Origin of the sequence: Paraplanobispora siamensis (genome assembly GCF_016863175.1) — a bacterium.
Classification (GTDB): Bacteria; Actinomycetota; Actinomycetes; order Streptosporangiales; family Streptosporangiaceae; genus Planobispora; species Planobispora siamensis.
On record NZ_BOOJ01000049.1, the window covers coordinates 1 to 44,492 of the forward strand.

The window sequence follows — 44,492 nt, forward strand, 5'->3', positions numbered from 1 at the left end:
TCGTATGACGGGTGAAGGAGGGCGCGATGCGCAGGTGTGCAGAATGCGGGTGCCGGGAGTACGGCGGAGCCCCCGGTTGCGCCCGGTGCCTGGCCCTGGTCGACGCCCTCGTCGAGGAGGGCTGGCGCGCGTTCCTGGGGCGTGAGTTCGGTACGGCGGAGCCGGCAGGCAAGGACGAGACGGCGATCGCCGAGATGGTCGTGGACGAGCCCTCCCGGCATGACTGGCGGGTCGTGGACGCCGCCCTGGACCGGCTGACGTGCGCCGGATGCGGTTCGCGGCTGGGCCGCGGCCCCCGCGGCTGCCCGCCGTGCGACCTGGCCGACGGCTTCCGCTACTCGGCGATCGAGACCGACCGTCCGGGCGTGCCCCCGGGCAACGAGCACGCGATCCGGGTCGGCGTCTCCGTGCTGCGCGCCGCCCACCGCCAGTCGCCCCGCACGGTGCTCGGCTGGCGCTCGGGACTGCCCGCCCTGCTGGAGGGCTTCCTGCCGACCACCGCGCAGGCCCAGGCCATGCGCGCCCGGATCAACGCCGGCGCGAACTACGACGAGCTGGCGGAGACCTACGACGCGCTCAGCCGCGGATGAACCCATCGGGGCCCGCCTCGGAGCCGAGGCCCGTGCGGCAGCCGAGATCGGTACGGCGCGCCTTCCACGGCACAGCCGGTAGTCGTCAGCGCGGCTCTTCGGGGCGGGCGCGGTCGATCATCGTGCGGTTGTAGAGCTCGTCGATCTGGTCCAGGGGGTCGGGGACGGGGGCCTGGCGGCGGGCCTCGATCTCCAGGTCGGTGCGGCTCTGGATCTCGTTGATGCCGGTCGCCGTGTGGGTCATCTGGTCGTTCATCAGGTCGGCGCGGATCCGCGCGCAGGCCGTGGTGAGCTTGGCGTGGTGGTCGCGCAGGCGGGCGAGCGTGGCGTGGTCGACGTAGGGCGACACGCGGCTCTGCTGGGCGTAACGGCTGAGCTGGCCGTCGAGCTGGTCGGCGTGCATGCTGATCTCGCCCACCAGCTGGGGCAGCTCGCCCAGGCCCCAGCCGTCCCGCAGGGCCTGGTCGACGGCCTGGCGGGTGACGGAGATCTCGCGGCGCAGCTCCAGGCGCATGCGCTCGGCCTCGCCGGCGTCGCCGGGATCCATCGCGGCCACGTGGGAGGCGACCCGGCTGGTCACCTTCCGGGCCTTCTTCGTGGCCTTCTTGCCCACCTTGACCAGCAGGTAGATCCCGGCCGCCCCGAAAATGAGGAGGAACAGCAGGATCACCAGGACGATGATGAGGAAAGTGCTGATCGGAGCCACCTCCCGGTGGGGTTCGTTAGGAGTGTTTCGAGCATATCCCGCCTGCCCGTCTGCACGTGGTTCGCGGACGTGCGGGGGTCAGCCGGCGCGCGCCCGGTCGTGGCGGCGGCGCCGTACCTTCCTGCTCACCCACCAGGCGAACAGGCCCAGGACCACCACGATCACCAGGACGAGAATCGGCAGGAAGATCGCGACCAGGCTGATGCCGAGCGAACCGGCGTCCTCCACCGTGCTCACCACCGGCGCGCCCACCCCGGCGGTCGAGGCGTTCACCACGGGCCTGGCGGTGGTCTTCATCACGTGGACGGCCAGCGCGACCCCGATCCCCAGCACCCAGCTCACCCAGGGCCGCTCGGCCATCCAGGTGGACCCGTCGAGCCGGGCCGCGGCCTCGGTGGCGCTGAACACCACGCCTCCGGAGGCCGGGCGGACCACCGTCTGGATCATGTCGTTGACGCTGTCGACCACCGGGACCTTGTCGAGCACGACCTCGGCCAGCAGCAGGACGGCGACGATCGCCAGCACCCAGCCGTTGGCCAGCCAGGCGAACTCCTGCGGCAGCCGTATCTGGTCGGTGAAGTTGGCCAGCAGGCCCACCACCAGCAGCGGGATGTAGGCGTTCAGCCCGGCCGCGGTGGAGAGACCCAGGCCGGTCAGTGCCGCGAGCATCGCACCTCCGTCGTTCTCATCATCCTTCCAACGATCCCCGGTCGCCGATGGATCCCACCCGGAGGTGAAGATTCCATGAGATCCGGCGGGGTCCGGCAGGCCCGGCGGGAAGCGGAGCAGGACGGCGGGGCGCGTCTCAGCGAGGAGCGGGGGAGCGCGGCATGACGGCGGAGTCGCGTCTCAGCGGGGGCCGGGGGAGATCGACACGGCGGCGAGGGCGCGTTCGACGGCGGCGGCGAACTCCTCGGCCATATCGTGGACGACCCGCCTGGCGGGCCTGACCCGGTTCAGCTGGCCGACGACCTGGCCCACGAAGTAGCCGGCCAGTTCCTGCGCGCCCGGGTTGCCGCTCTCGGCGGCCCGGCCGATCCTGGTCATCGCCGCCTCGGCGAGCAGCATCTGCAGCGGCATCGGCAGCGGGCCCGGGCTCTCCGGGGCCTCGTCCCACTCCCGGGTCCAGGCGGAGGCCAGCTGCCGGGCGGGCTTGCCGGTCCGCGACCGCGACCGCACGGTGTCGGCCGAGGTGGCGGCCAGCATCTTGCGCTTGACCACGGGCGGCGTCTCGGCCTCCTCGGTGGTCAGCCAGACCGACCCGCACCACACGCCCTCGGCGCCCAGCGCGAGCGCCGCCGCCATCTGGCGGCCGTCGGCGATCCCGCCGGCGGCCAGCACCGGGACGTCCACGGCGTCGACCACCTGGGGGACCAGGACCATGGTGGAGATCTCACCGGTGTGCCCGCCCGCCTCGGAGCCCTGCGCCACGATCAGGTCCGCCCCGGCGGCGACCTGGCGCCGGGCGTGCTCGACGGTCCCCACCAGCGCGGCCACCGGCACCCCGGCCTTCCTAGCCTGGGCCGTCATCTCGGGCGGCGGCGGGCCCAGCGCGCTGGCGATCAGGCCGATGGGGTGGCGCAGGGCCACCTCGACGAGCCCGCCCGCGCCCCGGGCCGTCACCCGCCGCCCGAACTCGTCGGCGACGGCGGACATCGAGACGGGGACCGGGTCCAGCTCGCTCACGCCGTACTTGCGCAGCAGGTGGGCCACGAAGTCGCGGTGGCGTTCGGGGATGGCCTCGGCCAGGCGGGCGGCCGGGTCGGCGACCGAGGTGTCGAGCCGGGCGGGGACGAGCACGTCCACGCCGTAGGGCCGGCCGCCGACGCGCTCGTCGATCCAGCTCAGCTCGGCGTCCAGGCGCTCGGGGGAGTAGGCGACGGCGCCGAGCACGCCGAAACCGCCCGCGTTGGTCACCGCGGCGACCACGTCGCGGCAGTGGCTGAAGGCGAAGACGGGGAACTCGACGCCGAACATCTCACAGATCGCGGTCCGCATGCCGCGACCGTACGGCCAGAATCTTGTTCGGTCCAGATCCCGGATCAGACGGCGTCGAGCGCGATGCCGTTGACGAGGCCGTCCGCCGGGGGCCGCGAGCCGTTCAGGTGGGGCGGCAGCCAGCCCTCGCCGGGGACGTACCGGCGCACGACCCTGGCCGGGACCCCCGCGATCACACTGTGATCGGGGAACTCCCCGCGCACCACCGCGCCGCCGGCGACCACGCACTGACGGCCGATCCGGGTGCCGGGCAGGATGATCGCGCCGGTGCCCAGCCACGAGCCCGAGCCGATGGAGACCGGCTTGTTACGCGGCCACTGGCGCCCGATCGGCGCCTCGGGGTCGTCGTAGACGTGGTTCTGGTCGGTGATGTAGACGTACGGGCCGGTGAACACGTGGTCGCCGATGTCGATCGACTGGTGGCCGACGATGTGGCTGCCCCGGCCGATCGAGCAGCTCCCGCCGATCCGCACGATCGAGTCCGGTCCCAGGTCCACCCCCGGGCCCATGCCCGCCGAGATGGACACGCGCTCGCCGACCAGGGTGTACTCGCCGATCTCGATCCAGGCCTCGCCGAAGATCGCTCCGACGGGGAAGGAGAGGCAGGCGCCCTCGCCCAGGTGGCGGAAACGGTAGCCGCCGGGGCTGGCGGGGCTGATGGCGCCGGCCGCGCGGATCGCGCCCCAGCCACGGTGAATGAGGGTGCCGGCGGCTCGCCGTACCGCGTCACGAAGCGACATAGAGGCTCAAGTTACCGCTTGGTCAGCTAACAGCGGAACGCGGGGGTAGGAGCCTTAGGGGCACCTGACGGGCACTTTTGATAATCTGAGAGCCCGTGGACCTGTAGGCCCTCATCAGGCGAGCTTACTGATCTGTCACGACCACGGGAGACTCCTTGCGCAGCGCCGCACATACCAAACACCTCTTCGTCACCGGCGGCGTCGCCTCCAGTCTCGGAAAGGGACTGACCGCCTCCAGCCTCGGGCGCCTGCTCAAACTGCGTGGCCTGCGCGTCACCATGCAGAAGCTCGACCCCTACCTCAACGTCGACCCCGGCACGATGAACCCGTTCCAGCACGGCGAGGTCTTCGTCACCGACGACGGGGCCGAGACCGACCTCGACATCGGCCACTACGAGCGCTTCCTCGACACGGAGCTGCACGGCTCGGCCAACGTGACCACCGGCCAGGTCTACTCCAACGTCATCGCCAAGGAGCGCCGCGGCGAATACCTCGGTGACACCGTGCAGGTCATCCCGCACATCACCAACGAGATCAAGGACCGCATCCGGTCCATGGCCGGCCCCGACGTCGACGTGGTCATCACCGAGGTCGGCGGCACCGTCGGCGACATCGAATCGCTGCCCTTCCTGGAGGCGGTGCGTCAGGTCCGCCACGAGGTCGGCCGCGACAACGTGTTCTTCCTGCACGTCTCGCTGCTGCCGTACATCGGGCCGAGCGGCGAGCTGAAGACCAAGCCGACCCAGCACTCCGTCGCCGCGCTGCGCAACATCGGCATCCAGCCCGACGCGATCGTGCTGCGCTCCGACCGGCCGGTCACCAACGCGATCAAGCGCAAGATCAGCCTGATGTGCGACGTCGACGAGGACGCCGTGGTCTCCGCCATCGACGCGGCCAGCATCTACGACATCCCCAAGGTGCTGCACTCCGAGGGCCTGGACGCCTACGTCGTGCGCCGCCTGGGCCTGCCCTTCCGCGACGTGGTCTGGAAGGAGTGGGAGCAGCTCCTGCGCCGGGTGCACCACCCGGCCAAGGAGGTCACCATCGCCCTGGTCGGCAAGTACATCGACCTGCCCGACGCCTACCTGTCGGTCACCGAGGCGCTGCGCGCGGGCGGCTTCGCCAACGACGCCCGGGTCAACATCCGCTGGGTCAAGAGCGACGACTGCGAGACCCCCGAGGGCGCCGAGCGCGAGCTGGACGGCGTCGACGGCGTGGTCATCCCCGGCGGCTTCGGGGTGCGCGGCATCGAGGGCAAGCTCGGCGCGGTCCGCCACGCCCGGGAGAACCTCATCCCGCTGCTCGGTCTGTGCCTGGGCATGCAGTGCATCGTCATCGAGGCCGCCCGCAACCTGGCCGGCATCGAGGACGCCGGCAGCACCGAGTTCGACCCCGACACCGCCCACCCGGTCATCTCCACCATGGCCGACCAGGAGGACGTGGTCTCCGGCGAGCGCGACATGGGCGGCACCATGCGCCTGGGCCTGTACCCCGCCAAGCTCGCCGAGGGCTCCCTGGCGCGCCAGCTGTACGGCAAGGCCAAGGTCGACGAGCGCCACCGGCACCGCTACGAGGTCAACAACACCTACCGCGAGCAGCTGGAGAAGGCCGGCCTGGTCTTCTCCGGCCTGTCGCCCGACGGCCGCCTGGTCGAGTACGCCGAGCTGCCCGTCGACGTGCACCCGTTCTTCATCGGCACCCAGGCGCACCCGGAGCTCCGCTCCCGGCCGACCCGCTCGCACCCGATGTTCAAGGGCCTGGTCACCGCCGCCCTCACCTACGCCGACGAGCGCGGCACCGTCGCCAAGGCCGGGCGGGGAAAGTGAGCGATCCGCACGACGAGGAGACCGGCGTGACCGGGGAGACCTGGGAGATCGAGGACGTCCCCGAAGAGTGGAAGGTCCTGTCCACCACCCGGCACTTCAGCGCCCGCGTCATCTCCGGCGTCACCGACTCGGTCGTCATGCCGGACGGCGAGGCGGTCGACCGCGACTACGTGACCCATCCCGGGTCGGTGGCCGTGGTGGCGCTGGACGGGCAGGAGCGGGTGCTGCTGATCCGGCAGTACCGTCACCCGGCCAGGCACCTGCTGTGGGAGCTGCCCGCCGGGCTGCGCGACGTCGAGGACGAGCCGCTGCACATCGGGGCGGCGCGCGAGCTGGCCGAGGAGGCGGGCTACCGGGCGGAGACCTGGCACACCCTCGTCGACGCCTTCACCTCGCCCGGGATGTCGGACGAGCGGACCCGGATCTTCCTCGCCAGGGACGTCAGCCCGATCCCGGATGGAGAGTTCGACTTCGTGCGAAAGCATGAGGAGACCGATATGCCGGCGGTCTGGGTGCCTCTGTCCGACGCGGTTCGGCGCGCCCTGGGAGGAATGATCCACAATTCCCAGGCCGTGGCCGGTATCCTCGCCGCATACGCCGCCTCGGCGGATGGCTTCGCCTCGCTGCGACCCGCCGACGCACCGGAGGCATGACAGGAGGACACCCTGAGCGAGACGGAGGCCGTGCTCTCCAGCTACCTCGCCCATCTGGCGGTGGAGCGAGGCCTGGCCGCCAACACTCTGGCCTCCTACCGCCGTGACCTCGTGCGGTATGTGGAGCACCTGAAGAACCGCGGGCGCGTCACCTTCGGCGAGATCGCCGAGGCCGACGTCGCGGCCTTCCTGACCGTGCTGCGCGAAGGCGACGAGGGCCACCAGGCCCTCGTCGCCAGCTCGGCCGCGCGCGCCGTCTCCGCCGTGCGCGGCCTGCACCGCTTCGCGCTGCGCGAGGGCGTCTCCGGGCACGACCCGGCGGGGCGGGTACGGCCGCCGCGCCAGCTGCGGCGCCAGCCCAAGGCGATCGGCGTCGAGGAGGTCGAGCGGCTGATCGCCGCCTCCGGGCCCGACGGGGCGCCCCTGACCCTGCGCAACCGCGCCCTGCTGGAGTTGCTGTACGGCACCGGCGCGCGCATCTCCGAGGCCGTCGGCCTGGCGGTGGACGACGTCGACCTCGACCCCGGGGCCCGGCAGGTCAGGATCCGCGGCAAGGGCGGCCAGACCCGCCCGGTGCCGCTGGGCCGCTGCGCCGGGGAGGCATTGGAGGCCTACCTGACCCGGGCCCGCCCCGGCATCGCCGCCCACGGACGGGGCTCCACCCCGGGGCTGTTCCTCAACGCCCGCGGCGGCAGGCTCACCCGCCAGGGCGCCTGGGAGGTGCTGCAGGCCGCCGCCGAGCGCGCCGGCCTGGCGGGCGTCTCACCCCACATGTTGCGTCATTCGTTCGCAACGCACCTCCTCGACGGCGGCGCGGACGTTAGGGTGGTGCAGGAGCTTCTCGGCCACGCTTCGGCGGCCACCGCCCAGGTGTCCACCCCGGCCGCGGCCGACAGGATCCGAGAGGTATACGCCGCGGCGCACCCGCGCGGACGGCGTTGACTACCGGTGCGGCAGGGCGTGCCGCCTTGCCGCATACGTGTTGTCGTCATAGTGTCCGTCCGGACGGTCCGGTTCGAGACCGTCAGGGAGGTTCGACTGGTGACTGTGACCACCGACGGTTCTATTCGGGAAACGACCCCGGGAAACCCCGAGAATCCCTGGGGGGACACCAAGACCGCCGGGACCCCCCGGGTCGGGGGAGTGCTCGGCCCGACCGGGCGCCCCCGTCCGGTCTTCCCCGACCCGCGCCCGCGGACGGTCCACGGACCGGCCCGCGTCGTCGCCATGGTCAACCAGAAGGGCGGCGTCGGCAAGACGACCACCACCATCAACCTGGGCGCGGCGCTGGCCGAGGCCGGGCTGAAGGTGCTGCTGGTCGACTTCGACCCGCAGGGAGCCCTCTCGGTGGGCCTGGGGATCAACCCGCTCCAGCTCGACCTGACGGTCTACAACCTCCTGATGGACCGCCAGGTCACCGCGGAGGACGTGCTGCTGGAGACCGGCGTCGAGAACATGGACCTGCTGCCCAGCAACATCGACCTGTCCGCGGCCGAGGTCCAGCTCGTCACGGAGGTCGCCCGCGAGCAGGTGCTCGGCCGGGTGATCAAGCCCCTGCTGCCCGAGTACGACGTGTGCCTGATCGACTGCCAGCCCTCCCTGGGCCTGCTCACGATCAACGCGCTGGCCTGCGCGCACGGCGTCATGGTGCCGCTGGAGTGCGAGTTCTTCGCGCTGCGCGGTGTCGCCCTGCTGATGGACACCATCCTGAAGGTCCAGGAGCGCATCAACGAGGAACTGGTCATCGAGGGCCTGCTCGCCACGATGTACGACGCGCGCACCCTGCACGGCCGCGAGGTGCTGGCCCGGGTGGTCGAGGCGTTCGACGAGAAGGTCTACCACACGGTGATCAACCGGACGGTCCGCTTCCCCGACGCCACCGTGGCCGGTGAGCCCATCACCAGCTTCGACTCCTCCTCCCTCGGCGCCAGCGCCTATCGCGAGCTGGCCCGTGAAGTCCTCGCCCGGTGGGACGCGCAGCAGAAGTGACCCCGGTCCCGGTGCGGGACAATGCTGGGATGACCGAGCAGGAGCAGGCGGCCGACGACGGCACCTTCAGGGTGCGCCTGGAGGTCTTCGAGGGCCCCTTCGACCTGCTGCTTGGCCTGATCTCCAAGCACAAGCTGGACATCACCGAGGTCTCACTCAGCCAGGTCACCGACGAGTTCATCGCCTACATCCGGGCCAGGGGGCCCGAGTGGGACCTGGACCAGACGAGCCACTTCCTGCTGGTCGCCGCGACCCTGCTCGACCTCAAGGCCGCCCGGCTGCTGCCGTCCGGCGAGGTGGACGACGAGGAGGACCTGGCCCTGCTGGAGGCCCGCGACCTGCTGTTCGCCCGGCTGCTGCAGTACCGGGCCTACAAGGAGGTCGCGAAGATCTTCTCCGGGTGGATGGCGGAGGAGGCCCTGCGCTTCCCCCGCACCGTGCCGATGGAGGCGCGCTTCGCCAACCTCCTGCCGGAGCTGGTCCTGGGCGTCGGCCCCGAGCGGCTCGCCCAGATCGCCCAGCGGGCCTTCAGGCCCAAGGCCCCGCCGTCGGTCTCGGTGGCCCACATCTACCAACCGCTCGCCAACGTCCGCGAGCAGGCCGTTATCCTGGTCGAGCGGTTGCGCCGGCTGCGCCGGGCGACCTTCCGGGCACTGACCTCCGACTGTGCCGGCACCTTCGAAGTCGTGGCGCGGTTCCTGGCCGTCCTGGAGCTCTTCCGGGAGGCGGCGGTCTCCTTCGACCAGGTGGAGCCGCTGGGGGAGCTGCACGTGACCTGGACCGGCAGCGACGACGGGGACGTCGTCGTGGCCGACGACTACGACCAAGCGAGGGAGGAGCCCGCCGATGACCGAGGCGGTGCCCGCGGGGACGCCGGCGGGTGAGACGGCGGGCGTGACGACGAGCGTGACGACGGGCGCGGCGGCCTCCGCCGTGGACGCGGTGCCGGAGACGGCGGATCCCGCTGCGGACGCGGCGACGGGTGCGGCGGCGGAGGCGGCGGATCCCGCGGTGACGCCGCGCGCGCAGGACGGCCCCGGGCTGCGCGCGGCGCTGGAGGCGATCCTGCTCGTGGTCGACGAGCCGGTCGCCGAGGTGACCCTCGCCCAGGTGCTGGAGCGGCCCGTGCCCGAGGTCGCCGCGGTGCTGCGCGAGCTGTCGGCGGAATACACCGCCGCGGGCCGTGGTTTCGATCTGAGAGAGGTCGCCGGCGGCTGGCGGTTCTACACGCGGGCCGAGTGCGCCTCCCTCGTGGAGCGTTTCGTCCGCGACGGCCAGCAGGCGCGGCTCACTCAGGCCGCCCTGGAGACCCTGGCCGTGGTCGCCTACCGGCAGCCCGTCAGCCGGGCGAGGGTGGCGGCCATCAGAGGGGTCAACAGCGACGGTGTGATGCGGACGCTGGTGGCCCGGGGGCTGGTCGAAGAGGCCGGCACCGAACCGGAGAGCCAGGCCGTGCTCTACCGGACGAGTTCGTATTTTCTCGAGCGGATGGGCCTGCGGAGCCTCGACGAGCTCCCTGAGCTGGCCCCGTTCCTGCCCGACGACGTGGAAACCCTAGAGGAGCACAGACAGTGAACAACAGGCGTAGCACCCCGTCCGGTGATGGACGCGGTCGAGGCCGCGGCGGCGCCCCGCGCGGTGGCAACCCCCGCGCCGGAGGCACTCCCCGTGGTGGCGGATCCCGTGGCGGGTTCCGCGCCGACAGCCGCGGCTTCCGCTCAGACTCCCCCCGGCGCGACGACCGCGGCGGGTTCCGCGACGACCGGCGTGACGATCGCGGCGGGTTCCGTGAGGACCGGGGCGGGTTCCGTTCCGAGCGCCGTGACGAGCGGGGCGACCGCGGTGGGTTCCGTGAGGACCGGCGTGACGACCGCGGCGGCTCCCGGGACGACCGCGGCGGTTCCAGGAGCCGGTACGGCAGGCCCGCCGGTGAGGACCGCGTCGGTTTCCGCGACGAGCGCCGTGACGACCGCGGAGGCTTCCGTGACGACCGGCGTGACGACCGCGGTGGGTTCCGTGAGGACCGGCGTGACGACCGCGGTGGGTTCCGTGAGGACCGGGGCGGGTTCCGTTCCGAGCGCCGTGACGAGCGGGGCGACCGCGGTGACCGCGGTGGGTTCCGTGAGGACCGGCGTGACGACCGCGGCGGGTTCCGGGCGGAGCGCGGCGGTTCCAGGAGCCGGTACGGCAGGCCCGCCGGTGAGGACCGCGGCGGTTTCCGCGACGAGCGGCGTGATGAACGCCGTGACGACCGCGGAGGCTTCCGTGACGACCGGCGTGACGATCGCGGTGGGTTCCGTGAGGACCGGCGCGATGATCGCGATGGCTCCCGGGACGACCGCGGCGGCTTCCGTGAGGGCCGTGAGGGCTCCCGGACCGGGGCCCCGCGTCGTGACGACCGGGGCGGCTCCCGAGGCCGTTACGGACGCTCCGAGCGCCGCGACGAGGTGCAGACGATCGGCGGCCGCGGCACCCGGTACGGCCAGGGCCGTACCACCGGGCAGGGCCGTACCACCGGGCAGGGCCGTACCGCCAAGGACCGCACCCCGGCCGCCAAGGCCGGCGGCCGGCCCGGCACGGTCGAGAACGACCGGTTCAAGACCGCTCGCCAGCCCATGCGCGACCCGGACTTCTACGACCGCGACTACGCCGACGAGCGCGACACCACCGAGGTCCCCGGCGGTGTCCGGCTGCAGAAGGTCCTCGCCCAGGCGGGCGTGGCCAGCCGCCGCGCGTGCGAGGAGATGATCGGCGACGGCCGCGTGACGGTCGACGGCCAGGTGGTCCGCCGCTTCGGCGCCCGGGTCGACCCGGCCAAGCAGGTCATCCACGTGGACGGCAAGCGCCTGCCCACCATGCCCGACCTGGTCTACTTCGCCATCAACAAGCCGATCGGCGTCGTCAGCACCATGTCCGATCCGGAGGGCCGCCCGTCCCTGGCGGACTACGTGGCCGACCGCACCGAGCGCCTGTTCCACGTGGGCCGTCTCGACACCGAGACCGAGGGCCTGATCCTGCTCACCAACGACGGGGAGCTGGCCAACCGGCTGACCCACCCCAGCTACGGCGTGCAGAAGAAGTACTGGGCCAAGGTCCCCGGCCGCATCAAGCCCGACCTGGCCCGCCGCCTGAAGAAGGGCGTCGAGCTGGAGGACGGCATCGCCAAGGCCGACTCCTTCACGGTGGTCCAGGAGCACGGGCAGCAGTCGCTGGTCGAGATCGTCCTGCACGAGGGCCGCAAGCACATCGTCCGGCGCATGCTGGAGGAGGTCGGGCACCCGGTCATCGACCTGGCCCGCATCGAGTTCGGCCCGGTCAAGCTCGGGCGGCTCAAGCCCGGCACCGTGCGTTCGCTCACGGTCAGGGAAGTCGGGGAACTCTACGCCGCCGTCGGGCTGTAGCCTTCCGGGATACAGACGTTCAGGACATGCCGGGCCGCCGACGGGCGGCCCGGCATGAACGGTACGGAGGAACGACGATGGTGCGGGCGATCCGCGGTGCGATCCAGGTCGAGGCGAACGACCGGGACGCCATCCTGTCCGGGGTCACCGAGCTGGTCAGCGAGGTGATGGCGCGCAACGCGCTCACCACCGACGACGTGATCAGCGTGATCTTCACGGCGACCCCCGATCTGACGGCGGAGTTCCCCGCGCTGGCCGCGCGCAAGCTCGGCTTCCACGACGTGCCGCTCATCTGCGCCTCCGAGATCGACGTGCCCGGCGCGCTGCCCCGCGTGGTGCGGCTGATGGCCCACGTGGAGACCGGCAAGTCGCGCCAGGAGATCCAGCACGTCTACCTGCGCGGCGCGGTGGCCCTGCGAGTGGACATCGCCCAGTGAGCCTCTCATGCCCCCTGAGCCCCTCCCCGGCGCCGCCGACCCCCTGGGCCCTCTGCACGCCCATGGGGGCCGCGTGAGCGGCCTGGAGAGCGTCCTGGTCGTCGGCACGGGCCTGATCGGCACCTCGGTCGCCCTGGCCCTGCGCGAGCAGGGCGTCACGGTCTACCTGACCGACCGCGACGCGGCCGCCGTACGGCTGGCCAGGGAACTGGGCGCGGGCATCGAGTGGCACCCCGGCCGGCCCGCCGACCTCGACCCGGACCTGCCCTGGCATCCGGGCCGCCCGGTGGACCTGGCGGTCGTCGCCGTGCCCCCGCACCTGGTGGCCGAGCAGATCGCCCAGCTCCAGCGGGCCGGGGCCGCCCGCTTCTACACCGACGTGGCCAGCGTCAAGGCGCTCCCGCTGCGCCGGGCCGAGGAACTGGGCTGCGACCTGAGCACCTACGCCGCCGGGCACCCGCTCGCGGGCCGGGAGCGTTCGGGGCCGGCCGCGGCCCGGGCCGACCTGTTCCTGGGCCGCCCGTGGGCGCTGTGCCCCACCGACAGGACCTCGCCCGAGGCGGTGGAGGTCGTGCGCGGGCTGGTCAAGCTCTGCGGCGGCGAGGTCGTCGAGGTGGACGCCGACCAGCACGACAAGGCCGTCGCGCTGGTCTCCCACGCCCCGCACGTGGCCGCCTCCGCGGTGGCCGCCAGACTCGCCGAGGCCCCGGCCACCGCGCTCGGCCTGGCCGGGCAGGGGGTCCGCGACGTGACGCGCATCGCGGCGGGCGACCCGGGGCTGTGGACCGGGATCCTGTCCGGCAACGCGCTCCCGGTGGCCGACGTGCTGGAGGCGGTGGCGGCCGACCTGGCCGCGGCGGCCGCCTCGCTGCGCGCCGCCGCCGCGGGCGCCCCGTCGGAGACGGCGCCGTGGGACGAAGAGGCGATGGGCCGGGTCACCGACCTGCTGCGCCGCGGGGTCGCGGGCACCGGCCGGATCCCCGGCAAGCACGGCGGTCCCGCGCGCACCTACGCGGTCGTCCAGGTGATCATCGGCGACCGGCCCGGCGAGCTGGCCCGGCTGTTCCAGGTGGCCGAGGAGAGCGGCGTCAACATCGAGGACGTCCGCCTGGAGCACGCCCCCGGCCTGCCGTTGGGCGCCGCCGATCTGTTCGTGCAGCCCGAGGCGGCCGGCACGCTGTCGCAGGCCCTGCGCGCGCACGGGTGGCACCTGCCCTGAGGCCCCGCGCGGCCGCGGCCCCGCTCCGAGGCGCCCTGCGGCGTTCCGAGGCGCTGTGCGGCTCCGCGCACCCGCTCCTGCGGCGTCCGCGATGCGTGTGTGCGCGCACGCTCCCGGTAGCCTCGTACGGACAACTGAAGCGGGTGCAAGGGAGAGGCGTCGTGACCGGACTGGTCGTCGCCATGGACGGGCCCTCGGGGTCCGGTAAGTCGAGCGCGTCACGCGGTGTCGCGCGGGCGCTGGGACTGCGGTACCTCGACACCGGGGCGATGTACCGGGCGATCACCTGGTGGATGCTCCAGCAGGGGGTCGACATCGCCGACCCCGCGGCCGTCGCGGCCAGGGCGCTCGACCCGGAGCTCACGATGGGGACCGACCCCGACGCGCCGTCGGTGGCCGTGGACGGCGTCGACGCCTCAGGGCCGATCCGCACCGCCGAGGTGACCGCCGCCGTCTCCGCGGTGAGCGCGGTGCCCGAGGTGCGCCGGCGGCTCGTCGCCCAGCAGCGTGAGATCATCGGCGACGGGGGTATCGTCGTCGAGGGGCGTGACATCGGCACCGTGGTCACCCCCGACGCGCCGGTCAAGATCTATCTGACCGCGAGCGCGGAGGCCCGGGCGGCCCGCCGTACGGCCGAGCTCACCGGCACGACGGTGGAGGCGCAGAAGGCCGCGATGGCCCGGCGCGACACGCTGGACTCCACGCGCAAGACCGACCCGCTCTCGATGGCGTCCGACGCCGTCGAACTCGACACCACACCGCTCAACCTCGACGAGGTCATCGCCGAGGTGCTGCGGGTCATTAAGGAAAAAGTGTGACAGGGGAATACGACGACGACCGCGGCTGGATCGACGCAGAGCTCGCCGATCTGGGGACCGAGGACAGCTCGCAGGACGAGGCGCCGGACACGGGTCCGCTGCCCGTCGTGGCCGTGGTGGGCCGCCCCAACGTGGGCAAGTCCACCCTGGTCAACAGGATCATCGGCCGCCGTGAGGCGGTCGTGGAGGACGTTCCCGGCGTGACCCGGGACCGGGTGACCTACGAGGCCAACTGGCGCGGGCGCCGGTTCACGGTGGTCGACACCGGGGGATGGGACCCCGACGCGACCGGCATGGCGCTGCGCATCGCCGAGCAGGCGCAGATCGCGGCCGAGCTGGCCGACGTCATCCTGTTCGTGGTGGACGCCACCGTCGGCGTGACCGACTCCGACGAGATCGTCGGCCACGTGCTGCGCGGCTCCGGCAAGCCGGTCATCCTGGCCGCCAACAAGGTGGACAACCAGCAGATGGAGCTGGAGGCCGCGGCCCTGTGGTCGCTGGGCCTGGGCGAGCCCCAGCCCGTCTCCGCGCTGCACGGCCGCTCCAGCGGCGACCTGCTCGACGTGGTGCTGGCCAAGCTGCCGGAGACGCCGCCGCAGCGCTTCGGCGGTGAGCGCGGCCCGCGCCGGGTGGCGCTGCTCGGCAAGCCCAACGTGGGCAAGTCCTCGCTGCTGAACCAGCTCGCGGGCGAGGAGCGCGTGCTGGTCGACCCGATGGCCGGCACCACCCGCGACCCGGTCGACGAGCTGATCCAGCTCGGCGGCAAGACCTGGCGCTTCGTGGACACCGCCGGCATCCGGCGCCGCGACCGCGAGCTCAAGGGCGCCGACTTCTACGCCAGCATGCGCACCCGGGGCGCGCTGGAGCGCTCCGAGGTCGCGATCGTGCTCATCGACGCCAGCGAGGTGCTGACCGAGCAGGACCTGCGGATCATCTCCCTGGTGATCGAGTCCGGCCGGGCCATGGTCGTGGCGTTCAACAAGTGGGACCTGCTCGACGAGGACCGCCGCTACTACCTGGAGAAGGAGATCGACCGTCAGCTCGTCCGCGTGCCGTGGGCGCTGCGGGTCAACATCTCCGCCAAGACCGGCTGGCACGTGGACCGGCTCGTCCCGGCCATCGAGAAGGCGATGGACTCCTGGTCCACCCGCGTGCCGACGGCCCGGCTCAACGCCTTCCTCACCGACCTGGTGGCGGCCACCCCGCCGCCGGTCCGCGGCGGCAAGCAGCCCAAGATCCTCTTCGCCACCCAGGCGTCGACGGAGCCGCCGAAGTTCGTGCTGTTCACCTCGGGCTTCCTGGAGGAGACCTACCGGCGCTTCATCGAGCGCCGCATCCGCGAGGAGTTCGGTTTCGCGGGCTCTCCCATCGAGGTCACCATGAAGATCCGGGAGAAGAAGCAGGCCCAGAGGAAGAAGTAGGCACGCCGAGCAGGCAGGCCGACCGCGAACGCGGCCACCCGTCCCCGGCGGGTGGCCGCGTCCGTTTCCACCGGATGCCCGCGTCCGTTTCCACCGGATGCCCGCGTCCGTTTCCACCGGACGTCCGCGCGGGGGCAGGTCAGGACGAGAGCCGCCGCAGCGCCTCCTCGGCGGTGTCGTAGGTCTCGAACGTCCTGGCCAGGCCGGTGATGTTCAGCACCCGGGTCAGGACGCCGTGCACGCCGCTCAGCGCGAACCGCATCCCCAGTGCCTCGCTGCGCTTCATGGCGGTGATGAGCTCGCTCAGGCCCACCGAGTCGCAGAAGCCGAGATCGGCCATGTCCATGACGACGGCGGTCAGGCCCGAGCGGCCCCACAGGCGCCGAAGGTGCTCGCGCAGGATCGGCACCGAGCGCAGGTCCAGCTCTCCGCCGACGTGGACGACGATCACGTCGTCGTGCTGGACGGAGGAGACGGTGAAGGTCGAGCCGCGATCAGGGCCGAACAGAGTCGTCACGATGTCCTACTCGGGGGTCGGGGGGTCTCCCTTTCATACCAGTCTCTGGGGACATCTGGTGCATCGGGGACATCCGGCGGCGCGCCGGAACCCGATACCGGGCGGTCCGGGCCGGGTCAGGCGGAGGCCGAGGACGGCTCGGAGGGCGCCTCCGGCGGGGCCGCGCCGCCGCCCGGCCCGTGCGGCAGCAGCAGCGCCACCAGCGCGCCCACGGCGCACAGGACCGCGGTGATCAGGAAGATCTCGCTGTACTCGGTGTGCAGGGCGGCCCGCACCGCCGCCTCGTAGGCGGCCAGCCGCTCGGCGTAGACGTCGGCCTCGACGCCGAACGGCAGGGGCGTGTCCAGGTCGGCGGTCAGCGACTGGAAGCGGTGGAAGCCCCACGCCGACAGCCCCGCGACGCCCAGCAGCATGCCCATCATCCGGGCCACTACCACCGCCGCCGAGGCCACGCCGTGCTGCGCCGCCGGGGTGGCGCGCAGCACGGCCGAGGAGACCGGCGCGATGACCAGGCCCAGGCCCAGCCCGGCCACGATCAGGTCGACGTCCATGCGGTACCCCGCGGCGGCCAGGTCCAGCGGCCACTGGCCGATGCGGACGTAGCCGGCCGCGGCCACGGCCAGGCCCGCGACCGCCACCACCCGCTCGCCGTACCGGTGGGCCAGCGCTCCGCCGAGCAGGGCCGCCACCGAGAGCGCGACGAGGAAGCGGGACAGCACCAGCGCTCCGTCCAGCGCCTCCAGCTTGAGCAGCGTCTGCGCCGACAGCTGCACGTCCACCAGAGTGACCAGCAGCGCGGCGCCGGTCAGGAAGCTGACCGCCAGGGTGGCGAAGAAGGGGCCGCGCAGCACCCCGGCCATGTCGACCAGCCGGGTCCGCGAGCGCGTCTCCCACACGACGAAGGCGATCCCCGCCGCCACCCCCGCGCCGATCACCGGCAGACCCCAGGAGGGCAGGACCGAACGGCTCGGGTCGGGGTTGTAGAGCCCGGCCACGAGCAGGCCCAGCGACAGTGCCAGCAGCAGGCCGCCGACCACGTCGACCCCGGTGGCGGGCGCGGTCCCGCGCCGGGGCGGCGGGACCGAGCGCTGCACGGCCACCGCCGCCACGACCACCAGCGGGACGTTCAGCCAGAAGATCGACCGCCAGCCGCCGAGCTGGACGCCGCCCAGCTGCAGCGTGACCGGGACCAGGGCGGCCAGGCCCGCGCCGTACAGCGGGCCCAGGACGCTGCCGAGCTCCTGGGCGGCGCCGACCGCGCCGAGCGCCAGCGGGCGCCCGCGCTCGTCCCACAGGTCGCCCACCAGCGCCATGGTGATGGGCAGCAGGGCGCCGCCCGCGATGCCCTGGACCGTACGGCCGGCCACCAGCCAGGGGACCGTCTCGCCGAGCGCGGTGACGACCGAGCCGATCGCGAAGCCCGCCAGGCACAGGTGGATGAGCGGGCGCCTGCCGTACCGGTCGGAGAGCTGGCCGAGCAGCGGCATGGCCGCGATGTAGCCGAGCAGGAACCCGGTGACGATCGGGGTGGCGCGCTCGAGGTGGTTCTGCGGGACGTCGACGTCCGCGGCGATGTCGATCAGTACGGTGACCACGACGTAGGCGTCCAGCGCGGCCAGCAGCACCGCGGTGCCGCCGACTCCCAGGGCGACCCGGCGCCGGGCGGCCCGGTCGCGGCCGGGGAGGGGGAGGGCGGGGGAGGTCACGGCGTCACTTCGCCGGAGCGGTCACCTGGACCGGTACGTCGTAGTCGTCGAAGGTGACGATCACCTTGCCGCCGTTCATCGGCAGGTCGGCCTTGAGCAGCCGGCTGCTGACCTTGTCGACCCACAGGGTGCCGTCCACGCTCTGCGTGATCCCCGGCACCATGGTGGACAGGATCTGCTGGGACAGCGTGGCCGAGACCCGGTAGGCGTCGGTGCCGTCGATCTTCTCCTCGCCCTCGACCTTCGGGTCCAGGGCGTTGGACAGCAGCTGCACGACGCCCTTCTCGGGGTTGAGGATGGCCGACGGGTCGTAGATCGAGGCGAGCTGGCTGCGCGACATCGTCTGGAAGCCGCCGGTCACCCCCTTGAAGTGGACGGTGTCGCCCACCAGGAAGAACTCGATCTCCAGGAGGCTGCCGGCCATGTCGACCTGGATGGTCCCGTCGGCGTCGCCGGTCGCGTTCAGGCGCCCGGCGGCCTTCTTGACCTGGACCGGCGGGGTGCCCTCGGTCTCCATGGTGAAGGCGGTGGACTTGACGGTCCGCATCGCCTGCGCCGATTTCTCGACCAGCTCCGGGCCGCTGGGCGTCGCGGCCTGCGAGCCCGCGTCGCCGCTGCATCCGGCGAGCGTGAAGAGCGCGGCGACCACCGCGGCGATGAAGATCCGTCGAGCAGACATGGCCGGATCGTAGCGACCGCTCGGTAGCGTACGGGAGGACAGTCCGGTATCGGTTTCGCTTCACCGGCCGTACGCGGCCGCTCCTCGCGTCCCGGAACCGGCGCCGGGCCGGGACCGGAGGCTCACCGCAGGCTCTTCAGGTGCTCCACCACCGGGCTGTAGGCCCTCTCCAGCTCGCGTAGCTGGTCGTCGGTGAGCAGGTCGATGAAATGCTCCCGCACGCTGGCCACGTGGTGCGGCGCGACGTGCTGGATGGTCTTCCAGCCGTGCGCGGTGAGCACGGCGAAGGTCCCGCGCCGGTCGTCGGCGCAGGTCTCCCTGGAGACCAGGTCGGCCGCCTCCATCCGGGAGATCTGGTGGGACAGGCGGCTGCGGGACTGGATCGTGGCCTCGGCCAGATCGCTCATGCGCATGCGGTGCCCGGGGGTCTCCGAGAGGTTGACCAGGATCTCGTAGTCGTTCACCGACAGCCCGAAGGCCTGCAGCTCACGGTCGAGCCGGTGTTCCAGGAGCTTGTGGGCGGCCAGGTGGGCGCGCCAGGCCCGCTGCTCGACGGTGGTGAGCCAGCGGGGTTCGTCGTCGTGCGCCCGGGGGTCGTCGCCGGCCTGCGGCACGGACGGCGAGTCGTCCGCCGGGCGGTCCTGCTCGGGGTCCATGGACCGAACCTACCTCACGGTAAGGGGCCGCCTCCGCCGAAGAGGGAGCCGCACCGGCGGTCAGCCGAGTGTGATCGGGTGGTCGGCGACGGCGCAGACGGCGACGCCCGAGCCGGTCCGCCACTCCAGCAGGTGCCTGCCCTCCCACCGCAGGGCGCGCGGGTGCGGCGGGGCGTCGAGGGGCAGCGCGGACAGGTCTGTCCCGCGCAGGCTGTCCATGGTCAGCTCGCCGCGCTTGATGAGTGCCTCCTTGCGCACCCACAGCCGGATCAGCGCCTCGTTGTCGTGGACCAGGGGCCGTTCGGCGGGGGCGAGGAACTGCGCGGCCAGGGACTCGTCGACCGGGCCCGGGGGGACGTTCTCGGCGTCCACGCCGATCCGGCCCGGACCCGCCGCCGCGCACACGTACCCGCGGCTGTGGCTGAGGCTGACCCCGAGCCGGGGGATCTCGGCGAGGTACGGCCTGCCGTGCCCCGGCCCGTGGTACTCGCAGACCTGCAGCAGGGTCAGCCGGTCCTCCGGGACGCCGGCGACCTTGGCCGCGCACCGCCGTACGAGGATGTGGGCCGCGATGAAGTCACGCCGGTCGGACTCGCGGGCGAAGCGCGCGGCCCGTTCCCGCTCGACCTCGGTGAGCAGGGCCGTGCCGGCCGGGGAGATGATCTCGTCGGTGGGGCCGGCCATCACCAGGGAGTCGCGCACGTGCCCAGATTAGGGGTTCGGTGGGGCATGGGCGTCATTTGTCCTTCTTCTCGGGCTCCTTCCCGTCGGACTCCTTGCCGGTGGGCTTCGGGGACGGCTCGGTCTCGCCGAGGACCTTGCCGTCGGGGTCCGTCAGGAGCTCGTCGGCGGCGCCCATCACGGTCGCGTCGTTCACCTTCCACTGGCCGCCGGTCTTGACCAGGCCCAGCTCCATGTAGGCGCCGAGCATGCGCCGGGTGCCCGCGGTGCTCTTGACCTGGGAGTCGACGACCGTGATGGCCTTCGCCCTGCCCTCGGCGATCTCGGAGATGTAGACGCCGCGGACCGAGGCCGTGGAGGAGGCCTGCATCGCGGTGATCAGGCTCTCCAGCGGGCTGAACGCCTCGTTGTAGGTCTTCTCGAAGTCCTCGCCGGACAGGCTGAAGACGCGGTCGCGGTAGGCCTGGAGGTTGGCGTGGTCGTAGGTCTGCAGGGCCACGGCGAACTCCCCGGCCCGGGTGGAGACCGCCAGCCGCTCGGCCTTCTCCGCGGCCAGGAGGCCGGCCGTCCGCTCGGCCGAGATCCACTGGAGGACGGCGAAGGCCATGGCCCCGGCGACGGCCATCGCGACGACCGCACCGGCCAGCCGACCCCGCCACGCCCGCGTCCTCCCGCGTGGCGGCTCCTTCCCGGCGCCGGCCTCCTCCGCGGCGCCGGCCTCCTCCGCGGCCGCGGCCTCCTTCTCGGCGGCCGTTCCCCCTGCGACGGTTTCCCCGGTGACGGTCCCGGCCGCCTCATCGGAGGCGGCCGCGGGCTTCCCGGTGTCCTCGGGCTCGGCGCTGCTCTCGGGTCCGACGGTGCTCTCGGGTCCGACGGTGCTCTCGGGTCCGACGGTGCTCTCGGGCTCGGCGGCTGTCCCGGACTCCGCGACGGTCCCGGGTTCGGTGACGGTCCCGGGCTCCGCGGCCGTCTCGGGTTCCAGGGCGGTCTCGGCCGGGGACTCCTCGGTCCGCTGGGGGGTGGGACTCATGCGCTACTCCTGTTCACGGCGGCGGGTTGCCCGGCCGACGGCGATCCAGCCGAGCACGCCGCCGGAGATGACGACGGCGAGGAAGATCGCGATGGCGAAGGGGGTGAGGTCCTGCGAGGACGAGCCGGTGTCCGCTCCGGTGTCGCCGGCCCCGGGCGTGGGGGTCTCCTCGGAACCGTCGGCCTGCGGGGGGCTCTCCTCCGCCCCGGGCGTGCCGTCCGGATCGGTGCCCGTCCCGTAGTCCGGGGGAAGGGTGTCCTCGGGGTGGGGACCGGGGTCCGGGTCGTCGTCGCTGCGGGTCATGGGCGGGACGGGCGCGCCCTTGGGACACGCCCGCAGGGCGGGGGTCGAGGGCGGGGCCAGCGGGCCGCGGTACTCCTCGGCCACCCGCGGGCCGCCCGGGACGCTGAAGACGAAGGTGACCCTGCCGTACAGCCCGCCGGACTGCCGCTCGGTCGTGTCGGCCAGCAGGGCCTGGGTGGTCGGGACCGTCCGCAGCAGGTGGTTGACGTGCTGCTGGTTGCGGGCGGTGAACACCACGCCCTGCCGCATCCCGGCGGCCGTCAGGAAGCAGGACAGCCCCGGGCGCGCGCTGTTGAGCAGGTGGTCGATCTGGCGGAAGAAGGAGGGTCCGTGTTCGAGGGCGGCGTACAGCTGCCTGCGGGACTCGCGGATCGTGCGGGTCACGCCCGCAAGGTCGGCCACCCCCTCGGCCAGCTCCTCCCGCCTGCTCGTGAGCGTCCCGGTCAGCCGGGTCAGGTTCACCGAAAGCTCGTCGAGCAGCCGGGTGTTCTCGGCGAGCGTGGTGGTGACGTCGTGCGTGTTGTCCACGATCTCCCGGATCGACGTCGTACGGCCGTCCAGGCCGGCCGCCAGCTCGCTCACGATGGTCTCGGCGTCCTCGGCCGGGACCGCGTTCAGCAGCTTGCCGACCCCGTCGAACAGCTTGCGGTAGTCCAGGGGGACCGTGGTGCTGGACAGCGGGATGGTCGAGCCGGGGGGCATGACCGCGCCCCCGGCGTCGCCCTCGGGCGGGGAGATCTCCACGTACGGCTCGCCGATCGCGGACTTGCGGCGCACCTCGGCCGTGACGCCCTGCGGGATCCGCATGTCCCGCTCGATGCTCAGCCCCACCACGATCTTGCCGGGGGCCAGCGCGACGTCGTCGATCCGGCCGATCCGCACGCCGAGGTAGGCCACGTCGAAGCCGCGCACCAGGCCGGGGGAGGAGACGAACTCCACGTTGATCCGGTAGGGGCGCTCGATGACGTCGAGCTTGATGATGCTGGTGAACGCCCACACGGTCATCACCAGTCCGAGGACCGCGAAGAAGCCGAGGTTGATCCAGATGCGCCTCCTCATCGCGGCGGCTCCAGCAGCAGGCGGAAGTCGTCCACGGAGTTGGGCAGGCGCGGCCGCTGCTCCTTCTTCGGCTTGGGCATCAGCAGGCCCTTGATCCAGACGTAGGTCAGCAGCTGGCCGTTCACCACGATCGGCGGCTGGTCGACGAACCGCTGGATCCGGTCGAGGAGGACCTTCAGGTCCTCCTTGCCGCGCACCATCGAGGTGGAGACGGCGTCGACGCGGCGCAGCAGGGTGCGCAGGCGGGCCGCGTGCCGCGGATAGACGGTCGCGTTGACCTCCTTGGCCAGGGCGGTCAGCTCCCTGAGTGTCTTCTTGACGTGCTTGCGGCCGTGGTTGAGCCGGGCGGTGGCGTCGTTGACGCTGCCGGGCAGCTTGTCCAGCTCCGCCTCGCCCGCGGCCAGGTCCTCGCCCAGCTCGGCCAGGCCGTCGATGGTGCGGGCGAGGTCCCGGCGGGACTCGGCGTAGGCGGTGGTGACCTCGGTGGTCTGGCGCAGCAGCCGGTTGAGCTCCTCGCCCCTGCCGCCGATCCCGGTCGCCGCGGCGTCCAGGACGGCGTTGACGTCCTGGGCGCCGAGCGCGTCGATCAGCGGCCCGGCCCGCGCGGTGACCTGCTCGATGTCCGGCTCCACCGACGTCCGGGCGATGGTCGCGCCGTCCTGCAGGAACGGGCCGGTGGTCATGTCCCTGCCCTCGGGCAGCTGCAACTCGATGTAGTTCTCACCGAGGATCGAGGTCTTGGCCACGACCGCGGAGGTGCCCTCGGGCACCCGGTTGCCCTCCTCGATCGACATGGTGACCCTGGCGCGGTAGCCCTCCAGGCGGATGCCGGTGACGCTGCCCACCCGCACGTCGGAGACCTGCACGCTGTGCCCCACCACCAGGCTCTGCACGTCGTCGAAGGTCGCGTCCACCGTGAGCTCCCCGGTCGGCGCGCCCACGGTCTGCAGGGTGCACGCGGCCGTCAGCGACAACCCGGCCAACCCCGCCGTCAGCCCGGCCCGTCTCATCCCGCTCACCTCCTCGCCTGCCAGGGGCAGTTGCTGAGCTCCCCGGGCAGGCAGGGGACCTTGCCCAGGCCCAGGGCGTCGAACAGGGGGGTCAGCCAGGCGCGGGTCATCGCGTTCAGGACCAGGCGGAACTTGAGCACGTGGTGCTCCCTGTCCCAGGACATGACCATGTTGTCGACGAACTTGCGGGTCCCCGCGATGGCGTCGGCCGCCGACTCGCTGTTCACCTTCATGGTGATCACCAGCTCGGCGAGGTTGGTCACGCCCCGGGGCAGCTTCACCTGGTAGGCCTCCACCAGCGCGTCACCCCGCTGCACCACCTCCGCCAGGCCGGTGATGAAGCGCCGCATGCGCTGCCGCTCGTCCGCCAGCGCGGCGCTGGCCTCGGCGAAGGCGTCGATGGTCGTCTTGACCTGCTTCTCGCGCTTGTTGAGGCTGACGGCCAGCCGGTTGAGGTTGCCGGCCAGCTCGATCAGCTGCTCGTCCTGCCCGGCGAGCGTGCGGGTGAGCGAGGCCGCGTCGTCCAGGGCCTCGTTGATCTGCACGCCCCGGCCCCTGACGCTGTCGGCCAGGTCGCCGGCGACGTCGCCCATCTTCTCGGTGTCCAGCGCGTCGGTGAGCTTGGTGAACGCCGCCAGCGCGTCGTCGATCTCCACCGGCAGGTCGGTGCGCTCCAGCGGGATCACCGCACCCGGCGCGAGCCGCGGCATGCCCGGCTTCCACGGCGGGTGCAGCACCACGTTCCGCTCGCCCAGCGTGTTCTGCGGGGCCACGATCGCCATGACGTCGGCGGGCAGCGGGATCCCGCCGTCGACGAGCAGGTCGGCGCGGACCCGGTCGCCCTCCACGGTGAGCTTCTCCACCGTCCCCGCGTCCAGGCCCATCACCTTCACCTTGGCCTGCTCGTACAGCGACGGCGCCGCCCGGAAGTAGGCGGTCAGCCGGTACGGCCCCGCCGCGCCGGGCAGCAGCGAGCACCCGCCCGCCCCCGCCAGGAGCGTCGCCGACAGCAGGATCGCGGCCAGTCTGCGCAGCTTCACCGGTCACTCCTGTTCCGGCGGATGGCGCCGAGCACCTCGGGGTTGATCGGGCCGAGCCCGACGGCGATGGCGTCCACCCACGGGCCCTGCCCCCCGGTGGTGGCCAGCCCGGAGAAGGTGGGCCCGACCCACGTGAGGACCGAGTTGAGGGCCTTGCCGCTGGTGGAGTCGAGCCGGTTGCTGATCGCGGTCACGTCGTCCATCACCGCGACCAGGTTCTCCTCGTGCTCGGTGATCAGCGTGGTGATGCTGCCGACCAGTTCGCTGCCGTCGCCGAGCAGGGTCCGCAGCTCGTCACGGCGCAGCCGCAGCTCGTCGAGCATGATCTCGACGGAGTCGATCAGCCGGCCGAGCTGGGCGTCCTTGGCGTCCAGCACCTTTACGATCTTGTTGCCGTTGTCCAGCAGCCTCTGCAGCTCGGGCTCGCTCTCGCTGATGACCTCCGACAGCTCGCCGATGTTGTCCAGCAGCCTGGTCACCCGGCCCTGCGGGGCGGGCTCCAGCTCCGACAGCTCCTGCAGGAGGGTGTCGACCGCCTCGGTGTCCAGCCGGTCCAGCAGCCGGGTGGCGTCCTTGAGCGCGTCGGTGACCAGCGTCGGCGTGCTGGTCCGCTCCATCGGGATCACCCGGTCCTGCTCGGGCAGCTCGTCCATGTAGGGCCGGGTGACCGGCCCGGTGAGCTTGACGTAGCGCCCGCCCAGCAGGTTGGACAGGGTGATGTCCGCGTGGGTCTGCGCGCCGAGCCGTACGCCGTCGTCCACCTTCCAGGTCACCACGACGTGCCCCTTGGCGTAGTCGGCCCGGACCTCGGTGACCTTGCCGACGGGCACGCCCGCCACCCGCACGTCGTTGCCCGCGCGCAGCCCGGCCGAGTCCGGCAGGATCGCCGACATCGTGTACCCGCCCTCCAGCAGTCCCAGGTTGCCGACCAGGAAGGTGACGATCAGGGTGGTGGCCAGGGCCGCCATCGACACCACGCCGACGGTCAGCTTGTTGCGGTCGCGGAAGGACTTGATCGCCATCAGGGCCCCACCAGTACGCGTCGCAGGTTCCCCGTGGTGGTGAGCCTCATCCCGCCGCGCAGCGGCGGCGGAGTGGTCATCGGGTAGGGGCAGGGCACCGGGCCGAGCGCCACGCAGGGCACCGCCGTGGTGACGAAGTGGCCCCGGCCGGTCACCTGGAAGGAGCGGCTCAGCGGCGGGGTGAGGGTGTTCAGCAGCTTCTCGACGCGGCCGATGTTGCGCCGGACGCCGCCGGTGAGCCGGGTCATGTGGTCCACCACCCGGCCGAACTCCTCGGCGTTCTCGCCGAGCACCCGGTTGTTGACCTCGGCCGTGGTCGACAGCTCCACCAGGGCCTCGTCGACCAGCTTGCGGTTGCGGGCGAAGGCGTCGGTCAGGATGACCAGGTTGTCCACGAGCCGGGCGATCTGCTTGTCCCTGCGGGCGATCACGCCGCTCACCGTGGCGTAGTCCTCCAGCAGCGCTTTGATGATCTTCTTGCGTTCGGCGACGGTGGTGGTCAGCCGGTCGAGGTTGTCCACCAGCAGGGGGATGTTCTCCTGGTTGCCGTCCAGCGCCTCGCCCGCGGCGGTGAGCAGCTGGTTGATCTGCTCGGGATCCAGGCTCCGGGTCAGCGGGCCCAGGTCGCTGACCAGCTCGCCGATGTCGACCACCGAGCTGGTCCGTTTCAGCCGGGCCCCGTCGGCCAGCGTGTCCGTGGCGGTGCCCGGTTCCAGATAGATCACCCGCTGGCCGATGGTGTTGCGCCAGCGGACCGAGGCGGTGGTGTCGGAGGGGACCTTCACGGAGGTCTGCACGCTCAGGGTGACCTCGGCCTTGCCGTTGACCACCACGATCTCGTCCACCTGCCCGACCGGCGCGCCGGCGATCTTCACCTGGTCGCCCGTGTGCAGCCCGGAGACGTCGTCGAAGGTGCCCACCAGCACGTAGGTGTCGCCCACCCCCACCCGGGCGATCTGCGCGCCGATCAGGACGATCAGCGTGACCGTCACGGCCAGGAAGAGGCCGAACTTGCCCAGCGTCCACAGCCGCTGGGTCTGCTCTCTCGACCGGGCCATCGGCTCACCCGCCGTTCGAGGAGCCGCAGGCGCCGATGAACAGCTCGCATACGTCGGTGGCGACGAAGGCCTCCATCTTGAGCTGGTTGGCGCCGCCCGGACCGCGGGCCGAGACCAGGTCGTTCAGGACGTTCAGGATCTGGTTCAGCCCGCGTACGCCGTCGCCCGCCAGGCCGAGCTGCGCGTAGATCAGGGCCGCCGCGCGCTCTCCGGCGTTCACCGCGGCCCGGAGGTCGTCGCGGTGGGTGCGCAGGCCGTACGCGCTCAGGCTGGACAGCTCGTCGAACTCCCGCATCAGCGCGCGTATCTTGTCGGCCCGCTCCAGCAGGCCGGGGGTGAGCACGTTGACGTCGGAGGCGATGCCCACGACCTCGTCGCCCTTGTCGGAGAGGCTTTCGCTCAGCGCCGCGGCGTCGCCGATGAAGCGCTGGAAGTCCTCGCGGTGCCGGTGCGCGACGCCGACGACCTTCCCGGAGCTGTCGATGATCTCGCCGATCCGCGGGCCCTTGCCGTCCAGGCCCCGGCCCAGGGTGTGCACGATGGTGGTGACGTCGGCGGGGTCCACCGCGCCGAGCCCCTCGTAGGCGTCGGCCAGGGAGTCCGACAGGTCGACCGGCGCCCGGGTCCTGGTGATGACCGCCCCGGCGCCCAGGTAGGGGCCGGTGGTCTCCCCGGCGCCGAGGACCAGGTCGACGAACTTCGGGCCGAAGACGGAGGTCGGCTCGATCGCGGCGGTGACGGTCTCGGGCACCTTGATCCCGGGCTCCACGTGCATGGTCACCACCGCCCGGCCCCGGGCGTCCAGGGTCACCGAGCTGACCCCGCCCACGGTGATGCCGCGGATCTTGACGGGCGAGTTGGTGTCCAGGCCCTGGCCCGCCCGGGTGAAGACGGCCGACAGCATGACGCCGGCGTGGTTGGCCGTGCTCCGGACGATGACGACGAGCGTCAGGACGGTGACGACGATCACGACCACCGAGATGGTCAGCCTGACCGGCAGGGGGACCTCACCGCGGGCCATCGCCGCTCACCCCGTCAGCTTCACGCCGCTGCCCTGACCCCAGAACAGGTAGGACAGGAGCAGGTTGAGGATGATCACGGTGACGATCGACTGGCGGATCGCCCGCCCGGCGGCGATGCCCACGCCCACCGGGCCGCCGGTGGCGTTGAAGCCGTAGTAGCAGTGGATGCTGATCACGGCGAAGGCGAAGACGACCACCTTGAGCACGCTGTAGACGATGTCGATCACCGGCAGGCCGAGATAGAAGTAGTAGTCGTAGACGCCCGGCGCCATGCCGAACAGGGCCGTGCACATCAGCCGGGTGGCGAAGAAGCTGGCGAACAGCGCGACCAGATAGACGGGGATCAGCGCGATCAGGGCGGCCACCACCCGGGTGCAGATCAGGTAGGTGAAGGCGTTGATGCCCATCACCTCCAGCGCGTCGATCTCCTCGGAGATCCGCATGGCGCCGAGCTCGGCGGTGAAGGACGAGCCGACCTGGGCGGCCAGCGCGACCGCCGCGATGATCGGGGTGATCTCCCGGACGTTGGCGAAGCTGCCGACCAGGCCGATGAACGCCTCGGCGCCGATCGCCTGCAGGCCCTGGTAGCCCTGCAGGCCGACGGTGGCGCCGACCGCGAAGGCCATGGTGAAGGCCACGAAGATCATGCCGCCGCCGATGACGGTCGCGCCGACGCCCACCACGACGTCGCTGACCTGGCGGAGCACGACCTTGGTGAACTTGGCCCGCAGGATGATGTCGCGGACCGAGTAGAAGACGACCCGCCACAGGAAGATCGGCCAGTCCGACAGCGAGGCCAGGCGTTCCGTGCCGTCGCGCAGCGCGCCGTAGGCCCGCTGGCCGGCGGTGCGGGCTCCCGCGACCGGCGCCGTCACAGCGACCTCGGCGGGTAGGCCAGGAAGTAGATCATCGTGATCACGTAGTTGACGGCGAACACCAGCATGAAGGTGACGACCGTGGACTGGTTGACCGCGCGGCCCACGCCGACCGGGCTGGTCTGGCAGGTCATGCCGAAGTAGCAGGACATGATCGCCGCGATGAAGCCGAAGATCCACGCCTTCAGGAGCGTCACCAGCAGGTCGCTGGTGACCAGCAGGGCCACCGCCCCGTCGAAGTAGGCGCCCGGCGTGACGCCCTGGACGACCACGTTGAAGAAGTAACCGCCGCTCGCCCCGGAGACGATGACCAGCGGGACCAGCAGCACCGCCACGGTGCTCGCCGCCCACAGCCGGGGGGTGACCAGGCGGTGGATCGGGTTGACCGCCATGACCTCCATGGCGGCCAGTTCGTCGCGGATGTTGCGGGCGCCGATGTCGGAGGTCATGGCCGACCCGCCGGCCCCGGCGATGAGCAGGGCCGAGGCCATCGGGGCGACCTCGCGCACCAGGCCGACGACGACGGCGCTGCCGGTGGCCGAGGAGGCGCCGAGCTGCCAGGCCAGCTCGCCCACCTGGAGCGCGACGGTGGCGCCCAGCGGCAGGGAGACCAGGAGCACCGGCAGGCTGGTGACCTTGGCCAGGAACCAGCACTGCTGGACGAACTCCCAGAACCAGGCGCGGACGTCCCAGGTACGGCGGAAGCCCTCAAGAGCGATCACCGACATGTCCCCGACGCGGCCGAGCACGTCGGTGGTCCTGCGGGCGACGTAGCCGCTGACCGCGTCGCGCCCGCCCTCCGCCATCAACCCGCCGCCCGCTGTGCCATGACCACCCCGGAATCCGCTCCTCCGACCATGGATGAGCCACCTTACTGACGGGTAGTCCAGTAAGTCGATGCTTCCCCGGGAATTTGAGGAAAAGGTATGAGGCCCAGGTCACAACTTGTCAGGGCCCCACACTTTTCGCAGGTGAACGCGGAAAACGGCGGCGCGGGGCGGGGCCGTCAGCCGCTCAGGGAGGCCATCCAGCTCTCGATCCCGCCGGGGTCGCGGGGCAGCGCCGCCGACATCAGGCGGGCGCCGTCGGCGGTGACGACCAGGTCGTCCTCGATCCGCACGCCGATGCCGCGCAGCTCCGGCGGGAGGGTCAGGTCGTCGGGCTGCAGATACAGGCCGGGCTCGACGGTCAGCACGTGCCCCTCCTCCAGCAGCCCGTCCAGATAGACCTCCGCGCGGGCCTTGGCGCAGTCGTGCACGTCCATGCCGAGCATGTGGCCGCTGCTGCACAGGGTGTAGCGGCGGTACAGGCCGCTGCCGGGCTCCATCGCCTCGTCCGCGCTGATCTTGAGCACGCCCCAGTCGTGCAGGCCCTCGGCGATGACCCGCATGGCGGCCAGGTGGAAGTCGCGGAAGCGCGCCCCCGGCCGCAGGGCGGCGATGCCCGCGTCCTGGGCGGCCAGGACCAGCTCGTAGACCCGGCGCTGGACCGGGTCGAAGCGGCCCGAAAGCGGCAGGGTCCTGGTGATGTCGGCGGTGTAGAGGTTGTCGGTCTCCACCCCCGCGTCGAGCAGGAGCAGGTCCCGCTCGTCCAGGCGGCCGTCGTTGCGGATCCAGTGCAGCACGCACGCGTGGGCGCCGGAGGCCACGATGCTGTCGTAGCCGGTGGCGTTGCCCTCCAGCCGGGCGCGCAGGCCGAAGACGCCCTCCAGATAGCGCTCGCCGCGCCGCTCGCCCAGGGCCCGGGGCAGCGCCCGCACCACGTCCTCGAAGCCGCGGGCGGTGGCGTCCACCGAGAACTGCAGCTCCGCGATCTCCCACTCGTCCTTGATCAGCCGCATCTCCGACAGGAACGTCTCCAGCTCGCCGTCGCCGTCGTGCGGGGCGACCCGGCCGTCCACCGAGGCGTCCACCCCGCGCAGCACCCGGGCGGGCCCGGCCAGCGCGTCGCCGAGCCGGTCGATCGGCGCGCACTCGATCTGGTAGAGCGCCTCGGCCTCGGCCAGGTCGGGACGGCGGCCCACCCAGAACTCGCCGTAGCGGCGGTCGCGGTAGAACTCCTGGCCGGCCGTCCCCGGGGCCGAGCGGGGCGAACGCGGGCGCAGGAACAGCGTGGCCGCGCCGGAGGGCTCGACGACCAGGACGTCGTCGGGCTCCTGGTCGGCGGTGAGGTAGGTGAAGGCGCTGTGCGGGCGGAACCGGTAGTCGCTGTCGTTGCTGCGGACCTTGAGGGTGCCCGAGGGGATGACCAGCCGCTCGCCGGGGAAGCGCGCGGCCAGCGCCGCGCGGCGCTTGGCCGTGTAGGCGGCCAGGGGGAGGGCGGCCAGGCCGGAGCGGTGGGTGTCGTCCCACCCGGTCTCCATGAAGGCGGCCAGGGCGTCGGAGATCGGCAGGTCGTGGCTGCCGGTGTTCAGCTTCTCGGTCATGGTGTCCCCGGGAGCGATGGTCTGTGGTATTTCACACATTACTCGGGGATGACCTGATCGTTCCCGGGGCCGGGTACGGCCCGCGCCCCACTGTAGGGGGTGCGGGCCGCATCCGGCCGCCCGGGGGAGGGTGAGGTGTCAGCCCACCGGGACCTGGTACTCCTTGGCGAGGTCGGAGACCGCCGCGTCCTTGAAGGTCACCGAGCCGCCGAGCGCGTCCTTGTCGGGCTTGGCGACGTAGGACCGCAGGGAGGCGGGCTTGTCGAAGACGGTGAAGTCCATGACGCCGCCGTACTCCTGGCCCCAGGCGTTCTGGCTGCGGTGCGCGTTGACCACGCCCGCCCTCGTCAGGTCCTTGTTCTCGCAGGCCTTCTTGAGCGCGTCGACGACGATGGCCGCGGCCGAGTAGCCGGCCGAGACACCGCTGTCGATGGCGTCGTTGGGGTACTTCGCCTTGTAGTCCTCGGCCAGCTTCTTCATGGCGGGCAGGTCCGAGCTGATCGGGGCGCCGCCGGTGATGTAGTAGAAGTCCTTCAGCAGCGCCGGGCCGGCCGGGGTGGGCAGCAGCTGCGGGGAGTAGGCCGAGTTGCTGCCGACGAACGGCACGTCCATGCCGCCGGCCAGGGAGACGCCGACGAGCGAGGCGGTCTGGCGGGGGCCGACGGAGACCAGGATGGCCTTGACGCCCGCCTTCTTGAACGCGGTGACCTGGGCGGTCATATCCTGGTCGGTGGCCTTGATCTTCTGCTCCACCAGCTCCAGGCCGAGCTTCTCGGCGGCGTACTTGGAGCCGTTGAGGGCGCTCTCGCCATAGTCGCCCTCGAAGTACAGGTGCCCGATCTTGTCGCCGGACTTGATGCCCTTCTCCTTGGCCAGGAAGTCCACGCCGTTGATCATGTCGATGTCGTAGGTGGTGGCGGTGACCTGGATGGGCTTGCTGCCCAGCAGGTTGGTGGCCCACGCCTGCGGGATGGTGAGCATCTGGTCGGCCTCGATGCGCTGCTTGATCGCGTTGACCATGGGGGAGCCCACGACGTGGGCCAGCGCCACGACCTTCGGCCCGATCTCGGTGTAGGCCGAGACGGCCTTCTGCACGTCGTAGCCGTGGTCGCGCACGACGGCCTCGAGCTGGCGCCCGCACACGCCGCCGGCCTGGTTGGTCTGCTCGAAGTACAGCTGCTGGGCGTTGGTCAGGCTCTTGCCGAAGGAGGCGTAGGGGCCGGTCAGGTCGGTCATGAGGCCGATCGAGATCTTGTCGGCGGTCACGCCGGGGCCGACCTTGACCCCGTCGCCGGAGGCCGCGGCGTCGCCTCCGCCTCCGGTGGCCTTCTCGCTGGCGCAGGCGGTGACGGCCAGGGCGAGGGCGGCCAGGGCCGCCACCCGCCGGGAGTTGCGTGAGATTCCCATGGTCAGTTCCTTGTCTCAGGGGTGGGGGTGAGGGAGTGCTTGGGCGCGGCGGCGGCCGGGAGCCGGTTGCCGATCCGCAGGCGCAGCTGGGTGATCAGGCCGAGGAGCCCGCCGGGCAGGAAGAGCACGACCACGACGACGGCGAGGCCGTACAGGATCTGGGCGGCCTCGGCGGCCCCGACCCCCTCCTGTCCGGGCTGGACGATCAGGGGCAGGGCGTCGCTGTAGCGGGTGAGCAGCCGGGGCAGCATCGAGACGAACACCGCCCCGATCACCGCCCCCGCCACCGACCCGAGCCCGCCGATGATGATCATGGCGAGGTACGCCAGGGCGAGCAGGAGGCCGAAGTAGTCCGGCACCGTCTGCTGGAAGACCAGCGCGATCAGCACGCCGGCCAGCCCGCCGTACATGGACGACAGCACGAACACGCCGGCGCGGTAGCGGGAGACCGGCACGCCCATCACCCCGGCGGCGATCTCGTGGTCGCGGATGGTGTTCATGGCCCGGCCGGGACGGCCCCGCAGCACTCCGCGGGCGAACAGCCCCGCGCCGAGCAGCAGGATCGCGCCGAGGAACCACAGCCGCTCCAGCGCGCCGAACGGCACGCCCGCGATCACCAGCGGAGCCTCGGGCGTGTCAGCGAAGACGAACCCGAACAGCTCCATGGGCGGCACCGGCCTGCCGTTGTGGCCGCCGGTCACCGGCGTGGCGTTGGTCATCGCGAACTGGCCGATGAAGATCAGCGCCAGGGTGGCGATGCCGAGGTAGGCGCCCTTCAGCCGGGCGGCGATGGGGCTGAACAGCCCGCCCGCCACGCCGGCCAGCAGCACCGCCAGGACGGCGGCCAGGGGGGTGGGCAGGCCCAGCCCGCCCAGGGCGTGGGCGCCCCCTTCCTGCGGCTCGGAGGCGAAGTAGACGTAACCGAACGCGCCGACCGCCAGGAAGAACGCGTGGCCCATGGACAGCTGGCCGGTGGCGCCGGTCAGCAGGTTGAGACCGATCGCGCCGATCGCCGCGGCCATCGCGAACAGCCCGTCCTGCAGCCAGGAGGCGTCCAGGTAGAACGGGATGACGACGGCCGCCGCGGCCAGGACGGCCGACCAGAGGATGGTGCTCCTAGACACGGGCCAGCTCCCTTGTCCCGAACAGACCCGCGGGGCGGATGAGCAGGATGATGATCATGACGAGGAACGGCGCGACGTCGCCGAGCCCCCGGCCCAGGAAGACCAGCTCGCTCTGGTAGCCGCCGACCAGCGACTCGGTGACCCCGATGATGAGCCCGCCGGCCAGGGCCCCGGTGGTGGAGTCCAGGCCGCCGAGGATCGCGGCGGGGAAGGCCTTCATGGCGGTGGCCGTCACGGTGCGGTCCAGGCCGGGCGTGGGGAAGATGCACATGAAGAGCGCGGCCAGGGCGGCCAGCGCCCCGGCCACCGCCCAGGCCCCCATCGACACCCGGCCGCGCCGCACGCCCATCAGGGCGGCGGTCTCGGAGTCCTCGGCCGTGGCGCGCATCGCGATGCCCCAGTTGGTGTACTTGAACGCCAGCAGGAACAGGGCGATCACCAGGCTCGCGGTGACCAGGGCGGCGATCCGGGCCAGCGGGATGTTGACCGCCCCGATGTGCAGCACCTCGCTGCCCCACGGGTCGCCCAGGGCCAGCACCTCGGTGCCGATCTGCCGGGTCAGCTCCGTGGTCAGCACGATGTCCACGCCGATCGTGACGATCGCCAGGATGCTGTGCGAGACCACATTCGCCCGGCGGATGACCGCGAACTCGATCAGGGCCCCCAGGGCCGCCGCCCCGGCCAGGCCGAGCAGCAGGGCGAGCCAGAAGCCGAGGGACTCGTGCGTCTTGGCGACGATGAACCCGCCGACCAGCAGCAGCGAGGCGTGGGCGAAGTTGACCACCTCGGTCGCCTTGAAGATGATGACGAACCCCAGGGCGATCAGGGCGTACACCGCCCCGATGGAGATCCCGTTCACCAGGAGTTCGAGAAAAGTCGTCACGGAGCGGCCTCCTCGGTCTCGCTCGTCGCACCCAGGTAGGCCCGGATGACCTCGGGGTCGTTCTGCACGGTCTCGGGCGGGCCGTCGGCGATGCGCCTGCCGAAGTCCAGCACCGTCACCGCGTCGGCGAGCCGCATCACCATGCCCATGTCGTGCTCGACCAGCAGGATCGAGATGCCCAGGCTCTCCCGGACGGCGATGATCAGCTCGGCCATCTCGCGCCGCTCGCCGCCGTTCATGCCGGCCACCGGCTCGTCGAGCATCAGCAGCTTGGGCTCCATGCACAGCGCCCGCGCCAGCTCCACCCGCTTCTGCACGCCGTACGGCAGCAGCCCGACGGGCATCGCCAGCTGGGGGGTGAGACCGACGAAGGCGGCGATCTCCTCCACCCGCTCACCGTGCCGGGCGGCCTCCCGGCGGGCCGAGGGCAGGCGCAGCCCCGCCGAGACGAACCCCGCCCGGGTCAGCCGGTGGCGTCCGAGCATCAGGTTGTCGCGCACCGACAGGCGCGGCGAGAGCGCGATGTTCTGGAAGGTGCGCGCCATGCCCAGCGCGGCGATGCGGTGCGGCGGCAGGGCGGTCAGCTCGGCGTCGCCGAAGCGCACGCTGCCCGAGGTGGCGCGGTAGACGCCCGACAGCACGTTGAAGCAGGTCGACTTGCCGGCGCCGTTCGGGCCGATGACCGCGTGCACGCTGCCCGGCTCGACGGTGAAGCTGACCGCGTCGAGCGCGACGAGGCCGGCGAAGCGCACGGTGACGTCGCGGACCTCCAGCTTCGGGATGGACGGTTCCATACCGTCCGGTTGGTATGCGTCGCTCATGCGAGATCCCCCGAAAGTGTCATGCCGTCCACCTGGTCAGCGCAGGGCGGATCGAAGGCGCACCGCTCAGCAGGGCCTCGTCACGGTCGTCTCCGATGCCCAGATAGCGGCGGCGCACCTCGTCGCTCTCGGCCAGCTCCGCCGCGGGCCCGGAGAGCACCACCCGGCCGACCTCCAGCACGTAGGCGTGACCGGCCAGGGACAGGGCCAGCGCGGCGTTCTGCTCCACCAGCAGCACCGTCGTGCCCTGGGCGTTGATCTCCCGGACGGTGTCGGCGATGCGCAGCGCCATCATGGGCGCCAGGCCCAGGGTGGGCTCGTCGAGCAGGAGCATCTTCGGCCGGGCCATCAGCGCGCGGCCGATGGCGAGCATCTGCTGCTCTCCTCCGGACAGCAGGCCGGCCCGCTGCCGGGCCCGCTCGGCGAGCACCGGGAAGAGCGTGAGCACGCGCTCCCTGGCCTCGGCGGCGGCCCTGCGGTCCCTGGCTCCCAGCGCCCCGGCCCGCAGGTTCTCCTCCACCGTCATCCTGGCGAAGACCTTGCGGCCCTCGGGCACCTGGACGACGCCGTGCGCGACGACCGCCGAGGTGGACGCGCCCGACAGCCTCCGCCCGCCGAAGGCGACCGCCCCGGCGCCGATCCCGCCCCGGTGGAACCGGAGCGTGCCGGATATGGCGCGCAGCAACGTGGACTTGCCCGCGCCGTTGCCGCCGAGCACCGTGACCACGGCACCGCGCGGAACGTCCAGGGAGACTCCGCGCAGAGCCGTCACGGGGCCGTAGTTCACCGCCAGATCCCTGACCGTCAGCCCGGAGTCTCCGGGCGGTCCGGGGTCGTGGACGTTCATGTGTGCCTCCTGACAACCGATGGAACGCACCCAACCCAGGCTGTTCACCGTCAGTCCAGAGGGCCGGGGGAAGTCGGGACTGGCGCCCACGACGGACCGGTGCCCGTTGTGCGTCAGCACAGCCGAGGATCACGAAAGGGAACAGAACCTTGTTCGGCTGCGGGGACGCCTGACACCATTGCCCGATGGGGATCCGGACCACCACCGACGACGAGGTGCGCAGGATCATGCAGCTGGCCGCCCGCCGGCTGCTGGGGCGGCTTCCCGAGCTCACCGACGAGCTGGTCGCCAGGACACGCGACACCGACGAGGCCTACCGGAGGATGGTGCCCACCGACGACCACTGGCAGAGCGTGTACGAGGCCATGCGGGAGGGCATCGGCGCGATCCTGCTGCCGGTGTCGGAGCGGCGGGACCTGCAGCAGGCCGAGAAGACCGCCCTGCGCCGCGCCGAGCAGGGACTGCCGATGGACTCGCTGCTGCGCAGCTACCGCGTCTCCGCCCAGGTGATGTGGGACGGGCTGGTCGGCGTCATCGCCGAGGAGGAGCCCGACAGCCTGCCGGTGCTCATCCGCGGCGCCACCAAGGTCTGGAACGCCGTGGACCGGCAGGCGGTCGCCGCCGCCGAGGCCTACCGCCGCCGCGAGGCCGAGATGTTCGGCCGCACAGCCGAGCGGATCCAGGCCCTGCTCGACGCCCTGCTGGAGGACCGGGCCGACGCCACCCTGGTGCGCAGCGCCGCCGCCGCGCTGGACCTGCCGGAGCTGGGCCGCTACGCGGTGGTCATCACCCGCCTGCCCGGCCGTGACGACCACGCCGCCGACGGGGCCCGCCCGGCGAGCCTGGGCGCGATGCGGCTGCTGTGGCGGATGCGCCCCGACTACGAGGTGGCGGTCGTCCTGCTCCACGACGAGGAGATGGACACGCTGGTCGGCGCCCTGCGCCCGCACGTCACCGGCTGCGCCGGGATCAGCCCGGCGGTCGAGGGCCTGGGCGAGCTGGGCCGCGCCCGCAGGCTCGCCGAGCTGGCCCTGCGGACCTGCACGGGGGAGGGGCCCGAGATCGCCCGCCTGGAGGACCGGCTCCCCTCCGCCCTGGTGGTCAGCCAGCCCGAGCTCGCCGGGCACCTCAGCGCCGCCGTGCTGCGGCCGGTGCTGGCCCTGGACCCGGCCGACAGGGAGGTCCTGCTGGGCACCCTGGAGGCGTGGCTGCGCTGCGAGGGATCGGCGATGCGCGCGGCCGGCCAGCTGTACTGCCACCGCAACACCGTCTTCAACCGCATCCGCAGGATCGAGCAGCTCACGGGCCGTTCTCTGGCGCGCCCGCTGGACATCGTGGAGATCTCCCTCGCCCTCGACGCCGTCCGGCTGCTGGCCGCCAATTGAGGTTTACCGGCGGGCGCGCTTAGCCGCAGCCGCGACGGGGAAGATAGCGATACACACCTGAGCCGGGCCGAACCGAGGTGATGTCCATGCTTATCGGGACGATTCTGAAGGGCAAGGGGTCCCATGTGGCGACCGTCCGCCCTGACGCGACCGTCGACGAGTTGCTGACCGTGCTGGCCGACAACAACATCGGCGCCGTGGTGGTCTCCGAGGACGGGTCCTCGATCGCGGGCATCGTCTCCGAACGCGACGTGGTACGTCGCCTCCACGACCGCGGCGCGGAGGTGCTGAACGCGCCGGTCTCCTCCATCATGACGACCGAGGTGCGCACCTGCCCGCCGGACGCCAACGTCGACCACCTCCGCCAGGCCATGACCACCCACCGGATCCGGCACGTCCCCGTCGTGACCGACGGCCGCCTGGTGGGGATCGTCAGCATCGGCGACGTGGTGAAGAGCTCCATCGAGATCCTCGAGACCGAGAAGGCCTCCCTGGTCGACTATCTCCACCGGTGACCGAACCGGCCGCCCTGCCACCGCTCCCGCGTGCGTAGACTGTCCCGACACGCTGCGCGGGAGGCCTGGTGAAGCTCAAGCTGGATCTCCACCCCATCTACAACCGGGGCGGAGAGATCGACAAGGCGCTGCGGGGGATCATCGACGAGGCCATCAGGAAGCGGGCCACCGAGGTCGAGATCATCCCCGGCAAGGGCTCGGGCCAGCTCAAGAAGAAGGTGCTGCGCTTCCTGGAGCAGAAAGAGATCAAGGCCCTCTACCACCGCATCGACAAGGACGCCAAGAACCACGGCCGCCTGTTCGTCTACTTCCGCTACAAGTGACGGTGCACGGTCTCTATCTGGAGTGATGCCCCGGACGATCACGTCCGGGGCACATCCAGGGCACACGTGCCATCGGCGAATAAGACGTCCATGGCCCGCCCTGCCCGCTCGGTCGCACTGGGCATCAGGTGGGTGTACGTCCGCAGAGTGAAGCCGGGATCGCTGTGCCCGGGGTACTCGGCGACGGTCACGATATCGACGCCGGCGGCGAGCCACGCCGACGCGGCGGTGTGGCGGAGCTTGTGGCACCCATGCTCCTACTCGATCGGCGCTTCCGTCGGCGGACTTTGATACTCCCGGGCCGTCCGCCGATCCTCCGATGCAGCCCTACGATGCCGATCGGCTCGCCCCTGATGCGAGACCCTGTCCTCAACCCCGGCCAACACCTCAAACCAGGACGCCGCCCGTTCATGCGCCTCGGCCGCCGACAAATGCGCCTGCACCATCCGCGTCTCGGCCATCGCCCGATTGATCTCCGCCTGCTGCCTGCGCGCCTCGGAACGGGCCACACGCTCGGCGAGGATTTTTTGTCGCTTCCTCAGCTCAGCAAGCCGTACCGCAGCCTCCGCAGCCCGCTTCGTGGCCGCCTGCGCTTGCATGCGCGCCGCCTCTATCAGGGCTAGACGCTCGTCAGGGCCCATCCTCCGATCGTCACACACACACACGAAAAAACAGGAGCCACTCAGCCTCCGGCGGGGGCCTCGGCTCCGGGATGATCGCGATTCACCGAGCCGATGACCGTAGGTGGCTGAGGGAAAGCCTGATCGTCCCGTCTGCCGCGTTCCAAGCAGAGCCCAGCAGCCCGACTCCTCCGGCTCAAGCCCGTCTGTGCTCGCCGGCGTCCGATGATCGAGGAACGTCTATCGGCTGGGGGACACACGAAGACGGGCTTGATCCTCCGTCGCCGGCCCGCTGCAAGTGATCCGGCCTGCCCGGTGAACGATCCGGCCCACGCCCTCCGGGTTAGGCGTGGGCCGGTGTCCGGAGGGGGCGGGTCAGAGCTTGCGGAAGTTCCGGGCCTCCTCGGCGGCGGCGAGTACGGCCTGCAGCGGCGCGCCCGAGCCCGCCGCGACGGCGGCGGCGATCGCGCCCTCCACGAACGGCACGTCGGCGACCACCGCGCGGGGTCCCTCGAACAGCCGCGCGGTCAGCACCGAGCCGCCCAGGTCGGGGATGAGCACCACCCCGTCGCCCCGGTCCGCCTTCTCGACCGCCGCGGCGACCAGGTCGGCACTGGTGCCCAGCCCGCCGTCCTCGGTGCCTCCGGCGGCCACCAGCGGGACGTCCAGCCCGCAGATGCCCGCCACCAGCGCCGCCACCTCCACGGCCAGCGGACCGCTGTGGGAGACGAGCACGATGCCCACCGCCGCGGGGACCCGCCGGTGCTCCGGTCCGGGGGAGGGCGCCGGAGAGGCTTCCGGGGAGGCCCCCGCAGAGGCGGAGCCCGCCGGGCCGCCCCCGTTCACCGGGCCCCCCGGGGTGTCGCCGTTCCGATGGTGCTCTGAACTGTCACCGTTCAGGTGGTGTCCCGGGGTGTCGCCGTTCAGGTGGCGCCCCGGGCTGTCGCCGTTCAGACGGCCCGTCGGGGTGTTGCCGTTCCGGTGGTTCGCCGGGGCGGCGCCGTAGGGGTCAGAGGGGTCAGAGGGGTCGTGGGGACGGCTCATCGGGTCACCGCCCGGTGCAGGGCCGAGACGATGAGGGCGGCGGAGGTGGCGCCGGGGTCCCGGTGGCCGATGCTGCGGGGGCCCAGATAGCTGGCCCTGCCCTTGCGCGCCTGCATCGGGATCGTGGCCTCGGCCCCCTTCCCGGCCGCCTCGGCGGCGGCCCGCAGGGCCTCGGCCAGCTCCCGCCCGGTGAGGTCGTCCCGGTCCCGCGCGGCCCGCGCCAGCGTCTCGACCGCCGGGGTGAGCGCGTCCACCATGGTCTTGTCGCCCTCGGCGGCCGACCCCAGCTTCACCACCCCCGCCAGCCCGGCCTCCAGCGCCCCGGCCAGATCGGCCGCGGAGACGGCGGGCGCCTCGCCCAGCGCCCTGCCCGCCTCGCGGAAGGCCGTGCCGTACAGCGGCCCGGAGGCCCCGCCGACCTTGCGGATGAGCGTGGTGCCCACCAGGGTCAGCAGCGCCCCGGGGGTCGCCGGAGCCCGATCACGCACCGCCTGGAGCGCCGCGTCGAAGCCCCGCTCGAGGTTGGCGCCGTGGTCGGCGTCGCCGATCGCGGCGTCGAGCCGGGTGAGCATGTCCTTCTCCGCCCGGACGGAGCCGGCGATCTCCTCGATCCACAGGCGGAAGGGCTCGATGTCCACCTCAGCGGCCCCAGCGCAGGGCCGGCGTCTGGACGGGGGCGTCCCACAGGCGGGTGAGCTCCTCGGTCAGGTGGCAGACCGTGACCGAGAACCCCTGCATGTCGAGGCTGGTGACGTAGTCGCCCACCAGGCTCCGTACGGCCCGCGCCCCCCTGTCCGCCAGGGCGTCGGCCACCTCGGCGAAGGTGACGTAGAGCTCGATGAGCGGCGTGCCGCCCATGCCGTTGACCATGACCAGGACGTCTCCGGAGACCGGCAGGTCCTCGTGGAGGGCGTCCACGGCCAGGCGGACCAGCTCCCGGGCCTCGCGCATGGGGCCGCGGGAGCGGCCGGGCTCGCCGTGGATGCCCACGCCGAGCTCGACCTCGGTCTCGCTCAGCTCGAAGGTGGGCTTGCCGGAGACGGGAGTGGTGCAGGCGCTCAGCGCCACGCCGAAGGACCGGCTGCGGGCGTTGACCTCGCGGGCCACCCGCGCCACCTCGGCCAGCGGCGCGCCGGTCTCGGCCAGGGCTCCGGCGATCTTCTCCACGAAGACCGTGGCGCCGGTGCCGCGGCGGCCCGCCGTGTGGAGCGAGTCGCGGACCGCGACGTCGTCGTCCACGAGCACGCTCGCCACCTGCATGCCCTCCTCGGCGCACAGCTCGGCGGCCATGTGGAAGTTCAGGACGTCGCCGGTGTAGTTCTTCACGATGTGCAGCACTCCGGCCCCGCCGTCCACGGCCGCGCCGGCCTCGATCACCTGGTCGGGGACGGGGGAGGTGAAGATCTCGCCGGGGCAGGCCGCGTCGAGCATGCCGTACCCGACGAAGCCGGCGTGCAGCGGTTCGTGCCCGGAGCCTCCTCCGGAGACCAGCCCCACCTTGCCGGGACGCGGTCCGGAGGCGCGGAACACGATGCGGTTGCCCGGGTCCACCCGGAGATCGGGATGCGCGGCCGCGACCCCGCGCAATGCGTCGGTGACCACCGACTCTGCGCTGTTGATGAGCTTCTTCACAGATTGAACCTGTTTCCGCCGACGATGAGGTACAAGCCGTATCCGCCGGTACCGGCGGAGGCGTGTTCGGGCGGAGGACGGCGCTGGGGCCCGTCGAACGGGGCGGCGGCCTCCGGGCACACGGGGAAGAAAGACGTCAGCTCGGTCATGGAGATGACTGAGGAGACGGCGGGCGAGGCGCCGCAGATAGCCAGCCGTGTTCCCCGCTCGGTGGCGTGCCGGCGCAGGATGATGAGCGCGCCCAGGCCGCAGGCGTCCATGAAGGTGACCTCGCTGAGGTCGAGGACGAGCGTGCCGGGGCGGGGCCGGAGCAGGCGATCGACGTAGTCGCAGAGCTCCGGCCTGGTGGCGATGTCGAGCTCGCCTGTGACCGTGACCAGAACAGAGCCGTCCGAGTGCTGCGCTGCCATCCGGAAGGATTCCATGGGCGTGTCCCCGCGTGTTACTGAGGGTGAAGACGCATGGAGGGAGGACCTCCGGGCACCCATCCCGGATGGCGATCTCTTCTCGCCGCGTCGCTTGCAGGCCGCGGGGTCTGGACGGCTGAGGGGCTGCGATGTCTGTAATGCACTGAAAAGTGCAAATTATCGCATTGAGTAATCAACTAGCTCCGGAACGGAGTATAGGGAGTCCAGATCGGATCAGCCAGCCATTCCACGAAACCTCTCAACGATTTGACGGGTTTCCGTCAGGCCGGAACCCGCAGCCCGTCCGGAGGGGGACCGTCCAGCCGGAACGCTATCCGCAGGGTCGTCCCCTGCGGGCCGGTCGTGAAATCGGCCGAGTCGCTGAGACGGCGGATCAGCCAGATGCCGCGGCCGCCGGGCGCGTGGTCGGAGGGCGGGTCGTCACCGTCGAAGGACGTGACCGGTATGCCGGGGCCGCTGTCGGTTATGTCGCAGATCAGGAGGCCGCCGACGGCCCACATCCGGATCAGGCCCCGGCCGCCGGCGTGTTTGACGACGTTGGTCATGGCCTCGTAGACGGCCAGGACGAAGTCTCCGCGCCGCACGCCTTTCAGGCCGTGCGCCGAGGCGTAGTCGGTGACGGCGCCGCGCACGGTGTTGATCTTTTCCTGGGTGAACTCCCAGGTCGTGACCGTGTAGGCGATCATGTGTCCACGCTCGTCCGAAGGGGCGGGGGCGCCGGGCCGGATGCCCGCCCCCGCGGGGCATCCGGCTGCGCGATCACGCCTGGAGGTCGCCGGTCACAAGCCGTTCTGCGGCGTGGTCGCTCCTGCGGAAGACGAAGGGGATCCCGCGCATGCGCGTCGGCGACGTCGCATGGAGATCCGGATCCGGCGGGAGGGCGTCGTCACGGAGATCGTGAGGGAAGGTGTCGTCGCGGACGGATGTTCTCGTTTGTCGCCCGGACGCGTGGTCCTGAACCCGGACGGTCGGCTTGCTGGTCATCGAAGCGCCACTCCTCGCCGGCATTCAGTGGAGGCTCTGAAGCGGTCATGGAAGGGCTGTGGGATCCGGCGCGCCGGGTCCGCCCATGACCGCATCGCCTCGACGCCGCGGGGTCTGGACGGCTCCAAGGGTGCGACCTTCGCACTCATCCAAATGGTGCGAATTGTCGCATAAGATGCTTAATTTACTTTGAAAACCCTATTTTATGCGCTGACGTTGACATTTGCCACAGATGCCGACGTAGGATCGGCACGTTTCATGCAAGAGGCTGCTGCATCCGGTTTCATTGGGGGTACGTAGAGCGTACCCCTCCAGCCTCAGCTCCCGAGGAGACGAGATGAGACTCTCCGACCGGCGTGCGGGCCGAGTCCTCGTGGAATTGGCCGACACCCTGGTGAATGACTTCGACATCATCGACTTCCTGGACACCCTCACCCATCACAGCGTGGACCTGCTCGGCGTCACCGCCTGCGCGGTCCTGCTCGCCGATCCCGAGGGTCCGCTGAGCATGGTGGCCGCCTCCAACGAGGAGGCGCGGGTCCTGGGGCTGTCCCAGCTGAAGCGGAAGGAGGGGCCCACCCTGGAGGCCTACCGCGCCCGCGCCCCGGTGCGCTGCCCCGACCTGTCGGCCGCCGGCGGCCGCTGGCCGCGCTTCGCCCCCGCGGCGGTGGGGGCCGGGTTCGCCGCGGTGGACACCCTGCCGATGCGCCTGCGCGAACAGGGCATCGGCGCCATGAGCCTCTTCCGCACCTCGCCGGGCCCGATGGACCCGGAGGCGGCCGGGTTCGGTCAGGTCATGGCCGACATGGCCACCATCGGCATCCTGCACCGCCGCGCCGTACGGCATCACGAGTCGGTCACCGAGCAGCTCCAGCTCGCCCTGAACAGCCGGATCATGATCGAGCAGGCGAAGGGGCTGCTGGCCGGGCGGCTGAACCTGGCGCCCGAGCGGGCCTTCACCGTGCTGCGCGGCTACGCCCGCGCGCACAACCTCAAGCTCACCACCGCCAGCCGGGCCCTCATCCAGGGCGAGCTGTCCATCCCCATGCCCGGCGAGGCGGTCGGCTCGCGCTCATCCGGCTGACGCAAGGGTGACGCGGGCACGGCTCCTCTCACCCGCGTCGTCCCCCGCCGCGCCCGGTCACTCCTCGGTGACCAGGTTCATCACCATGATCACGCCGTGCAGGGCGGTGCCCTCGGCGTTCAGGCGGGAGAACTCGACGTCGAGCCGGGTGACCCGGCCGCGCCGGTTGACGGCGTTGACCACCGCGCCTCCGACGCGGCCGTTGCCGGCGCTCTGCGCGCTCTCCAGGGCCAGGTGCAGGTGGGGGAGGATGTCGTCGACCGGCATGCCGATGTCGAGACCGGTGAGCTGGCGGCCGATGGCCTCCTCCGGGCGCAGCCCCCACAGCTCCTCGGCCCCCGGGCTCCAGACCAGCACGCGAAGGTCGCTGTCGACCACGACGACCGCGTCGCCGAGGCTGCGCACCACCGAGGAGATGAAGTCGTTGGCCCGGTCGAGTTCGGCGCTGCGGGTGTTCAGCACCTCGTTGATCTGCTGGAGCTCGTCGTTGGTCGACTGCAGCTCCTCGTTCATC

At 71.8% G+C, this 44,492-nt stretch carries 47 protein-coding genes and 1 pseudogene; 16 read left to right on the plus strand and 32 right to left on the minus strand.

Going from position 1 to position 44,492, the window contains the following annotated elements; all coding sequences use genetic code 11:
* The first annotated feature begins 26 nt into the window (after window positions 1–26).
* A complete protein-coding gene (locus tag Psi01_RS28065; RefSeq protein ID WP_239128080.1) occupies window positions 27–590 on the plus strand; it encodes a hypothetical protein in 564 nt (187 codons plus the stop codon).
* Window positions 591–675: 85 nt separating this feature from the next.
* Here the strand turns inward: Psi01_RS28065 and Psi01_RS28070 are convergent, their stop codons facing one another.
* From Psi01_RS28070 to Psi01_RS28085, 4 genes are all read right to left on the minus strand, one after another.
* Entirely contained in the window at window positions 676–1,260 is a 585-nt protein-coding gene (locus Psi01_RS28070) for a hypothetical protein (RefSeq protein ID WP_239128081.1), read from the minus strand.
* Window positions 1,261–1,374: 114 nt separating this feature from the next.
* Complete coding sequence (locus tag Psi01_RS28075) at window positions 1,375–1,965, minus strand: DUF4126 domain-containing protein (protein WP_204067130.1); 591 nt, start codon at window positions 1,963–1,965, stop codon at window positions 1,375–1,377.
* Between the two features lie 180 nt (window positions 1,966–2,145).
* The gene (locus Psi01_RS28080; RefSeq protein WP_204067131.1) at window positions 2,146–3,294 is read right to left on the minus strand and encodes an NAD(P)H-dependent flavin oxidoreductase; all 1,149 of its coding nucleotides are present in this window, start codon (window positions 3,292–3,294) and stop codon (window positions 2,146–2,148) included.
* Between the two features lie 44 nt (window positions 3,295–3,338).
* On the minus strand, window positions 3,339–4,034 hold the full coding sequence (locus Psi01_RS28085) for an acyltransferase (protein WP_204067132.1): 696 nt from the start codon (window positions 4,032–4,034) through the stop codon (window positions 3,339–3,341).
* 155 nt (window positions 4,035–4,189) lie between these two features.
* Between Psi01_RS28085 and pyrG the strand changes: the two genes are divergently transcribed.
* From pyrG to der, 11 genes are all read left to right on the plus strand, one after another.
* The gene (pyrG, locus tag Psi01_RS28090) at window positions 4,190–5,860 is read left to right on the plus strand and encodes a CTP synthase (protein ID WP_204067133.1); all 1,671 of its coding nucleotides are present in this window, start codon (window positions 4,190–4,192) and stop codon (window positions 5,858–5,860) included.
* The gene (locus Psi01_RS28095; protein WP_239128082.1) at window positions 5,857–6,513 is read left to right on the plus strand and encodes an NUDIX domain-containing protein; all 657 of its coding nucleotides are present in this window, start codon (window positions 5,857–5,859) and stop codon (window positions 6,511–6,513) included. The genes pyrG and Psi01_RS28095 overlap by 4 nt, the downstream gene beginning before the upstream one ends.
* A gap of 12 nt (window positions 6,514–6,525) precedes the next feature.
* Complete coding sequence (locus tag Psi01_RS28100) at window positions 6,526–7,455, plus strand: site-specific tyrosine recombinase XerD (RefSeq protein ID WP_204067169.1); 930 nt, start codon at window positions 6,526–6,528, stop codon at window positions 7,453–7,455.
* A gap of 99 nt (window positions 7,456–7,554) precedes the next feature.
* Entirely contained in the window at window positions 7,555–8,502 is a 948-nt protein-coding gene (locus Psi01_RS28105) for a ParA family protein (protein WP_204067134.1), read from the plus strand.
* A 29-nt stretch (window positions 8,503–8,531) separates the two neighbouring features.
* Window positions 8,532–9,386: a segregation and condensation protein A gene (locus Psi01_RS28110; RefSeq protein WP_204067135.1), complete on the plus strand. Its 855-nt coding sequence runs from the start codon at window positions 8,532–8,534 to the stop codon at window positions 9,384–9,386.
* Window positions 9,349–10,077 (plus strand): SMC-Scp complex subunit ScpB, encoded by a 729-nt coding sequence (gene scpB, locus Psi01_RS28115; RefSeq protein ID WP_239128085.1) that lies wholly within the window; start codon window positions 9,349–9,351, stop codon window positions 10,075–10,077. The genes Psi01_RS28110 and scpB overlap by 38 nt, the downstream gene beginning before the upstream one ends.
* A complete protein-coding gene (locus Psi01_RS28120) occupies window positions 10,074–11,903 on the plus strand; it encodes a pseudouridine synthase (RefSeq protein WP_204067136.1) in 1,830 nt (609 codons plus the stop codon). The genes scpB and Psi01_RS28120 overlap by 4 nt, the downstream gene beginning before the upstream one ends.
* A 77-nt stretch (window positions 11,904–11,980) precedes the next feature.
* Window positions 11,981–12,340, plus strand: coding sequence for a chorismate mutase (gene aroH / locus Psi01_RS28125; protein ID WP_204067137.1), 360 nt, complete (start codon window positions 11,981–11,983; stop codon window positions 12,338–12,340).
* A gap of 7 nt (window positions 12,341–12,347) precedes the next feature.
* A complete protein-coding gene (locus tag Psi01_RS28130) occupies window positions 12,348–13,559 on the plus strand; it encodes a prephenate dehydrogenase (RefSeq protein ID WP_204067138.1) in 1,212 nt (403 codons plus the stop codon).
* A 161-nt stretch (window positions 13,560–13,720) separates the two neighbouring features.
* Window positions 13,721–14,377 (plus strand): (d)CMP kinase, encoded by a 657-nt coding sequence (gene cmk, locus Psi01_RS28135; protein ID WP_239128086.1) that lies wholly within the window; start codon window positions 13,721–13,723, stop codon window positions 14,375–14,377.
* Entirely contained in the window at window positions 14,374–15,798 is a 1,425-nt protein-coding gene (gene der, locus Psi01_RS28140) for a ribosome biogenesis GTPase Der (RefSeq protein ID WP_204067139.1), read from the plus strand. Before cmk ends, der begins: the two co-directional genes overlap by 4 nt.
* Window positions 15,799–15,937: 139 nt before the next feature.
* Here the strand turns inward: der and Psi01_RS28145 are convergent, their stop codons facing one another.
* The 20 genes from Psi01_RS28145 to Psi01_RS28240 form a co-directional block, all read right to left on the minus strand.
* Window positions 15,938–16,315, minus strand: a complete 378-nt coding sequence (locus Psi01_RS28145; RefSeq protein WP_204067140.1) for an anti-sigma factor antagonist — start codon at window positions 16,313–16,315, stop codon at window positions 15,938–15,940.
* Window positions 16,316–16,431: 116 nt separating this feature from the next.
* Window positions 16,432–18,021: an MFS transporter gene (locus tag Psi01_RS28150; protein ID WP_204067141.1), complete on the minus strand. Its 1,590-nt coding sequence runs from the start codon at window positions 18,019–18,021 to the stop codon at window positions 16,432–16,434.
* A gap of 4 nt (window positions 18,022–18,025) precedes the next feature.
* Entirely contained in the window at window positions 18,026–18,700 is a 675-nt protein-coding gene (locus Psi01_RS28155) for an LppX_LprAFG lipoprotein (protein ID WP_204067142.1), read from the minus strand.
* A gap of 122 nt (window positions 18,701–18,822) precedes the next feature.
* Window positions 18,823–19,356 carry a MarR family winged helix-turn-helix transcriptional regulator gene (locus Psi01_RS28160; RefSeq protein ID WP_204067143.1) on the minus strand — a complete coding sequence of 178 codons (534 nt, stop codon included), beginning with the start codon at window positions 19,354–19,356 and terminating at the stop codon, window positions 18,823–18,825.
* Between the two features lie 60 nt (window positions 19,357–19,416).
* Window positions 19,417–20,058 (minus strand): 4'-phosphopantetheinyl transferase family protein, encoded by a 642-nt coding sequence (locus tag Psi01_RS28165; RefSeq protein WP_204067144.1) that lies wholly within the window; start codon window positions 20,056–20,058, stop codon window positions 19,417–19,419.
* Window positions 20,059–20,092: 34 nt separating this feature from the next.
* Window positions 20,093–21,067, minus strand: a complete 975-nt coding sequence (locus Psi01_RS28170) for a hypothetical protein (RefSeq protein ID WP_204067145.1) — start codon at window positions 21,065–21,067, stop codon at window positions 20,093–20,095.
* A gap of 3 nt (window positions 21,068–21,070) precedes the next feature.
* Complete coding sequence (locus tag Psi01_RS28175) at window positions 21,071–22,429, minus strand: MCE family protein (protein WP_204067146.1); 1,359 nt, start codon at window positions 22,427–22,429, stop codon at window positions 21,071–21,073.
* The gene (locus Psi01_RS28180; RefSeq protein ID WP_204067147.1) at window positions 22,426–23,439 is read right to left on the minus strand and encodes an MCE family protein; all 1,014 of its coding nucleotides are present in this window, start codon (window positions 23,437–23,439) and stop codon (window positions 22,426–22,428) included. Before Psi01_RS28180 ends, Psi01_RS28175 begins: the two co-directional genes overlap by 4 nt.
* Before the next feature lie 5 nt (window positions 23,440–23,444).
* Window positions 23,445–24,479, minus strand: a complete 1,035-nt coding sequence (locus tag Psi01_RS28185; protein ID WP_239128087.1) for an MCE family protein — start codon at window positions 24,477–24,479, stop codon at window positions 23,445–23,447.
* Window positions 24,476–25,501: an MlaD family protein gene (locus Psi01_RS28190; RefSeq protein ID WP_204067148.1), complete on the minus strand. Its 1,026-nt coding sequence runs from the start codon at window positions 25,499–25,501 to the stop codon at window positions 24,476–24,478. The genes Psi01_RS28185 and Psi01_RS28190 overlap by 4 nt, the downstream gene beginning before the upstream one ends.
* The gene (locus Psi01_RS28195) at window positions 25,501–26,559 is read right to left on the minus strand and encodes an MCE family protein (protein WP_204067149.1); all 1,059 of its coding nucleotides are present in this window, start codon (window positions 26,557–26,559) and stop codon (window positions 25,501–25,503) included. The genes Psi01_RS28190 and Psi01_RS28195 overlap by 1 nt, the downstream gene beginning before the upstream one ends.
* 4 nt (window positions 26,560–26,563) lie before the next feature.
* Window positions 26,564–27,580, minus strand: a complete 1,017-nt coding sequence (locus Psi01_RS28200; RefSeq protein WP_204067150.1) for an MCE family protein — start codon at window positions 27,578–27,580, stop codon at window positions 26,564–26,566.
* A gap of 6 nt (window positions 27,581–27,586) precedes the next feature.
* The gene (locus Psi01_RS28205; RefSeq protein WP_204067151.1) at window positions 27,587–28,456 is read right to left on the minus strand and encodes an ABC transporter permease; all 870 of its coding nucleotides are present in this window, start codon (window positions 28,454–28,456) and stop codon (window positions 27,587–27,589) included.
* A complete protein-coding gene (locus Psi01_RS28210) occupies window positions 28,453–29,262 on the minus strand; it encodes an MlaE family ABC transporter permease (protein WP_204067152.1) in 810 nt (269 codons plus the stop codon). Before Psi01_RS28210 ends, Psi01_RS28205 begins: the two co-directional genes overlap by 4 nt.
* Before the next feature lie 200 nt (window positions 29,263–29,462).
* Complete coding sequence (locus Psi01_RS28215) at window positions 29,463–30,881, minus strand: aminopeptidase P family protein (RefSeq protein WP_239128088.1); 1,419 nt, start codon at window positions 30,879–30,881, stop codon at window positions 29,463–29,465.
* Between the two features lie 138 nt (window positions 30,882–31,019).
* The gene (locus tag Psi01_RS28220; RefSeq protein ID WP_204067154.1) at window positions 31,020–32,288 is read right to left on the minus strand and encodes an ABC transporter substrate-binding protein; all 1,269 of its coding nucleotides are present in this window, start codon (window positions 32,286–32,288) and stop codon (window positions 31,020–31,022) included.
* A 2-nt stretch (window positions 32,289–32,290) separates the two neighbouring features.
* The gene (locus tag Psi01_RS28225) at window positions 32,291–33,412 is read right to left on the minus strand and encodes a branched-chain amino acid ABC transporter permease (RefSeq protein WP_239128089.1); all 1,122 of its coding nucleotides are present in this window, start codon (window positions 33,410–33,412) and stop codon (window positions 32,291–32,293) included.
* Window positions 33,405–34,295 (minus strand): branched-chain amino acid ABC transporter permease, encoded by an 891-nt coding sequence (locus tag Psi01_RS28230; RefSeq protein WP_204067155.1) that lies wholly within the window; start codon window positions 34,293–34,295, stop codon window positions 33,405–33,407. The genes Psi01_RS28225 and Psi01_RS28230 overlap by 8 nt, the downstream gene beginning before the upstream one ends.
* The gene (locus Psi01_RS28235) at window positions 34,292–35,116 is read right to left on the minus strand and encodes an ABC transporter ATP-binding protein (protein ID WP_204067156.1); all 825 of its coding nucleotides are present in this window, start codon (window positions 35,114–35,116) and stop codon (window positions 34,292–34,294) included. The genes Psi01_RS28230 and Psi01_RS28235 overlap by 4 nt, the downstream gene beginning before the upstream one ends.
* Window positions 35,117–35,135: 19 nt before the next feature.
* The gene (locus Psi01_RS28240) at window positions 35,136–35,963 is read right to left on the minus strand and encodes an ABC transporter ATP-binding protein (protein WP_204067157.1); all 828 of its coding nucleotides are present in this window, start codon (window positions 35,961–35,963) and stop codon (window positions 35,136–35,138) included.
* Between the two features lie 185 nt (window positions 35,964–36,148).
* Between Psi01_RS28240 and Psi01_RS28245 the strand changes: the two genes are divergently transcribed.
* The 3 genes from Psi01_RS28245 (at window position 36,149) to Psi01_RS28255 (ending at window position 38,186) form a co-directional block, all read left to right on the plus strand.
* On the plus strand, window positions 36,149–37,348 hold the full coding sequence (locus Psi01_RS28245; protein WP_204067158.1) for a PucR family transcriptional regulator: 1,200 nt from the start codon (window positions 36,149–36,151) through the stop codon (window positions 37,346–37,348).
* Window positions 37,349–37,434: 86 nt separating this feature from the next.
* Window positions 37,435–37,863 carry a CBS domain-containing protein gene (locus Psi01_RS28250; protein WP_204067159.1) on the plus strand — a complete coding sequence of 143 codons (429 nt, stop codon included), beginning with the start codon at window positions 37,435–37,437 and terminating at the stop codon, window positions 37,861–37,863.
* Window positions 37,864–37,931: 68 nt separating this feature from the next.
* Window positions 37,932–38,186, plus strand: coding sequence for a Smr/MutS family protein (locus Psi01_RS28255; RefSeq protein ID WP_068922814.1), 255 nt, complete (start codon window positions 37,932–37,934; stop codon window positions 38,184–38,186).
* 38 nt (window positions 38,187–38,224) lie between these two features.
* Here the strand turns inward: Psi01_RS28255 and Psi01_RS44590 are convergent.
* The 7 genes and pseudogenes from Psi01_RS44590 to Psi01_RS28290 all read right to left on the minus strand — a co-directional run.
* Window positions 38,225–38,422: pseudogene (locus Psi01_RS44590) on the minus strand (site-specific integrase); the annotation flags it as partial.
* Window positions 38,423–38,443: 21 nt separating this feature from the next.
* Window positions 38,444–38,827, minus strand: a complete 384-nt coding sequence (locus Psi01_RS28265; protein WP_204067160.1) for a hypothetical protein — start codon at window positions 38,825–38,827, stop codon at window positions 38,444–38,446.
* Window positions 38,828–39,181: 354 nt separating this feature from the next.
* Window positions 39,182–39,850, minus strand: coding sequence for a PTS-dependent dihydroxyacetone kinase phosphotransferase subunit DhaM (locus tag Psi01_RS28270; protein ID WP_204067161.1), 669 nt, complete (start codon window positions 39,848–39,850; stop codon window positions 39,182–39,184).
* Window positions 39,847–40,488, minus strand: a complete 642-nt coding sequence (gene dhaL / locus Psi01_RS28275) for a dihydroxyacetone kinase subunit DhaL (protein ID WP_239128090.1) — start codon at window positions 40,486–40,488, stop codon at window positions 39,847–39,849. Before dhaL ends, Psi01_RS28270 begins: the two co-directional genes overlap by 4 nt.
* Window position 40,489: 1 nt before the next feature.
* Window positions 40,490–41,482 carry a dihydroxyacetone kinase subunit DhaK gene (dhaK, locus tag Psi01_RS28280; RefSeq protein WP_204067162.1) on the minus strand — a complete coding sequence of 331 codons (993 nt, stop codon included), beginning with the start codon at window positions 41,480–41,482 and terminating at the stop codon, window positions 40,490–40,492.
* Window positions 41,479–41,892 (minus strand): STAS domain-containing protein, encoded by a 414-nt coding sequence (locus Psi01_RS28285; protein ID WP_204067163.1) that lies wholly within the window; start codon window positions 41,890–41,892, stop codon window positions 41,479–41,481. Before Psi01_RS28285 ends, dhaK begins: the two co-directional genes overlap by 4 nt.
* Before the next feature lie 278 nt (window positions 41,893–42,170).
* Entirely contained in the window at window positions 42,171–42,596 is a 426-nt protein-coding gene (locus Psi01_RS28290; RefSeq protein ID WP_204067164.1) for an ATP-binding protein, read from the minus strand.
* 635 nt (window positions 42,597–43,231) lie between these two features.
* Here Psi01_RS28290 and Psi01_RS28295 point away from each other — a divergent pair.
* The gene (locus Psi01_RS28295; protein WP_204067165.1) at window positions 43,232–43,978 is read left to right on the plus strand and encodes a GAF and ANTAR domain-containing protein; all 747 of its coding nucleotides are present in this window, start codon (window positions 43,232–43,234) and stop codon (window positions 43,976–43,978) included.
* Between the two features lie 57 nt (window positions 43,979–44,035).
* On the opposite strand, the gene Psi01_RS28300 is transcribed toward Psi01_RS28295, so the two are convergent.
* Window positions 44,036–44,492 (minus strand): PAS domain-containing protein (locus Psi01_RS28300; RefSeq protein ID WP_204067166.1); only part of this gene is annotated, 457 nt, incomplete at its 5' end.

Excerpts from the sequence above, each read along its gene's own strand:
- Psi01_RS28065 (WP_239128080.1), top strand. The coding sequence starts at position 27 with ATGCGCAGGTGTGCAGAATGCGGGTGCCGGGAGTACGGCGGAGCCCCC.
- Psi01_RS28075 (WP_204067130.1), bottom strand. The coding sequence starts at position 1,965 with ATGCTCGCGGCACTGACCGGCCTGGGTCTCTCCACCGCGGCCGGGCTG.
- Psi01_RS28080 (WP_204067131.1), bottom strand. The coding sequence starts at position 3,294 with ATGCGGACCGCGATCTGTGAGATGTTCGGCGTCGAGTTCCCCGTCTTC.
- Psi01_RS28085 (WP_204067132.1), bottom strand. The coding sequence starts at position 4,034 with ATGTCGCTTCGTGACGCGGTACGGCGAGCCGCCGGCACCCTCATTCAC.
- Psi01_RS28110 (WP_204067135.1), top strand. The coding sequence starts at position 8,532 with ATGACCGAGCAGGAGCAGGCGGCCGACGACGGCACCTTCAGGGTGCGC.
- scpB (WP_239128085.1), top strand. The coding sequence starts at position 9,349 with ATGACCGAGGCGGTGCCCGCGGGGACGCCGGCGGGTGAGACGGCGGGC.
- aroH (WP_204067137.1), top strand. The coding sequence starts at position 11,981 with ATGGTGCGGGCGATCCGCGGTGCGATCCAGGTCGAGGCGAACGACCGG.
- Psi01_RS28130 (WP_204067138.1), top strand. The coding sequence starts at position 12,348 with ATGCCCCCTGAGCCCCTCCCCGGCGCCGCCGACCCCCTGGGCCCTCTG.
- Psi01_RS28155 (WP_204067142.1), bottom strand. The coding sequence starts at position 18,700 with ATGTCTGCTCGACGGATCTTCATCGCCGCGGTGGTCGCCGCGCTCTTC.
- Psi01_RS28160 (WP_204067143.1), bottom strand. The coding sequence starts at position 19,356 with ATGGACCCCGAGCAGGACCGCCCGGCGGACGACTCGCCGTCCGTGCCG.
- Psi01_RS28170 (WP_204067145.1), bottom strand. The coding sequence starts at position 21,067 with ATGAGTCCCACCCCCCAGCGGACCGAGGAGTCCCCGGCCGAGACCGCC.
- Psi01_RS28175 (WP_204067146.1), bottom strand. The coding sequence starts at position 22,429 with ATGAGGAGGCGCATCTGGATCAACCTCGGCTTCTTCGCGGTCCTCGGA.
- Psi01_RS28180 (WP_204067147.1), bottom strand. The coding sequence starts at position 23,439 with ATGAGACGGGCCGGGCTGACGGCGGGGTTGGCCGGGTTGTCGCTGACG.
- Psi01_RS28190 (WP_204067148.1), bottom strand. The coding sequence starts at position 25,501 with ATGGCGATCAAGTCCTTCCGCGACCGCAACAAGCTGACCGTCGGCGTG.
- Psi01_RS28195 (WP_204067149.1), bottom strand. The coding sequence starts at position 26,559 with ATGGCCCGGTCGAGAGAGCAGACCCAGCGGCTGTGGACGCTGGGCAAG.
- Psi01_RS28200 (WP_204067150.1), bottom strand. The coding sequence starts at position 27,580 with ATGGCCCGCGGTGAGGTCCCCCTGCCGGTCAGGCTGACCATCTCGGTG.
- Psi01_RS28210 (WP_204067152.1), bottom strand. The coding sequence starts at position 29,262 with ATGGCGGAGGGCGGGCGCGACGCGGTCAGCGGCTACGTCGCCCGCAGG.
- Psi01_RS28215 (WP_239128088.1), bottom strand. The coding sequence starts at position 30,881 with ATGACCGAGAAGCTGAACACCGGCAGCCACGACCTGCCGATCTCCGAC.
- Psi01_RS28220 (WP_204067154.1), bottom strand. The coding sequence starts at position 32,288 with ATGGGAATCTCACGCAACTCCCGGCGGGTGGCGGCCCTGGCCGCCCTC.
- Psi01_RS28235 (WP_204067156.1), bottom strand. The coding sequence starts at position 35,116 with ATGAGCGACGCATACCAACCGGACGGTATGGAACCGTCCATCCCGAAG.
- Psi01_RS28240 (WP_204067157.1), bottom strand. The coding sequence starts at position 35,963 with ATGAACGTCCACGACCCCGGACCGCCCGGAGACTCCGGGCTGACGGTC.
- Psi01_RS28245 (WP_204067158.1), top strand. The coding sequence starts at position 36,149 with ATGGGGATCCGGACCACCACCGACGACGAGGTGCGCAGGATCATGCAG.
- Psi01_RS28250 (WP_204067159.1), top strand. The coding sequence starts at position 37,435 with ATGCTTATCGGGACGATTCTGAAGGGCAAGGGGTCCCATGTGGCGACC.
- Psi01_RS28265 (WP_204067160.1), bottom strand. The coding sequence starts at position 38,827 with ATGGGCCCTGACGAGCGTCTAGCCCTGATAGAGGCGGCGCGCATGCAA.
- Psi01_RS28270 (WP_204067161.1), bottom strand. The coding sequence starts at position 39,850 with ATGAGCCGTCCCCACGACCCCTCTGACCCCTCTGACCCCTACGGCGCC.
- Psi01_RS28285 (WP_204067163.1), bottom strand. The coding sequence starts at position 41,892 with ATGGCAGCGCAGCACTCGGACGGCTCTGTTCTGGTCACGGTCACAGGC.
- Psi01_RS28290 (WP_204067164.1), bottom strand. The coding sequence starts at position 42,596 with ATGATCGCCTACACGGTCACGACCTGGGAGTTCACCCAGGAAAAGATC.
- Psi01_RS28295 (WP_204067165.1), top strand. The coding sequence starts at position 43,232 with ATGAGACTCTCCGACCGGCGTGCGGGCCGAGTCCTCGTGGAATTGGCC.